This window comes from Amycolatopsis sp. NPDC005961 (assembly GCF_040629235.1).
Taxonomy (GTDB): domain Bacteria; phylum Actinomycetota; class Actinomycetes; order Mycobacteriales; family Pseudonocardiaceae; genus Amycolatopsis; species Amycolatopsis camponoti.
Genome location: NZ_JBEXVF010000077.1, coordinates 1 through 42,070, shown reverse-complemented (window position 1 = coordinate 42,070; position 42,070 = coordinate 1). Strand labels below are relative to the sequence as shown.

Annotated in this window: 37 protein-coding genes and 2 pseudogenes; 14 read left to right on the top strand and 25 right to left on the bottom strand. The window is 70.6% G+C overall.

All coding sequences use genetic code 11. The features are described from left to right. On the top strand, positions 1–2,462 hold a 2,462-nt coding region (locus tag ABZ342_RS41405; RefSeq protein ID WP_360485363.1), incomplete at its 5' end, for a PE-PGRS family protein. 184 nt (positions 2,463–2,646) lie between these two features. On the opposite strand, the gene ABZ342_RS41400 is transcribed toward ABZ342_RS41405, so the two are convergent. After that, positions 2,647–3,417, bottom strand: a complete 771-nt coding sequence (locus ABZ342_RS41400; protein ID WP_360485360.1) for a class III extradiol ring-cleavage dioxygenase — start codon at positions 3,415–3,417, stop codon at positions 2,647–2,649. Positions 3,418–3,485: 68 nt separating this feature from the next. Next, on the bottom strand, positions 3,486–3,878 hold the full coding sequence (locus ABZ342_RS41395; RefSeq protein WP_360485357.1) for a MarR family transcriptional regulator: 393 nt from the start codon (positions 3,876–3,878) through the stop codon (positions 3,486–3,488). A 68-nt stretch (positions 3,879–3,946) separates the two neighbouring features. On the opposite strand from ABZ342_RS41395, the gene ABZ342_RS41390 reads away from it, so the two are divergent. Further along, positions 3,947–4,399 carry a MarR family transcriptional regulator gene (locus tag ABZ342_RS41390; RefSeq protein WP_360485354.1) on the top strand — a complete coding sequence of 151 codons (453 nt, stop codon included), beginning with the start codon at positions 3,947–3,949 and terminating at the stop codon, positions 4,397–4,399. Here the strand turns inward: ABZ342_RS41390 and dnaB are convergent. From dnaB to ABZ342_RS41330, 12 genes are all read right to left on the bottom strand, one after another. Beyond that, a complete protein-coding gene (dnaB, locus tag ABZ342_RS41385; RefSeq protein WP_155549388.1) occupies positions 4,396–5,802 on the bottom strand; it encodes a replicative DNA helicase in 1,407 nt (468 codons plus the stop codon). The genes ABZ342_RS41390 and dnaB overlap by 4 nt on opposite strands. Before the next feature lie 503 nt (positions 5,803–6,305). Next, on the bottom strand, positions 6,306–7,094 hold the full coding sequence (locus ABZ342_RS41380) for an ESX secretion-associated protein EspG (protein ID WP_155548247.1): 789 nt from the start codon (positions 7,092–7,094) through the stop codon (positions 6,306–6,308). Between the two features lie 93 nt (positions 7,095–7,187). Beyond that, positions 7,188–8,549: a hypothetical protein gene (locus tag ABZ342_RS41375; RefSeq protein ID WP_360485350.1), complete on the bottom strand. Its 1,362-nt coding sequence runs from the start codon at positions 8,547–8,549 to the stop codon at positions 7,188–7,190. Position 8,550: 1 nt separating this feature from the next. Continuing rightward, positions 8,551–9,153, bottom strand: coding sequence for a DUF3558 domain-containing protein (locus ABZ342_RS41370; protein ID WP_360485347.1), 603 nt, complete (start codon positions 9,151–9,153; stop codon positions 8,551–8,553). Next, a complete protein-coding gene (locus ABZ342_RS41365; protein ID WP_155548244.1) occupies positions 9,150–9,506 on the bottom strand; it encodes a hypothetical protein in 357 nt (118 codons plus the stop codon). The genes ABZ342_RS41370 and ABZ342_RS41365 overlap by 4 nt, the downstream gene beginning before the upstream one ends. A gap of 142 nt (positions 9,507–9,648) precedes the next feature. After that, complete coding sequence (gene rplI / locus ABZ342_RS41360) at positions 9,649–10,110, bottom strand: 50S ribosomal protein L9 (RefSeq protein WP_155548243.1); 462 nt, start codon at positions 10,108–10,110, stop codon at positions 9,649–9,651. 14 nt (positions 10,111–10,124) lie between these two features. Further along, a complete protein-coding gene (gene rpsR, locus ABZ342_RS41355; protein WP_003098744.1) occupies positions 10,125–10,373 on the bottom strand; it encodes a 30S ribosomal protein S18 in 249 nt (82 codons plus the stop codon). 41 nt (positions 10,374–10,414) lie between these two features. Beyond that, entirely contained in the window at positions 10,415–10,933 is a 519-nt protein-coding gene (locus ABZ342_RS41350; RefSeq protein WP_360485343.1) for a single-stranded DNA-binding protein, read from the bottom strand. 17 nt (positions 10,934–10,950) lie between these two features. Continuing rightward, complete coding sequence (rpsF, locus tag ABZ342_RS41345; protein WP_196425808.1) at positions 10,951–11,277, bottom strand: 30S ribosomal protein S6; 327 nt, start codon at positions 11,275–11,277, stop codon at positions 10,951–10,953. Positions 11,278–11,390: 113 nt separating this feature from the next. Then, a complete protein-coding gene (locus ABZ342_RS41340; protein ID WP_360485338.1) occupies positions 11,391–12,278 on the bottom strand; it encodes a hypothetical protein in 888 nt (295 codons plus the stop codon). Between the two features lie 67 nt (positions 12,279–12,345). Continuing rightward, positions 12,346–13,251 carry a hypothetical protein gene (locus ABZ342_RS41335; protein ID WP_360485335.1) on the bottom strand — a complete coding sequence of 302 codons (906 nt, stop codon included), beginning with the start codon at positions 13,249–13,251 and terminating at the stop codon, positions 12,346–12,348. A 121-nt stretch (positions 13,252–13,372) separates the two neighbouring features. Beyond that, positions 13,373–14,179, bottom strand: a complete 807-nt coding sequence (locus tag ABZ342_RS41330; RefSeq protein ID WP_360485332.1) for a hypothetical protein — start codon at positions 14,177–14,179, stop codon at positions 13,373–13,375. A gap of 114 nt (positions 14,180–14,293) precedes the next feature. Here ABZ342_RS41330 and ABZ342_RS41325 point away from each other — a divergent pair, with 114 nt between their 5' ends. Next, positions 14,294–15,067 (top strand): deoxyribonuclease IV, encoded by a 774-nt coding sequence (locus ABZ342_RS41325; protein ID WP_360485329.1) that lies wholly within the window; start codon positions 14,294–14,296, stop codon positions 15,065–15,067. A gap of 10 nt (positions 15,068–15,077) precedes the next feature. Here ABZ342_RS41325 and ABZ342_RS41320 read toward each other — a convergent pair whose 3' ends face one another. Both ABZ342_RS41320 and ABZ342_RS41315 read right to left on the bottom strand, forming a co-directional pair. Further along, complete coding sequence (locus ABZ342_RS41320; protein ID WP_360485327.1) at positions 15,078–16,628, bottom strand: glycosyltransferase 87 family protein; 1,551 nt, start codon at positions 16,626–16,628, stop codon at positions 15,078–15,080. 49 nt (positions 16,629–16,677) lie between these two features. After that, positions 16,678–17,736: an ROK family transcriptional regulator gene (locus ABZ342_RS41315; protein WP_155548236.1), complete on the bottom strand. Its 1,059-nt coding sequence runs from the start codon at positions 17,734–17,736 to the stop codon at positions 16,678–16,680. 56 nt (positions 17,737–17,792) lie between these two features. Here ABZ342_RS41315 and ABZ342_RS41310 point away from each other — a divergent pair, with 56 nt between their 5' ends. Beyond that, positions 17,793–18,836 carry a Gfo/Idh/MocA family oxidoreductase gene (locus tag ABZ342_RS41310; protein ID WP_155548235.1) on the top strand — a complete coding sequence of 348 codons (1,044 nt, stop codon included), beginning with the start codon at positions 17,793–17,795 and terminating at the stop codon, positions 18,834–18,836. 42 nt (positions 18,837–18,878) lie between these two features. On the opposite strand, the gene ABZ342_RS41305 is transcribed toward ABZ342_RS41310, so the two are convergent. The 4 genes from ABZ342_RS41305 to ABZ342_RS41290 form a co-directional block, all read right to left on the bottom strand. Next, entirely contained in the window at positions 18,879–21,233 is a 2,355-nt protein-coding gene (locus ABZ342_RS41305) for a transglycosylase domain-containing protein (RefSeq protein WP_360485323.1), read from the bottom strand. 81 nt (positions 21,234–21,314) lie between these two features. Next, on the bottom strand, positions 21,315–23,585 hold the full coding sequence (locus ABZ342_RS41300) for a transglycosylase domain-containing protein (protein ID WP_360485321.1): 2,271 nt from the start codon (positions 23,583–23,585) through the stop codon (positions 21,315–21,317). 327 nt (positions 23,586–23,912) lie between these two features. Then, positions 23,913–26,651, bottom strand: a complete 2,739-nt coding sequence (locus ABZ342_RS41295) for a transglycosylase domain-containing protein (RefSeq protein WP_360485318.1) — start codon at positions 26,649–26,651, stop codon at positions 23,913–23,915. 67 nt (positions 26,652–26,718) lie between these two features. Then, positions 26,719–27,117 (bottom strand): DUF5318 domain-containing protein, encoded by a 399-nt coding sequence (locus ABZ342_RS41290; protein ID WP_155548232.1) that lies wholly within the window; start codon positions 27,115–27,117, stop codon positions 26,719–26,721. 244 nt (positions 27,118–27,361) lie between these two features. Between ABZ342_RS41290 and ABZ342_RS41285 the strand changes: the two genes are divergently transcribed. From ABZ342_RS41285 to ABZ342_RS41270, 4 genes are all read left to right on the top strand, one after another. Then, a complete protein-coding gene (locus tag ABZ342_RS41285) occupies positions 27,362–27,907 on the top strand; it encodes a PadR family transcriptional regulator (protein ID WP_155548231.1) in 546 nt (181 codons plus the stop codon). A 71-nt stretch (positions 27,908–27,978) separates the two neighbouring features. Further along, positions 27,979–29,067: an inositol-3-phosphate synthase gene (locus ABZ342_RS41280; RefSeq protein ID WP_155548230.1), complete on the top strand. Its 1,089-nt coding sequence runs from the start codon at positions 27,979–27,981 to the stop codon at positions 29,065–29,067. 103 nt (positions 29,068–29,170) lie between these two features. Further along, positions 29,171–29,689, top strand: a complete 519-nt coding sequence (locus tag ABZ342_RS41275; protein ID WP_155548229.1) for a SigE family RNA polymerase sigma factor — start codon at positions 29,171–29,173, stop codon at positions 29,687–29,689. Then, positions 29,686–30,432: a hypothetical protein gene (locus ABZ342_RS41270; RefSeq protein ID WP_360485313.1), complete on the top strand. Its 747-nt coding sequence runs from the start codon at positions 29,686–29,688 to the stop codon at positions 30,430–30,432. The genes ABZ342_RS41275 and ABZ342_RS41270 overlap by 4 nt, the downstream gene beginning before the upstream one ends. Here the strand turns inward: ABZ342_RS41270 and ABZ342_RS41265 are convergent. Further along, positions 30,425–31,063, bottom strand: coding sequence for an HAD family phosphatase (locus ABZ342_RS41265; protein ID WP_360485310.1), 639 nt, complete (start codon positions 31,061–31,063; stop codon positions 30,425–30,427). The two genes, ABZ342_RS41270 and ABZ342_RS41265, sit on opposite strands and share 8 nt — an antisense overlap. 66 nt (positions 31,064–31,129) lie before the next feature. Between ABZ342_RS41265 and ABZ342_RS41260 the strand changes: the two genes are divergently transcribed. The 5 genes from ABZ342_RS41260 to ABZ342_RS41240 all read left to right on the top strand — a co-directional run bounded on the left by ABZ342_RS41260 (position 31,130) and on the right by ABZ342_RS41240 (position 37,403). Further along, entirely contained in the window at positions 31,130–31,600 is a 471-nt protein-coding gene (locus ABZ342_RS41260; RefSeq protein WP_360485307.1) for a MarR family transcriptional regulator, read from the top strand. Then, positions 31,590–32,807: an MFS transporter gene (locus ABZ342_RS41255; protein WP_360485304.1), complete on the top strand. Its 1,218-nt coding sequence runs from the start codon at positions 31,590–31,592 to the stop codon at positions 32,805–32,807. Before ABZ342_RS41260 ends, ABZ342_RS41255 begins: the two co-directional genes overlap by 11 nt. 108 nt (positions 32,808–32,915) lie before the next feature. Next, positions 32,916–34,976, top strand: a complete 2,061-nt coding sequence (locus tag ABZ342_RS41250) for a PhoX family phosphatase (RefSeq protein WP_360485301.1) — start codon at positions 32,916–32,918, stop codon at positions 34,974–34,976. Positions 34,977–35,062: 86 nt separating this feature from the next. Next, positions 35,063–36,664, top strand: a complete 1,602-nt coding sequence (locus ABZ342_RS41245; protein WP_360485298.1) for an SdrD B-like domain-containing protein — start codon at positions 35,063–35,065, stop codon at positions 36,662–36,664. Between the two features lie 61 nt (positions 36,665–36,725). Further along, positions 36,726–37,403 (top strand): SDR family oxidoreductase, encoded by a 678-nt coding sequence (locus tag ABZ342_RS41240; protein ID WP_155548222.1) that lies wholly within the window; start codon positions 36,726–36,728, stop codon positions 37,401–37,403. Positions 37,404–37,522: 119 nt separating this feature from the next. Here the strand turns inward: ABZ342_RS41240 and ABZ342_RS41235 are convergent. The 4 genes and pseudogenes from ABZ342_RS41235 to ABZ342_RS41220 all read right to left on the bottom strand — a co-directional run. Continuing rightward, positions 37,523–37,798, bottom strand: a pseudogene (locus ABZ342_RS41235) (transposase); the annotation flags it as partial. 218 nt (positions 37,799–38,016) lie between these two features. Continuing rightward, positions 38,017–39,324, bottom strand: coding sequence for an amidohydrolase (locus ABZ342_RS41230; RefSeq protein WP_360485295.1), 1,308 nt, complete (start codon positions 39,322–39,324; stop codon positions 38,017–38,019). A gap of 23 nt (positions 39,325–39,347) precedes the next feature. Continuing rightward, positions 39,348–39,998: a response regulator transcription factor gene (locus ABZ342_RS41225; protein ID WP_360485292.1), complete on the bottom strand. Its 651-nt coding sequence runs from the start codon at positions 39,996–39,998 to the stop codon at positions 39,348–39,350. Beyond that, on the bottom strand, positions 39,995–41,782 hold the full coding sequence (locus tag ABZ342_RS41220; protein WP_360485289.1) for a histidine kinase: 1,788 nt from the start codon (positions 41,780–41,782) through the stop codon (positions 39,995–39,997). Before ABZ342_RS41220 ends, ABZ342_RS41225 begins: the two co-directional genes overlap by 4 nt. Before the next feature lie 172 nt (positions 41,783–41,954). Here ABZ342_RS41220 and ABZ342_RS41215 point away from each other — a divergent pair. Next, positions 41,955–42,070, top strand: a pseudogene (locus ABZ342_RS41215) (ABC transporter ATP-binding protein); the annotation flags it as partial.

Genomic DNA, 42,070 nt, shown 5'->3' with positions numbered 1-42,070 from the left:
CCACCCCGGTGCAGGTGACCGGCAACGCCGCGTCGTACCTGCTCGGCAACGGCCAGAGCCACGGCTACTCGGCCGACACCGTCGCGACCTCCGGCGGCTCGCTGTTCAGCTCCGGCGACAACAGCGCGGGATCGGGCAACGTGGTCGGCGCGCCGATCGCCCTGCCGGTCAAGTTCAACTGCAACTCGGGCGCCGTGTGGGGCTCGCTGTCGAACTCCGACGGCTGCAACACCTCCGCCGACGCCACGGCCGGGGACACGCGCGAGGGCAGCCTCGGCATCCCGACCTACCTCGAGACGAGCGGCAACGACTCGTTCCTGTCCGGCAACGGCGGGGCGGCCTCGCTGTCCCCGATCGCGAACGTCGCGGGTGTCGCGGGCTCGTGGATCGGCAACGCCTCGGCGGGCATCCCCGAGACCGGCAGCTCCTCCAGCACGGTCGACTCGGGCGGCTTCGTCAAGACCGCCGGTGACAACGCGAGCGGCTCGGGCAACGTCCTGAACCCGTCGGTCGCGCTGCCGGTCGAGGCCTTCGGCATCGGTGGCACCTACATCGGCCAGGCCAACGCCGCGCACGACAACACCACCGACGCCAACGCGGGCAACGGCAGCTACACCAAGGGCAACGACTCCGTCCTCGGCGGCAACATCGTCAACACCCAGACCGCGGGCGCGCCCGAGGTCTTCGGTATCGGCGGCAGCCACATCGGCAACGCGTCCGGCACGGCGACCGAAGACAAGACGGTCACCGCCGGGGCGTACGACGGCACGCAGGGCAACGACTCGTCCGGCTCGGGCAACGTCGTCCAGGTGCCTGTCGGCCTGCCCGCCGAGGTCTTCGGCGTGGGCGGCTCGTTCATCGGCCAGGGCTCCGGCTCGGCCGACGAGACCAAGGTCGTCTCCGGCGGCGGCGGTGGCAGCACCCACGACGACAACGGCTTCCTGAGCTCGAACCTGGGCACCGTGCCGGCTTCGCTGCCGGTGCAGGTCGCCAACATCGGCGGCGCGTTCGTCGGCCAGGGCCACGGCAAGGGCTCGACCGACACGACGTCCAACGCGGGCGGCGACGTCACGGCGAACGGCCCCGCGGGCGCCGGCGCCGGCAACATCATCGAGGCCCCGGTCTCGCTCCCGGTGCTGGCCGCCGGCAGCGGTGCCGCCCTCGCGGGCATCGGCACCGGTGAGAACGACAACATCACCGACTCCTCGGCGGGCGGCGACGCCCTCACCGACGGGCAGGACGGTGCGCTGGCCGGCAACATCGTGAAGGCCCCGATCGCGGGTGCCGCGCAGCTGTTCAGCGACGGTGTCGCGGGTGCTGCTCTGGGCCACGGCCTGGGCACGAGCGACACGATGTCGCAGGCCGGTGGCGACGCCACCACCAACGGTGACCGCGGCAGCGTGGCCGGCAACATCATCGGCGCCGACGCGCTGCCGGTGGCGCAGGTCTTCGGTGACGCCGTCAGCGCGGCGGGTGTCGCCAGCGGCACCGGGATCAACACGACGTCCGTGCAGAACGCGGGCGACGACACCACCTCGGGTGTCGAGGGCGCCATCTCCGGCAACATCCTCGACATCCCGGCCACGGCGATCGCGCAGCTGTTCGGCGACGCGGTGACCGTGGGCGGCGTCGCGCACGCTGTCGGCGACAACTCGCTGACCACGCAGAACGGCGGCGAGCCGGTCACCGAGGGTGACGGGTCCAGCCTGTCGGGGTACAACTTCTACCACGACATCGTGGCGCCGGTGCAGATCTTCGGGGTCCCCCTCGAGCTGCTCGGTGTCGCCACCGCGGACGCGACCGACATGACCAGCATCAACGGTGAGGCCACGGACGCGGCCGACACGATCGCGAACCCGGTCGAAGGTTCGGAGCTGGGTGCCGGCGAGCTGCCCTCGCTGACCGGGCTGGCCAGTGGCCTGCCGACGGCGGGGCTGCCCACCGCGGGCCTGCCCGCGCTGCCGACGGCCGTTCCGGCCGAGCGTGCCGACGTGCCGGTGAGCCCGATGGCCGGGCTGCCCCACCTGCCGACCGCGGGTGGCCTGCCGGGCCTGAACGGGCTTTCGGGCCTGGGCGGTTCCCTGGCCGGCGGCGGCGAGCGCGCCGACCTGCCGACCGGTGGCCTGCCGGTGCACATCCCCGCCCTGAGCGGCGGCCTGCTGCCTTCGCTGCCGGCGCTGGGTGGCACCGAGCGTGCGGACCTGCCGACCGGTGGCCTGCCCGTCGCGCTGCCGGCGCTGCCCGCCCTGGGTGGCGGCGTCCCGACCCTGCCGGTCGCCCTCCCGGTGACCCCGGCGCTGCCGGCCGCCCCGGCCGCGCTGCCCGCCGCCCCGGCCCTGCCGGTGAACGCGAAGCTGCCGGTGCTGGACAGCGCGGCCCCGGCCGCGCAGGTTCCGGCGATGTCGGGCCTCGACTCGACCGGCTTCCTCGCGAAGCTGCTGGGTCTGGTCAAGCGCAAGTAGTTCGGTACTGCCGGGCGGGTTCAGCCAGAGCCCGTCCGGCCCGCCAACCCCGGCAGGCGCTCCACGCGCCGCGAGGTCTCCTCGCACGGAGTGCCTGACGACCGATGAAGCTCTCCTTCCCTGGAGAGGACGAGCCCCAAGAGCCGAATCCGGCTCTTGGGGCTCGTTCGTGTGTCCGGGAAGGTCAGGAGAACTGCAGCGAGCGCTTCGCCAGGCCGTGCCAGAACCCGTCGATCACCGTGCGGCCGGACTTCTCCTCCGCGGTCGCGCCGAGGGAGACGAACAGCGGCGCGAAGTGCTCGATCCGCGGGTGCGCGAGCGCCGCCGCCGGCGCCTTGTGCCGGAAGTCGAGCAGCGCGTCGACGTCGCCGCCGCGCACGACCTCGTCGCCCCAGTGGTCGAACTCGGCCGACCACGCGGGCGGTGTCCCGTCGGTGGCGCGGGCCATGCCGCTCAGGTTGTGGGTGAAGAAACCGCTGCCGATGATCAGCACGCCTTCGTCGCGCAGCGGCGCGAGCTTGCGGCCGAGGTCGAACAGCTCCTGCGGGTCGAGCGAAGGCATCGAAACCTGCAGCACCGGGATGTCGGCGTCCGGGTACATCTCGACGAGCGGCACGTAGGCGCCGTGGTCGAGGCCGCGCTCCGGCGCGTCGTGCACCGGCGTGTCCGTCGAGCGGAGCAGCTTCCGCACCTTCTCGGCCAGCTCGGGCGCGCCCGGCGCCGCGTATTTGACCTGGTAGTAGCGGTCGGGGAAGCCCCAGAAGTCGTACACGAGCGGCACGGTCGTCGTGGCCGCGATGGTCAGCGGCGCCTCCTCCCAGTGCGCCGACACGACAAGGATCGCGCGGGGCCGAGGCAGGTCGGCCGACCAGGCGGCGAGCTGGCGGGTCCACGTGGTGTCGTCGGCGAGCGGCGGCGCTCCGTGGCTGAGGTAGAGGACCGGGGTGCGGGTCATCGACGGCTCCAGTGCTTGAAAGTTCAACTACTAGGATACCTGACGCCCGTGCTCCCCGGGATATTCCTTCAGTCGCTCTCGAGGTTCGCCGCGCAACGCTCCAGGGTGCGGACCGTCGTGCGGTAGTCGTCGCCGCTGATCCCGCGGGTCACCGTGGTGCGGAAGGCTTCGACGCGCTCCTCGACCCGGGCGTGGGCTTCGCGGCCCGCCTCGGTGAGTCCGCCGTCTTCGGTGACCCAGCCGCGAGCCCGGAGGTCGGCCACCTTGGCGGCCATCGGGCCGTCGGCGGCGACGAACGGCGCCAGTGCCGCGTCGACCTCCTCCGGCGTGCGGGCGCCGAGGGCGATCGTGTTGAGTACCTGCCAGTGCCGGCGGCTCAGCGACTCGGCGTCGAGGGCCCGGGCCATGGAGGATTCGAGAAGCTCGTGGACGTGGCGAAGCCACCAGCCGAGGGGTTTCATGGGAACTCCGGTGATGTCGAGGAACAACTACATGTAAAAGTACATGCAGTTGGGAGGGTGGAGCAACCATGACGGACGCGGTGGCCGACGTCGAGCGCGCGATGATCGCGATCCGCCGCAGCCAGCAGCGGCGGGCGCTGAGCCGGATCGGCAAGGCCCGCGGCCAGGGCGCGCACGACCCGGTGCACGAGCTGCTCGACGTCGTCGAAGAGCTCGCCGAACGCGGCGAGCCCAGCACGGTGACGGCCTTGAGCACGGCGATGGGCGTGGACCAGCCGCGCGCGAGCCGGCTCGTCGCGCGTGCCGTCGAGCAGGGACTCTTGCGCCGCGAAGCCGATCAGCGCGACGGACGACGTGCGGTGCTCGTGCCGACCGAGGCCGGCCAGGCGCACCTCGACGAGCTGCACGCCTTCCGGCGCACGGTGTTTGCCGAGGTCATGGCGGACTGGCCGGACGAGGACCGCGAGAACTTCGGCAGGCTCCTCACGGCGTTCATCCGCGGGTACAGCGCCCTCGGTTAATCGTGGGAGAGGTCCACGAAGCGGCTGTAGTGCAGCTGGTGGGCCACGACGATCGTGGCGGTCGGGCCGGCACGGTGCTTCGCGATGATCAGGTCCGCCTCGCCCGCGCGCGGGTCGTCGCGCTCCCACGCGTCGGGGCGGTTGACCAGGATGACGAGGTCGGCGTCCTGCTCCAGCGAGCCGGACTCACGCAGGTCGGACAGCATCGGGCGCTTGTCCGTCCGCTGCTCGGGACCACGGTTCAGCTGGCTGATCGCGATCACCGGGACCTCGATCTCCTTGGCCAGCAGCTTCATCTGCCGCGAGAACTCCGAGACTTCCTGCTGCCGCGACTCGACGCGCTTGCCGGACGTCATCAGCTGGAGGTAGTCGAGGACGACGAGCTTCAGGTCGTTGCGCTGCTTCAGCCGGCGCGCCTTCGCCCGGATCTCCATCATCGTCATGTTCGGCGAGTCGTCGACGAACAGCGGTGCCTCGGACACCTCGCTCATCCGGCGGGCCAGCCGCGTCCAGTCGTCGTCGGACATCTTGCCACCGCGCATGTCGGCGAGGCGGATCTTCGCCTCGGCCGACAGCATGCGCATGACGATCTCGGTCCGGCTCATTTCCAGGGAGAAGATGACGCTGGTCAGGCCGTGCCGGATCGACGCGGACCGCGCGAAGTCGAGGCCCAGGGTCGACTTGCCGACACCGGGGCGGGCCGCGACGATGATCATCTGCCCGGGGTGCAGGCCGTTGGTCAGCTCGTCGAAGTCGGTGAACCCGGTCGGGATGCCCTGGGACTGGCCGCCGCGCGAGGCGATCGCGTCGATCTCGTCCATCGTCGGCTGCAGCAGCTCTTCCAGCGCGACGTAGTCCTCGCTGGTCCGGCGCTCGGTGACGTCGTAGATCGCGGCCTGCGCGCGGTCGACCACCTCGTCGATGTTCGCGCCGTCCGCCGCGGCCGCGCCGTAGCCGTACTGCACGATCCGCGTGCCCGCCTCGACCAGCCGGCGCAGCACCGCCTTCTCCGCGACGATCTCGGCGTAGAAGCCGGCGTTCGCCGCGGTCGGCACCGTCGCGATCAGCGTGTGCAGGTACGGCGCGCCGCCGATGCGGCCCAGCTCGCCCCGGCGCTCCAGCTCCGCCGAGATGGTGATCGGGTCGGCCGGCTCGCCGCGGCCGTAGAGGTCGAGGATGCAGTCGTAGATCGCCTGGTGCGCCGGGCGGTAGAAGTCGTCGGGGCCGAGCGCCTCGATGACGTCGGCGACCGCGTCCTTGGACAGCAGCATGCCGCCGAGCACGGACTGCTCGGCTGTGATGTCCTGCGGCGGCTGGCGGTCGAAACCGCCGCCGGAGCCGGGGTCGCTCGGACCCGGGTCGGACTCCGCGTACATCGGACCGCGGTCGTCGGTCAGCGCCACCGCTCCGGACACCTCCTCATCGTGTCGAACACTCGTTCGAGTATGCCGGATCTTCGCTCTCGAAGCACGCGGCCAGGTCGGTGCCTGACTGTTCCGGACGTGTCTCCCCGATGATCGGTGAGAACGTCGTCCGGCTCTCGGAGGCACGCCGGGCGCCACCGTGAGTACAGGCCCGAGCGGGCACGCTAGATCCCCCGTTGGGCCGAAGGCAATTCCGGATGGGGACCCTTCTGTGGACAACCTGTGGATGAATGGGGGTAACCAGTCACAGGTGCCGCGAGAGCTGTGGACAAGGTGGGGACAAGCGTGATCGGCTTCGACGAATCCCCAGGTCAACTGCTGTGAACAAGATGTGGAGAACTTCCCGGAAACTCGTCCGGCGTGTCGCGCGAAGTCCGTTGTTCGGCGTGTCGTGGACCAGCCGGAGACCATTGACCGGCGCGACCTGTGGATGAATATCACGGAGGGTAGAGCCGTCACCTGGTGGGCTGAACGGCCGGCGCTCAGGCCGCGGTGAGCCGGCCCTGTGCGCTGCGTAACCGCTCAGCGAGAACGCGCTGGTCGGCCGGGGTGAAGGCGATCCGGTTCTCCCCACGTCCCGGCACCTCTTCGGTCAGCCACCGGCCTTCGGACGTATCGATGTAGTTCACCGGGCGTTCGATGCGGTGCCAGGCCCCGCTGCGACTGCGGGTCGCGACGTAGAGACTGCCGCTCCCCATTCGGCGTAGCGAGAGGATCCGCCGGAGCTCGTCGACCTCCTGCGCGCCCTCGGCCGGGCGGTCGCTGCGGAGCACCGCGTACCCGCCTTCGTCGCCGCGAGCGGTGCCCTCGATCTGGCTCTTCGGCACGGCGAGCGGTGTCCCGCGTCCGGGTGCCAGCTTCGGGATCTGGCCGAGAAAACCGTCGAGCAGCTCGTGCGGCTGGGTCGACTCCAGCACGACGACGTCGAGTTCCTCGTGCTTGGCCAGCACGAACGCCTCGCCGCCGGCGCTGCCCGCGAGCAGCCGGTAGCTGACCGGCTTGCCCTGGAACCCGCCGTCGATCCAGCCGTAGTACTCCAGCTGCGGCCGGGCGATGGCTTCGACCGTCGCGACGAACCCGGGGTGCATGCCGCGCGGGCCGAACAGCCCGGCCTTGGTGAGCTCGGCGTTGACCCGCTCGTCCTCGGCGCGCTGGGCCTCGTCGCTGTACCAGGTCGGCGTCTCGGCCAGCACCGTGTGCGGCTCGCCGCCCCGGCGCCGGATCAGGTTGACCAGGGTGCCGGTCGTGATGGTGACCTGCCTGTCCAGCACCGCTCTTCCCCCAGTGAAGATCGAAATCGGCTCGGTGGTCCCGGGAAAGCCGGGCGCGCCCATCTTGGCACGCACCCGGCGGTCTCGCGTGCGCTACTCGCCGATGACCGGCGGTGCGGTCAGCTCGTCGCTCCCGAAGATCTCGTTCGGGTCGTCGCCGAGCAGGTACTTCGACGTGCGTTCTTCGTCGCCGCCGCCCTGGCCCTTGGCGCCGTGGCCCATGCCGCCCATCCCACCCATGCCGGTGGAACCGGCGCGCCCGGCCCCCGCGCCGCCCGCGCCCATCGCGCCGCCGCCGGCACCCATGCCGCCCCGGCCCGCGCCCGTCCCGCCGGCGCCGCCCGGCAGGGACGCACCGGACGAGCCACCGGGCCCGAAGCCGGCGCTGCCGCCCGGGCCGAAGCCCGCCGTCGGGTCGCCGATGCCGCCCGAGCCGCCGGGGCCGAACCCGCCGCCGCCCCCGCCACCGGAGAAGCTCGGCGTGCTGCCCGGGCCGAAGCTCGGCACACCCGGCAGGTCGGACGGCGAGAAGCCGGACGCGCTGGTGCCGTCGCTGAAGTTCGGCGGGGTGTAGCTGCCCGCGCCCGGGATCTTCGACGGGTCATAACTGCCGCTCGGCACCTTCGACGGATCGAAGCCCGGCACCTTGGACGGGTCGAAGCTCCCGCCGGGCACCTTCGACGGGTCGAAGCTGCCGCCCGGGGTGTTCGGCGGCTGGGCGTTGAACGACGGGACGCCGCCCGGCCCCGGCATGTTCACACCGCCGGGTCCAACGCCCGGGGCGCCCCCGCGCTCGCCTTCCCCGTTCCCGTTGCCCTCGCCCTTTCCGTTGCCCGGCTTCTTCTTGCCGTCGTCGACGTTGACGTTCTCCTGCTGCCCCTTGAGCGCGGAGTACGTCGGCATCTTCTGGCCGTTGTCGTTGCTCGCCTTGTAGTAGGTGTTGAAGGCGTCGACGTTGGCCTGGCCCTTGGCGTTGTAGTCGCGGATCGCCCGGTCGGTGTCGGTCGTCCACGGCGTCACCGCGTTGAGCAGGTTGTTCTTCGGCGGGTCCTTCGGGACCTCCTGCACCTGCGCGTGCACCGTGGTGAACGCGGTGTTCTGCTCGCCGAGGTACTTGTCGGAGTCGGTCAGCTTCGTGCCCGAGTCCTCCATCCACACCCGCAGCGGGTGCGCGCCCGCGTTCTGCGCCGCGTCCGAGCCGCCGCCGGTCCAGGCGGCGTCCATCTCCTTGGCCAGTGCGTCGATGGTGCTGAGCCGGTCCGCGTAGGCGCCCTTCAACCGGCTGGCCGCCGACTGCCCGTTCTGGATCGAGCCGGTGCCGGGGCCGGTGGTGATCTGGTGCCAGATGTCGTAGCAGTCGATCTTGCGATCGCCCTGCTGCGAAGCGTGGTCGTCGGAGTGCGTGGTCGCCATGTTGTACGCGGCGAACCCGCCGAGCAGCACCAGTTCCAGCATCTCAGCCCACCTTCAAGGTCTGGATCATCGCCTCGCCGAACTTCTGCGCCACCGAGCACGGGTCGGAGGCGCCGGCCCCGTTGTCGTACTGGACCAGGACGTTGACCGCCAGCTCGTCGGTGACGCCGACGAACAGGCCGCACTTGCCCTTCTTGCGGTCGTCCAGCGCGGCGGCGTACACGACCGGGTACCCGCCGGCCTGCGTCTCTTCGAAGTAGGCGTCGTTCGCCTTGGTGTCGTAGACGTCCTGGAGCCCGTTCTTGTTCGCCGTCACCGTGGTCACGTCGATCTGGTTGCCCGGGTCGGCGGCTTCCTGGAACGTGCAGCTCGGGCCGTTCGCGGTGCTGCGCGGGGAGCCGTCGCCGAGGCCCAGCGTCGAGCGTCCGTCGGCATTGATCGTGGCGCAGGCGTCCGACGTGATGTTCGCGGTCTTCAGCGGCTCCGGCACCCGCGGCGCGGAGTCGGCCGCGGACCGGGACGTCTCGCTGCCGCCGGACGCCGCGGTCGGCTCCGGGTTGGCGGTGCCCCGCGTCTTGCCGGAGCAGCCCGCGACGGCGAGCACGGCGAAGACCAGGGCCGGGACGGCGAGAAGTCGTCGGTTCACGTGGCCTGGTTCCCCGTCTTCGAGAGGTCGGCCTGGGTGTCCGACTCCTTGGTGGTGATCTTCTGCTTCGCGGCGGTCAGTGCGTCGATGTAGTTCTTGACGTACTCCTGCATCTTGGAGTTCTGCTCGAGGAACGCCTTGCCGGACGGGTTCGCGAGCTTCTCCCAGTCGCCGCTGGCGAACTCCTTGCCGGGCGCCTTGACGTTCGCCATCAGGTTGGCGTCGTCGTAGTCGCGCTTGAGGTCGGCCTGGAGGTCCTGCCACTTCTTGATGACGGCGTCGATCTTGTCGGCGTCGAACGTGAAGCCGCCACCGCCACCGGCCGGCGCGGACATGTTGACCTCGTTACCCATCCGGTTCCATCCCCTTCGCGTCCCCGCCCATTCTCCTACGACGGCGCCGTCGTGTCCGGGGTTCCCCCGAAACGCGTGAAGGCGGGCCGCCCCGACCAGGGAGCGACCCGCCTTCCACGACGTACTGCGTTACTGCGCCGGACTACGCCTGCGAGGCCTTGACCTCGAGCCGCACCTCGACCTTCACGTCCGGGTGAAGCCGGGCGCCGACCGAGTGCTTGCCCACGGTCTTGATGTGGTCGCGCAGCTCGATGACGCGCTTGTCGAGCAGCGGGCCACCGGCCGCCTTGATCGCGTCGACGATCTCGCCGGCGGTGATCGAACCGAAGAGCTTCTTCGAGCCCTCGGCCGCCTTGCCGTTGAGCTGGATGGCGCCGAGGCCCTCCAGCGTCGCCTTGATCTCCTTGGCGTGGTCGAGGTCGCGGATGCGACGGCTCTCCTGCGCCCGCTGGATGGTGCGCACGTTCTTCTCGGCACCCTTGGAGGCCGCGATCGCGTAGCCCCGCGGGAGCAGGTAGTTGCGCGCGTAGCCGTCCTTGACCTCGACGATGTCGCCGGGGCCGCCGAGGTTGGCCACGTCCGTGGTGAGGATGATCTTCGCCATTTCAGTGCCCTCCCTTAGCGCGCGGTCGAGGTGTAGGGCAGCAGCGCCATCTCGCGGGAGTTCTTGACCGCGATGGCGATGTCACGCTGGTGCTGGCTGCAGTTGCCGGTGACGCGACGGGCACGGATCTTGCCGCGGTCGGAGATGTACTTCCGCAGCAGGTTGGTGTCCTTGTAGTCGATCAGTTCCGGACGGCCCTTTTTCTCGGCCTTGCAGAACACGCAGACCTTCTTCTTGGGCTTGCGAATGGGTGGCTTGGCCACTGTCTACTCCTGGAAATTCAAATCTGTGGATGTGTACGAGATCAGAAGGGAGGCTCGTCGGAGAAGCCGCCGCCGCCACCGCTGCTGGCGGCCGGGGCGGAGCCCCACGGGTCGTCGGCCGGCATTCCGCCGCCACCGCCGCCGCCGCGGTTTCCACCGCCACCGCCGCCGCCGAAGTCACCGCCGCCGCCACCGCGGCTGACCTTGTTGACCTTGGCCGTGGCGTAGCGCAGCGAGGGGCCGATTTCGTCGACCTCGAGCTCGACGACGGTGCGCTTCTCGCCTTCCTTCGTCTCGAACGACCGCTGCTTCAGGCGGCCCTGCACGACGACGCGAGCGCCGCGGGTCAGGGACTCGGCGACGTTCTCCGCCGCCTGGCGCCAGATGTTGCAGCGCAGGAACAGCGCCTCGCCGTCCTTCCACTCGCCCGACTGCTTGTCGAGCGTGCGGGGCGTGGACGCGACGGTGAAGTTCGCGACCGCCGCACCGGACGGGGTGAAGCGCAGCTCCGGGTCGGACGTCAGGTTGCCGATCACCGTGATGACGGTGTCTCCAGCCATCGGGAATACCCTTCGGCTCAGGCCTTGACGGCGGCGGGCTTGGCCGCGGCGCGCTTGATCTCGCGACGCATGACCTTGGTGCGGAGCACGGTCTCCTGCAGCGACAGCTGGCGGTCCAGCTCCTTCACCGCGTCCGAAGACGAGTTCAGGTCGAGGAGGGCGTAGATCCCCTCGGCGTGCTTCTTGATCTCGTACGAAAGCCGGCGCCGGCCCCAGACGTCGACCTTCTCGACGCTTCCGCCCGAAGTGCGGATCACGTTGAGGAAGGTGTCCAGCGTCGGAGCGACAGTGCGCTCGTCGAGCGTGGGGTCCAGGATGACCATTACCTCGTAATGGCGTGACACAACCACTCACCTCCTATGGGCTCGCGGCCACGGACTGTCCGTGACAGGAGGGTTTGTCCAGGTAAGGCTACCTGGGGGTGTCTTCGGGGCCGGACGGCGGGGTGCCGTCCGGGTCAGCTCGCGCGGCGCAGGACCCAGGTGCGGACGAGCCCGGCCGTGACGCCGGCGAGCACGATCACCGCGAGCAGCATCGGCAGCTGGACGTCGTTCGCCGAGCCGGGCGAGGCCACCGACTGGGCGTTGCCCGCGTCGCGGATGTCGGCACCCTGGCCGCTCTGGGCACCCGTGTCACCCTGCGGCGCGGAGGCGTCGCCGGGGAGCGTGCCGTTCGCCGGGTAGCGCACCCCCGGGGCGACGGCCGTGCCGGCGGTCGCGGTGGGGATGCCGCCGTAGTCACGCATCGGCGCGCTGCCGCCCGTGCCGCCGGCGGTGCCCGGGTTCAGGTTCGAGAGGTTGCCGGAGGATCCGCCGGGGGTGCCGCCCTGCGGGGTACCGGTGCCGCCCGCGCCCGGCTGACCCGGCGTGCTCGGGGCGACGTAGTTCCCGGCGAGCAGCGTGAGGTTGCAGCCCTTCGCGACCGTGCTCTCGACGCTGTTCAAGGTCTTGTTCCAGTCGAGCCCGAGACCCCAGGTGCCGGAGTTGGAGAGCGCGGTGCGGACCGCTTTGCCGATCGCGGCGCCGGTCACCTCGCCGCCCGCGGCGTTCGGCACCTGTCCCACCGGGATCGCGTGGTTCTTGGCGATGGAGTCGCCGGCCCAGCTGCCGACCGCGAGGGTGCCTGCGTTGTTCGCGCCGTTGGTGACGAGGGTCTTGACCGAAGCCCCATCGATCGCCACCTGGTCGCCCATCTGGCCGGTGACCGTGCCGGTGCAGCTGGCGCTCACGATCTGCTGGCTCGCCGAGGCACTGCCCGCGGAAAGGAACGCGCTACTGGTGACGAAGGCGGCCAGGGCGGTCACGGTCAAGAACTTCCGCACGAGCACTGTCCTCCGTGGGGTCATCGAGGCGTCGTTGTCCTGAACACCAGGGTCAACGAAGAAGATACGTGAAAGATACTCGGCAGTCGGGTCAATTCGCAGCGGCCATTCGGCGGAGCACCCACGTCCGCACGAGACCCGCGCTGACTCCGGAGAGTGCCAGCACCGCGATCAGCAGCGGCAGGTTCGACCCGTCCGTGAAGCCGTCGGACCCGGACGGCAGCGCTTCGGCCCGGCCCGCCGTCTGGATGCCGGAGTTGCCGGCCGCCGCGTTCTGGTCGGGCCCGGTGAGGCCGTACTGCGGCGCGTAACCCGGGATCTGGCTGCCGTACCGGATGGCGGGCGACGGCGTGAAGAGCCCGGCCGTCGCGAACGGGATGCCGCTGTAGTCCCGCATCGGCGCGTAGCCCGTGCCGATGCTGAAGGGGAAGCCGCCGAACACCGGGCTGCTCGAGAAGCCGGGCAGCAGCGGGCTGTTCGCGTCCGGGATCGGCGTGGTGCCCTGCGGGGTACCGCCCTGCGGTGCGCCGCCGGTGCCGCCCTGAGCGGGCGGCTGCTGCGGGTTGCCACCGGTGCCCGGCTGCTGGGGCGCGGGCTGCCCGCCGCCGCTGAGCGCATTCACGCCCTGCTGGGCGCCGCTGGTCACACCCTGCACGCCCTGGTTGATCGCGCTCGCCGCGGGCGCGCCGACCACCGGCACCGGCGACACGACCGTGTCGACCACCTTGACGGTGACCTGGCAGAGCGTGCCGAGGATCGCGTTGATGGTCCCGGTCAGCACCTTGGTGCCCTCGGTGACGACGCCGAGGTTGAGCGGGAGACCGAGCAGCGGTGTCGTGGCCTTGATCGTGTCGCCCGGCTTCGCCTCCACGGTGCTGCCGCAGGACACGGTCTTGGTGTCGGCGGAGGCGGTGCCGGGCATGCCGAGCACAGCCGAACCAGCGAGGACGAACGCCGTCGCGCCGACCGCCGTTGCCCTCCGTGTCCGATCCTGCATGCTCGCCGCCCCTTGTCTCGTCGCCTCTTCCCAGGACAACGACGTTAAGGCAGCGCGGTGACGCCCGCTCGTTCAGAAATGTCCGGCATTCGAGTGGAAGCCGGCGTCACCGTCGGTGAAATCAGGCCGGATTGCGGCGGATCCAGGCCCGGACGAGGGCCGCGGCCACGATCGCCAGCGCCAGCACCGCGAGCAGCATCGGCAGCTTCGCCGGCGGCGTGACGCCCGGCAGCGCCTCGGCCGTGCCGGACTTCTGCTCGTCGACCGTCGGGACTTGCTGACCGGGGATGATCTGCGCGATCACCGGCGCCTGGATCAGGCTGCCGGGCAGCAGCGAGGCGTTGCTGAAGATGCCCGAAATCGCGTCGCCCGGCAGGCCGGCGCCACCGGGACCGGTGGTCACCGGGCCGGTGCTGTCGCCGGGCGGGGTCTGCCCCGGCGGCGGTGGCGTCTGACCGGGCGGGGCCGGCGGCGCGGGCGGCGCCGGGGCCGGCGGGAGCGGCAGCGGGGGCAGTTCGCTCGCCACGCCCTGAGTCACGCCGCCGACGGTGTTCACGACGCTCTGCGCGGTCGGGCAGACGGCCTTCGCCGCCGCGTCGCCGACCACCGGCACGTCACCGATGCCGAGCGCCCGCACGGTGTCGCCCACCGGGAGGGTGAGTAGCGGTGCCGAGCCGTTGGTGTTCCTGGCGCTGGAGTCGAGTCCGACGGTCAGCCGGTCCGGGGCGTTCAGCGGGGCGCCGGCGTCCAGCAGGAGGCCGGTCTTCGCGTCGCGGGCCTGGCCGTTCTGCAGCGTGGCCGAGCAGTCGCCGCCGAGGGTCGGGCTGGGATCGGCGCTCGCCACTCCCGGCATCGCCAAAGCGGCCGATGCGGCCGACGCGGCGACGGTGAACCCCAGTGCGGTGATCCGGGCTAACTGCTTCCCCATCGATGCCCTCCGGCAGTCGGACCAATCTGGATCACGGAACGCGCTCACGGTACTCCACGAGCGTCACCAACCGGTCCCACAGGGGAAAGAAGCACCCGGAGTAGCGTGCTCGGCATGCTGATTGGCGCCCATGTCCGTGACGACGACCCGTTGACCGCGGTCGCCGAGCGCAAAGCCGACGTCGTCCAGTTCTTCCTCTCGGACCCGCAGGGCTGGAAGGCCCCGAAGCCGCACCCGCACGGCGAGGCCATCGCGGCCGACCCCGTCGAGGTGTTCATCCACTCGCCCTACCTCATCAACGTGGCTTCGCTGAACAACCGGATCCGGATCCCGTCCCGCAAGAACGTCACGCAGCACGCCGACGGCGCGGCGGCGGTCGGTGCGAAGGGCCTGATCGTGCACGGCGGGCACGTCGGCGCGAACGACGACGTCGAGGCCGGCCTCGACAACTGGCGCAAGCTCTTCGAGCGCGAGCAGGAGAAGGGCGGCTTCAAGGTCCCGATCCTGATCGAGAACACCGCCGGCGGCGAGAACGCGATCACCCGCGACCTCGACGTCATCGCCCGGCTGTGGGACAAGGTCGGCGAGTTCGGCGCCGGGTTCTGCCTGGACACCTGCCACGCCTACGCCGCCGGCTGGGACCTGGCGACCGCCGTCGCGCGAGTCAAGGCCATCACCGGCCGGATCGACCTGGTGCACCTCAACAACTCCCGTGACGAGTTCGGCTCGACCCGCGACCGGCACGCCAGCGTCGTCGAGGGCGAAGGCACGATCGACCCCGAGGTGCTGGTCGCCGTCGCCCGCGAGGCCGGCGCGCCAGTCATCGTCGAGACCCCGCCCGACGGCCAGGCGGCCGACATCGCCTACCTGCGCGAACGGCTGGGCTAGGTCTTACGGGCTAGGCAGCCACGGCTTTCCGGCGGCGCCGGACGGCGTTCGGGACGATCACGTCCCGGGCGCCGTCGAGGAAGCCGCCAGCCGGGTCGTCGTCGCCGCCGGCCCGGACCAGGTCGGTGCCCGGGTGGTAGATCTCGCGCACCACCAGCACGCACAGCGCGGCGACGGCGAGGTCGCGGACCACGACCGTGCCGAGGAACCAGCCTTCGGGCAGGCCCTTGTGGTCGACGCCGAGGTAGTAGAACATCCGCGGCACCCAGACCAGCGCGTCGATCAGCATCCAGCCGAGCAACAGCCGCCAGCGCGGGATCGCCAGCACCGCCAGCGGCACCAGCCACAGCGAGTACTGCGGGCTCCACACCTTGTTCGTCAGCAGGAACGCGGCCACGACGAGGAACGCGAGCTGGCCGACGCGCGGCCGTCGCGGCGCCGCGAGCGCGATGTAGGCGATGCCCGCGCAGCAGGCCAGGAACAGCACGGCCACGGTGAGGTTCAGATACGCCGGGTTCTGGTTCTTCTGCAGCACGCCGTCGAACCCGGTCCAGCCGGTGGCGTAGGAGACGACGTTGTAGAGCGAGTCCGGGTCCATCGGCCGCAGCGTGCTCATCCGGAAGAACTCCCACCAGCCGCGGGTCGCGGTGAGGATGAACGGCGCGTTCACCGCCAGCCACGTCACGACGGTGGCGGCCGCGGTCTTCCAGAACGGCGTCAGCTTCCCCGCGCGCAGGCACAGCACGAACAGCACGCCGAGCAGGAACAGCGGGTAGAGCTTCGCCGTCGCGCCCAGGCCGAGCAGGAGCCCGGCGAGCAGGGGACGCTTGCGGCCCCAGGCCAGCAGGCCGGTCGCGGTGAACGCGGTCGCGATCGCGTCGAAGTTGGTGAACGCGTGCACGAGCACCAGCGGCGAGGCAGCCACCAGCACCACGTCCCACGGACGGCGTTTCATCGTCCGGCCGGTCGCCCAGACGGTGACCAGCCAGGCGATCGCCAGGAACAATGCCGTCAAGTCGAAGTAGACCGCGACCGGCAGCGCGCCGGGCAGCCAGCCGCTCTCGGCGACGTTCAGCCAGCCCGCCGCGAGCTTCGCGTTCGCCCACTGGAAGAGGCCGGTGAGCACCGGGTACTCCATGTACCGGGTGTCGTTCTCCGCCGTCTGCGAGCTCTCCTTCCACGACGTGTAGTACGGGAAGGTGCTCGGGCGGTCGAGCCGCTCGGAGCTGTACAGCGGCACGATGTCGGAGTAGCACATCGCGACGAACGGGCGGCCCGCGCGCCAGTCGAGCTGGGTGGCGCCGCTGGAGTCCTGGTACTGCTGGATGCAGGAGCCCTTGCCGAACCAGCAGAGCATCAGCGCGAGCGTGGCCAGCAGCAGGCCGACGCGCTGCGGCGACCAGAACCAGTGCCTGCCCACCGCCGCGTGCTCGCCGAGCGGGCCGCCGATGGGTCTGGTGACCGCGGCCGCGAGCGGCTCGGTCCAGCTCGGGATGACCCGGTCGGCCGGGCTCAGCGTCACGGGGCCGGGGTCCGGCTCGCGCGTGGTCTCCTCTGGCACGAGTGCGGATGTTAGCGGTCGGCGGCCGCCACCGAGGTGAAGGCGGTGATCATGCCGGATTCGCGTAGTACGAGGCCAGGACCTCCGCGGCGGCTCCGCGGGCGATGATCTCCTCGCCGAGGGCGTCCTCGACGATCTCGATCCGCTGCCAGTGCGGCAGCGGCAACAGCTCCTCGAGCCGCTCCGAAACGGCGTCACGGTACGTGCCCGGTTCGTCCCGCACAGCGCGTCCGGCCAGCACGATCCGCTCCAGGTCGAGCACCTGCACGAGATCCGCGAGGCCGATCCCGAGGAAGCCCGCGGCGGTCCGCGTGTCCGCGGCCTGCTTCGCCATGATCTCGACGCAGCCGCGCCGCCCGCAGGCGCAGACGGGCCCGTCGTAGGCGATCGTGGTGTGCCCGAACTCACCCGCGTTGGTCCGCGGGCCGCGGTAGAGCCGTCCGTCGATCAGCAGGCCGACGCCGATGCCGGTGCCGACGAGCACCACCGCGGTCGCCGTCGGCTCGCCGTGCGGCCAGAGCTGGGCGAACGCGGCGGAGTTGGTGTTCTTGTCGAGCGTCACGGGCAGGCCGGTGCGCTTCTCGAGCAGGTCGCGCAGGGGGACGTCGTGCCAGCCCGGCATGTTCGTCGCGTCCCGGACCAGGCCGGCGAGGTGGTCCAGCGGGCCGACCGCGCCGAGGCCGAGGCCGAGCACGTCGAAGCCGTCCGCGAGCTCGAGCGCGGTCGTGCCGATGGCCTCGACGGCCTGCTCGGGGGTGAAGCCCGTCGGGAGCGGGCCGCCGGCCGTCTCCTCGACTTCGCCGATGAGGTTGGTGCGCAGCACGCGGTATTCGTCGCGGTCGAGGCGCGCGCCGAGCGCGTGGCGGGCGCCGGCGCGGATGGTCAGCTGCGTGCGGGGCTTGCCGACCCCCGTGGACGGCTGCCGCTGCTCGTCCAGCAGGCCGGCGTCGAGGAGTTCGGGCACGATCTTGGAGACGGCCTGCTGGGTGAGCCCGGTGCGTTCGGCGAGCTCGACGCGGCTGAGGCCGCCGGCGCGCAGGATGTGCGTGAGCAGCAGGGCGCGGTTGTGTTCGCGCACGTTGCGCAGGTTCACCCCGGTGTCCGCCATGGTCCGGATCTTCCCATGTCTGGCCAATTACGCAACAGTGTTGTTTAATGGCGGGCATGAGTGACTTGCGCGTGGGCATCCTCGGGTACGGCATCGGCGGGCGCGTGTTCCACGCACCGCTGGTGGCGGCGACGCCCGGGCTCACCCCCGCGGTCATCACGACGTCGGGCAACGCCGTCCAGGCGCGCACCGACCACCCCGGCGCGGAGGTCGTGCCGGACGCCGACGCGCTGTTCGAGCGGGCCGGCGACCTCGACCTCGTCGTGGTCAGCACGCCCAACCGCACGCACGTGCCGCTCGCGCTGCGGGCGATCGAGGCCGGCCTGCCGGTGGTCGTCGACAAGCCGTTCGCGCCGACCGCGCTGGAGGCTGAGCAGGTCGTCGCCGCGGCGAAGGCGGCGGGCGTCGGCCTGACGGTCTTCCAGAACCGCCGCCTCGACTCCGACTTCCTCACCGTCCGGAAGGTCCTCGATTCCGGGAAGCTCGGCGAGGTCTTCCGCTTCGAGTCCCGCTACGACCGCTGGGTGCCCAAGCCCAAGGACAACTGGCGCGAGTTCGGCGACCCGGCCGAGGCCGGCGGCCTGCTCTACGACCTGGGCGCGCACATCGTCGACCAGGCGCTGCAGCTGTTCGGCCCGGTCACGCAGGTCTACGCGGAGACCGACCGCCGCCGCGCCGGCGTCCAGGTCGACGACGACGTGTTCGTCGCGTTGAAGCACGCCAACGGCGTCCGCTCGCACCTGTGGGCGTCAGCGCTCGCGGGCACGCTGAACCCGCGCTTCCGCGTGCTCGGCGACCAGGCGACGTTCACCAAGTACGGCCTCGACGTGCAGGAACCCCAGATCAAGTCGGGCATGCGCCCGGGCGACGGCGGCTGGGGCGTGGAGCCGGCGTCGGACGCGGGCAAGATCGGCATCGGCACCGACGTCAAGACGGTGCCCACCGAAACCGGCCGCTACGAGCAGTTCTACGCCGAGGTGCGCGACGCGCTGCGCGGCGAAGGCGATTTCCCGGTCGACCCGGAGTCGTCGGTCGAGGCCCTGCGCGTCATCGAGGCGGCCCACCGCTCGGGTGTCGAAGGAACGGTCATCAAGCTCTGACCCCCAGTCTGGCCGTGACGCCGGTGTCCCCCAGCGCCGACGTCACGGCCTCCTTCGGCCCCGCTGCTGGTCCTGCAGCTCCTGCAACCGCTGCTGGAACTGGCGGAACTGGTCGAGCTGATCGGCCTGCTGCCGGTTCCCGTTCCCGGGCTGCCGCTGGTCGCGCCGGTCCTGCTGGTCCTGGTCCGGTTGCTGCGGCTGCTGGACCTGCACCTGGACCCGGTCCTGTGGCGAGCTGATCGCCGCCACGCGGTCGAAGCGCTCGCCCGGCCGTCCCGACAGGTACAGCTGCATGAACCGGTCCCAGATCGGGCCGGCCAGCGTCGAGCCGAAGATCGGTGCGCCGTTCGGGCCGTGCAACGCCTTGTCGCCGTCGCTGCCCACCCAGACCGCCGCGGACACCGAGGGCGTGTAGCCCACCATCCACGTCTGGGAGTTCGCGTTCGCCGCCGACGCGGGTTCGTCGTTCTGCGGGGTGTGTTGCTGCGTACCGGTTTTCCCGGCGCACTCGTGGCCGGCCGGGCAGCTCAGCTTCGAGAACTGGATCACCGGGGCCAGCGCCGCCGTCACGTTCCCCGCGATCTGTGCGCTCTTCTGGGGGTCGTTGTCGGCGAACGCGTCGGCCGAGCGATCCTTGGCCTCGTACGCGGTTTCGCCGTTCGCGTTGGTCACCTTCTGCACGAAGTGCCGGTCGCGCTGGACGCCGTTCGCGGCGAACGTCGCGTAGCCCGACGCCATGTCCGCCGCGGTCACCTGGGTGCCGCCGCCACCGATGGAGATGTTGTTGTCACCGGTGAACAGCTTGCTGCGGCCGCCGTTGTCGGACGTCCGGATCCCCGCCTCCTGCGCGGCTTCCGCCACCCCGGACGGCTTCGTGACGTTCAGGACCATGTCGTAGAACACCGTGTTCGTGGACCGCTGCATCGCCTCGGCGACCGTGCACTGCTCTGAGCAGCTGCTGCTGTCGCCGGCGTTGCGGATCGGCAGGTCGACGCCCGGGAACGTCCGCGGCGAGGTGCCGTCGAACCGCGCGTCGAGGCCCCGGCCGAGCTTGAGGAACGCCGCGAGGTCGAACGGCTTCATCGACGAGCCCGGGTTGTGCGGCTCGTCGGCCCAGTCGCGGCCGGCCTGGTCCTCGCCGTTCGGGCCCTTCACGATCGCGTCGCCGCCGTAGTAGGCGAGCACGCCGCCGCTCTTCGGCTCGACGGCCACGAGGGCGTTGAGGATCCGGTCGTCGGTCTGGTCGGCCATGCCCTCGGCCACGGCTTTCTCGGCCGACTGCTGAGCCACCGGGTCGATGGTCGTGAAGACCTGGAAGCCGCCCGAGTAGTACTGCTTCTCGTCGATGCCCTGGGCGGCCAGCTCGGCCTTGACCTGCTTCTTGATGAACGGGTTCAGCGCGCCGGCCTCGCGGCTCTCCCGCAGCGGGATCGGCGCCGGGAACTTCGCCGCGGCGCGCTGGGCCGGCGTCAGGTAGCCGTTCTTCAGCATCCGGTCGAGCGCGGTGTTCCACCGGCTCGTCGCGACGGCGGTGTTCTCCGAGCGTCCGGGTTGCTGGATCAGCCCGGCCAGCAGCGCGGACTGCGAGTAGTCGAGCTGCCCGACGTCCTTGCCGAAGTAGGCCTGCGCGGCGGCCTGGATGCCGTACGCGCCGCGGCCGAAGTAGATGATGTTGAGGTAGGCGGTGATGATGTCCGCCTTCTCGTAGGTCTGGTTCATCTTGAACGACTTCGCGAGCTCGACCCACTTGCGCGCCAGGGTCGGGTCGTCGTCGCCGGAGGAGTTCTTGATGTACTGCTGGGAAATCGTCGACCCGCCCCCGGACCCGCCGGTGACCTGGTTGTACGCCGCCCGCAGGGTGCCGCCGACGTCGAAGCCCGAGTTGGTTTCGAACGACGCGTCCTCGGTCGCGATCACGGCCTTCTTCACGACGTCCGGGATCTGGTTCGGCGCCAGGATCTGCCGGTTGCCGCCGGCCGGCACGTCCTTGCCCATCTCGGTGCCGTCGCGGTAGAGGTAGGTCACGGCCTGGCCCTGTGCCTGCGCGACCGTCTCCGGCGAGGGGACGTCGACGGACAGGTAAGTGATCAGGAAGGCGACCGCGGGGACGGCGAAGAACAGCCCGGCGACGACGTACGCGATCCGCCGGACCCGCCGCCAGCGTCGTTTCCGCAGGTCCCCGTCGGTGAGCGGACGCGGCCGGCGCGGCGGCTGCCCGGGGCGCGGCCGCAGGATCGGCACGGTCGGCGGATCGACGTCCTGCTCGGTCCCGTTGTGCGCGTGGTGGGTGATCAGCTCCGGCTCGGCACCCAGCAGCCCGGCGCGGGGCACCGGCCGCCGGGTGCGACGACGACGTGGGTCGGGCCGCCGGCCGGGTGACGTGCGGTCGTTGTTCACGGGCCGTCCTCCACGGTGGGCTGCGGACGCAGTCCTCTCGAAGGCACACGGACCGCGGCCCACCGTGGTTCAGTCCCGGGACTAGTTCCCCGGCTCGTCCGTCTTCGTCGGCGTATCGGTCTTCGTCGGCGTCTTCGTGTGCTTCGGCGTGGTCGTCGGGCTCGACGACTGGTTGCCGTGGTTGCCGCCCTGGTCGCCGTCGTTGCCGTCGCCGTTGCCGTTGTTGTCGCCGTCGCCCTGGTTCTCGTCCGTCGGGGTCGCGTCGGTGGTCGTGGCGACGTCGGACGACGGCGGCGGGGGCACCTCGCCGCCGATGCGGTCGACCTTGTCGAACTTCTCGCCCGGCTTGCCGGTCAGGTACAGCGACAGGAACTTCTGCCACATCGGGCCGGCGATCGTCGAGCCGTAGATCGGCGAGTTGTTCTTCCCGTGCAGCGGCTTGTTGCCGTCGCCGCCGACCCAGGCCGCCACCGACACCGAGGGCGTGTACCCGACCATCCACGTCTGCGAGTTCGCGTTCGCCGCCCACGCCGGCTCGCCCGCGACCTTCGTGTGCTGCTGCGTCCCGGTCTTGCCGGCGCACTCGTGGCCGTTCGGGCACTTCAGGTGCGAGAAGTCGATGACCGGCTTCAGCGCCTCGGTGACGTTCCCGGCGATCTGGCGGCTCTTGTCCGAGTCGCTGTCGAAGGCCGACTTCGCGTCGGTCGACGCTTCGTAGGCGACCTCGCTCTGCCCGTTGGTCACCTTCTGCACGAAGTGCCGGGCCCGTTGCTGGCCGTTGGCCGCGAACGTCGCGTACGCCGAGGCCATGTCCAGCGGCGTGATCTGGGTTTCGCCACCGCCGAGGGAGATGTTGTTGTCCTTGGTCGAGATGATCGACTGGCCGCCGTCGTCGTTCTTGGTCTTCACGCCGGCTTCGCGCGCCGCGTCCTTGACCGGGCCCTGCTTCGTCTGGTTGAGGACCATGTCGTAGAACACGGTGTTCGCCGACCGCATCATCGCTTCCGAGACCGTGCACTGCTGCGAGCAGCTGCTGCCCGGGCCGGCGTTGCGCACGACGCGGCCGTCGAAGGTGCGGTTGTTGGAGCCGTCGAACTTCGCGTCGAGGCCCTTGCCCATCTTGAGGAACGCCGTGAGGTCGAACGGCTTCATCGACGAGCCCGGGTTCTGCGGCGTGTCCGCCCAGTCGCGCCCGGCCTGGTCCTGCCCGTTGACCTGCACGATCGGCTTGCCGCCGTAGTAGGCGAGCACCCCGCCGGTCTTCGGGTCGACGGCGACCAGCGCGTTGAGCAGGTTGTCGTCGACCTGGTTCTTCATCGCGTCCGTGGCGGCCTGTTCCGCGGCCTGCTGCGCCTTCGGGTCGATCGTCGTCTGCACCACGAAACCGCCGGAGTAGTAGCGGTCTTCGGGGATGTCGTGCGCGGCCAGCTCGTCCTTCACCTGCTGGACGACGAACGCGGGCGGCGCGCCGGCCTGCTGCTTGCTGTCCTCCAGCGGGATCGGCGTCGGGAACTGCGCCGCCGCGCGGTCGGCCGCGGAGATGTAGTTGTTCTTCACCATCCGGTCCAGCGCGGTGTTCCAGCGGTCCTGGGCGACCTTGGGGTTCTCCGACCGGCCCGGCTGCTGGATCAACCCCGCCAGCAACGCGGCTTCCGAGAAGCTGAGGTCCTTGGCTTCCTTGTGGAAGAAGGCCTGCGACGCCGCGCCGACCCCGTACGCCCCGCGCCCGAAGTAGATGATGTTCAGGTACGCGGTGATGATGTCCTTCTTCTCGTACGTCTGGTTCATCTTGAAGGACTTGGCCAGCTCGGTCCACTTGCGCGTCAGCGTGGGCGCGTCGTTGTCGGTGGCCTTCTTGATGTACTGCTGCGAGATCGTCGAACCGCCGCCGGTGCCGCCGGTGGCCTGGTTGTAGACCGCGCGCAGCAGGCCGCCGACGTCGAAGCCCGAGTTGGTCTCGAAGGAGTCGTCCTCGGTCGCGATCGCCGCGTGCTTCATGACGTCCGGGATCTGCTCCGGGGTCAGCAGCACCCGGTTGCCGCCGCGCGGGACGTCCTTGCCCATCGGCGAGCCGTCGGCGAAGAGGTAGGTCACCGCCTGGCTCTGGTTCTGCGCGACCTCGGTCGGCGACGGCACGTCGACCAGGAAGTACGTGATGACGAACGCGATCGCGGGCAGCACGAGGAACACGCCGACGAATCCGTAGCCGACCCGCCGGATGATCTTCCAGCGCCGCTTCTTGCGCTGCTCCGGCGTGAGGACCGGCTTGCCGTCCTCGTCGAGGACGTCGTCGTCGTGGCCGTCCGGCTCCTCGTACGCGTGGTGCGTCATCAGCTCGGGGCCACCGCTCATCGGCGGCGGCTCGGGCCGGTACCCGCGCGGCGGCGTCTGCGGCGGGCGTCCGGGCGGCGGGGGCACGGGCCGCCGCGGGCCCTGGCCCGGGCCTTGGCCCTGACCTTGGCCGTACGGACCCTGAGGTGCGCGACGGCGCGGATCGGGACCCTGGCCGGGCCAGGAGCGGGATCGATCGTCGGGCACGGGTCAGTCCTCCAGTTGTCCGTGGGGCTCACCGCCCCTCTTGGAAGGGACGCGCGTGACGCATCGGGGTTGCCGAAACGATCTTCCTGAAACGCTTCAGGGCCCTCCGCGCTCGTGCGGAGGGCCCTGAAGGAGGACGTTCTAGCCGGGCCCGGCGCCCGGTGGCTGGGCGACCCCACCACCACCCGTGTTGCCGAGCGGGAACGTCGGGGTCTCACCCGGGCCGGGCCGCGTGGGCCGCCCGGACCGCGACGTGCTCGTCTGGGTCTCCGACGGCTCGGTGCTCTCGGACGACTCCGGGGTGGTCGGCGTCGTGGTGACGCTCGGCGTCTCCGACGGCTTCGACTGGGTCGTCGTCACGTCGTTGACGTCCTTGCCGATCGCCTGGACCTTGTCGAACTTCTCCGCCGGCTTGCCCTTGAGGTAGAGGTTCATGAAGTTCTGCCACGTCGGACCGGCGATGGTCGCACCGAAGATCGGCTTGTTCTTCGGGTCGTGCAGCGGCTTGTTGCCGTCGCCGCCGACCCAGACCGCGGCCGACACCGACGGGGTGTAGCCCACCATCCACGTCTGCGCGTTCCGGTCGTTGTAGGACGACGGGTCGCCGGCCTTCGCCGTGTACTGCTGCGTACCCGTCTTGCCGGCGCACTCGTGGCCGCTCGGGCACTTCAGCTTCGAGTGGTCGATGACCGGCACCAGCGCCTCGGTGACGTTGCCCGCGATCTGCTGGCTCTTCGACGCGTCGTCGGCGAACGCCGGGTTGGTCTTGATGTTGTTCTGGTCGAACTCGACCTCGTCCTGGTTGTTCGTCAGCTTCGCGACGAAGTGCTGCTCGTGGTACGTACCACCGCTGGCGAACGACGCGTACGCGGCCGCCATGTCCTCCGGCGTCACGGCCGTGCCACCACCACCGAGCGAGATGTTGTTGTCGTCGGTGTAGAGGACGCTCTTGCCCTCCGGCGCGACCTTGACGCCGGCCTCCTTGGCCGCTTCCGCGACCCGGGACGGTTTCGTCACGTTCAGGACCATGTCGTAGAACACGGTGTTCGCCGAGATCTCCATCGCCTTCGCGACGGTGCAGTCCTTGCCGCAGCTGGCGCTGTCACCCGCGTTCCGGACCGTGCGGCCGCCGAGCACCCGGTTGTTCGAGCCGTCGAACGTCTCGCCGAGGCCCTTGCCCATCTTGAGGAACGCCGTGAGGTCGAACGCCTTTACCGACGAACCCGGGTTTCGCGCCTGGTTGGCGCGGTCCTGGCCGATCTGGTCCTTGCCGTTGGCGTCCTTCACGAGCTCCGGCCCGCCGTAGTAGGCGAGCACCCCGCCGGTCTTCGGGTCGACCGCGACCAGCGCGTTGAGCAGGTTCTCGTCGGTCTGGCCCTTCATGCCGTCCGCGGTGGCCTTCTCCGCGGCGTCCTGGGCCGCCGGGTCGATCGTCGTGTAGATCTTGGCGCCGCTGGAGAACAGCTTGTTCTCGTCGTAGCCCTTCGCCGCCAGCTCGTCCTTGATCCGCTGCTGGACCTGGTAGGTGAGCTTGCCCGAGTTCTGTTCCTTGTTGGCGTTCTTCGCGATCGGCGTCGGGTACTGGAAGGTGGCGCGCTCGTCCGCGCGGAGCCACTTGTTGGCCACCATCTGGTCCATCACGTACGCCCAGCGCTTCTGGGCGTAGGGCTGGTTTTCCGAGCGGCCGGGACCCTGGATCAGGCCCGCGAGCAGCGACGCCTCGGACGCGTTGAGGTCCTTGGCGTCCTTGTTGAAGTAGGCCTTGGCGGCCGCCTGGATGCCGTTCGCCCCGCGGCCGAAGTAGACGATGTTCAGGTAGGAAGTGATGATCTCTTCCTTGGACTGCTGGTTGTTCATCTTGAACGACTTGGCCAGCTCGGTCCACTTGCGGGTCAGCGTCGGGGCGTCGTTCTGCGTCGCCTGCTTGATGTACTGCTGGGAGATGGTCGAACCACCGCCCTGCCCGCCGGTGACCTGGTTGAACACCGCGCGCAGGATGCCGGTGACGTCGAAGCCCGAGTTGGTCTCGAACGTCGCGTCCTCCGCCGAGTACACCGCGTGCTTGACGACCTCGGGCACCTCGCCCGGCTTGAGCAGCTGGCGGTCACCGCCCGGCGGCAGCTCCCGGCCCATCACCTGGTTGCTGGCGTCGTAGTAGGTGATCGGCTGGTTCTGCAGCGACTTGATGCTCTCCGGCGTCGGCACGTCGACCAGGAAGTACGTGATGACGAACGCGATCGCGGGCACGACGAAGAACAGCCCGACGAAGGCGTACGCCACCCGCCGGATGATCTTCCAGCGGCGCTTCTTGCGCTGCGCCGGGGTGAGGACCTTCTTGCCGTCTTCGTCGAGCTCGTCCTGGGGCTCGACGTCGTCGGCGAACTCGTTGAAGGCGGCGTCGTCGTAGCCGTCGTCGTACGGGTCGCGGCCGAAGTCGTCGGTGCCGTTGTGCGCGTGGTGGGTGATCAGGTCCGGCTCGCGCCCGGGCGGCGGCACCGGCCGGTTGCCGGGCTGGCGGAAGCCCTGCGGCGGCGACCCGGGCGGACCCTGCCGGTCACGCTGGCCGGGCGGTGGGACGGCGCGGCGCGGCGGCATGCCCTGCTGGCCCTGCTGACGCGGGCGCTGCGGGCGGCGCGCCGGCTCTTCGCCGGGCCACTGGGGGCCGCCTTCGTCGCCGGACGGCCACTCGGGCGATCCACCGCCGCGCGGGTTGCCCCGGGGCGGTGTGCCACGTTGTGCCGAATCACCGCGGGGTCGGCGAGGAGCCTCTTCTCCGGGCCAGGCGGGGCCGGGGTCTTCTCCCGGCCACGGGCCCGACTGGGCACGGCGAGGTGCATCTGGCTCCTGGCCGGGCCAGGAGCGGTTGCGGTCGTCGTTCACGAATGGGCCTCCCAGACCGGCGCCCGGTAGTGCGCCGTTCTGCGCTCTTCAGCGGTTGTGATCCAGCTCACCGGCCTGCGGTCCTTCGCGGACCGTCGGCCGGTTCCCCCGTACCGAGGACGTACGACCGGACCAGGTGGTTCCAGTGGCACGCCCGGCACACTTCGACGTCGTACACGGTGAACTCGGCGAACCGGCCGGCCATCCTGGCCAGCTCTTCGGGGGTCCTCGCCGAGCCCGCGACGTGCTTGAGTTCGTCACCGTAGACCCAGGACACCAGGGTCAGCGGTTCCTGGCGGCAGATCGGACAGGGCCGGTCACCGGCCCTGCCGTGGAACTTGGCCGCCCGCAGCAGGTACGGGCTCGCGTCGCAGGCTTCGTAGCTGCCGACGCGCCCGGAGCGGACTTCGGCGAGCAGCGCACGGCGCTGCAACGCGAAGTCCACGACCTGCCGCTGGTTAATCACCAGGACAGAGTACGGGCTCTTCCTGTGTCGTCCACGCCCCCTAGCGCGGCCGGTGGCCCGTCCGGTGGGGACACGCCGGACGTTCGATAACTCTCCGGTGAATTTCGCCCACTCCAGAGTGAGCAAGCTCGTTAGCTTCGCCACTTCGATGTATCGGCGCGATATAGTGGCTGAGTAGGTTGGATCGAGGCGATCATTCGGAGCAACGCCGGTCGCCACGGTTTGTTCCCGGAAGGGGGGCGGTGTGCTGGAGTTCGCGATCCTCGGTCTTCTGCACGAAGCCCCCATGCACGGGTACGTGCTGCGCAAGCGGCTGAACGAGACGCTCGGCACGTTCCGGACGTTCTCGTACGGCTCGCTCTACCCGACCCTGCGGAAGCTCCTGCGGGCCGGGTACCTGGTCGAAGAGCTGGACGAGGCCGACGACCGGGCGTGGTCGCGGCGCGGGCGGCGGGTCTACAAGCTCACCGCGGAGGGCAAGGAGCGCTTCGGTGAGCTGCTCGGCGACGCCGGGCCGCAGACCTGGGACGACGAGGGCTTCGGCGTTCACCTGGCCTTCTTCTCGCGGACTCCGGCCGACGTGCGGATGCGGATCCTCGAGGGCCGCCGCCGTCGCGTCGAAGAGCGCCGTGAGGGTATGCGGGCGGCGCTGGCCAGGGCCGAGCAGAAGATCGATCGCTACACCCGCGAGCTGCACCGGCTGGGGCTGGAGACCAGTGAGCGGGAGGTGCGCTGGCTCAACGAGCTGATCGCGCACGAACAAGCCGAACGGCAGGGTCCGGAGACCTGAGCCGCGCGGCCGGGCCGCAGCGTCGCGGCACCAGACCTACTGAACAGACACGGATTGAAGGAGAAACCCCCATGGGCGAGAACCGCCGCGTACGGGTGGCCATCGTGGGCGTCGGCAACTGCGCGGCGTCGCTGGTCCAGGGAGTCCAGTACTACCGCGACGCGGACCCGGCCACCCGCGTTCCCGGCCTGATGCACGTCGACTTCGGCGGCTACCACGTCCGCGACATCGAGTTCGTCGCCGCGTTCGACGTGGACGCCAAGAAGGTCAGCCGCGACCTCTCCGAGGCGATCTTCGCCTCCGAGAACAACACCATCAAGATCGCCGACGTGCCGCCGCTCGGCGTCACCGTCCAGCGCGGCCACACCCACGACGGGCTCGGCCGCTTCTACCGCGAGACGATCGAGGAGTCCGACGAGACCCCGGTCGACATGGTCGCCGCGCTGCGTGAGGCGAAGGCCGACGTGCTCGTGTCGTACCTGCCCGTGGGCTCCGAGGTGGCGGACAAGTTCTACGCCCAGGCCGCGATCGACGCCGGTGTGGCGTTCGTCAACGCGCTGCCGGTGTTCATCGCCTCCGACCCGGAGTGGGCGCAGAAGTTCACCGACGCCGGCGTCCCGATCGTCGGCGACGACATCAAGTCCCAGGTCGGCGCCACCATCACGCACCGCGTGCTGGCGAAGCTGTTCGAGGACCGCGGCGTCCAGCTCGACCGGACGATGCAGCTCAACGTGGGCGGGAACATGGACTTCCTGAACATGAAGGAGCTCGAGCGGCTCGAGTCGAAGAAGATCTCGAAGACCCAGTCCGTCACGTCGCAGGTCGACCGCGACCTCGGCAAGGGCAACGTCCACATCGGACCTTCGGACTACGTGCAGTGGCTCGACGACCGCAAGTGGGCCTACGTCCGGCTCGAGGGCCGCGCCTTCGGTGACGTGCCGCTGAACCTGGAGTACAAGCTCGAGGTGTGGGACTCGCCGAACTCGGCGGGCATCATCATCGACGCGGTCCGCGCGGCGAAGATCGCCCTCGACCGCGGCATCGGCGGCCCGATCCTGTCGGCGTCGTCGTACTTCATGAAGTCGCCGCCGGAGCAGTACGACGACTCGACCGCGCGCGACGCCGTCGACAAGTTCATCCGCGGCGAGGTCGAGCGGTAGAAGCAGTCCCCGTTGAAGGCCGTCACCGCTGGTGGCGGCCTTCTTCGCATGGTCCACTAAACCGGTGGGGCGGGGTGCGCGTTGGCGGGGTGTGAGTGCGAGCGTGGGCGAGAGCGCGCCGGGGGATCTGGGCGCGCCGACGTTCCACGACCTGTTCCGGGAGTACTTCGCCCAGATGACACGGCTGGCGCACCTGCTCGGCGCGGACGACGCGGAGAACGTCGCGCAGGAGGCCTTCGTCAAGCTCCACCAGCGCTGGGACTCGCTCAGCGACCACACGCGGGTGGCGGGCTACCTCCGCACGACCGTGGTGAACATGTCCCGGTCGCGCACGCGGCACCTGCGGGTCGTCCGGCGCACGCCGCAGGACCGTCCGCCGGACGAGCTGTCGGCCGAGGTCAGGGCGGTGGCCAACTGGGAGCACGAGCAGCTGCGCGGGGTCCTCGGGAAGCTTTCCCGGCGACAACGCGAGGTGCTGGTGCTTCGCTATTGGCTGGACTTGAGCACGGCGGGCATCGCGGAGACGCTGGGCATCTCACCGGGCACGGTCAAGGCGACGACGCACCACGCGATGGAGAATCTGCGGAAACACCTGGGGGACGAGCCAGGAGGTGAGCGATGACCGACCTCGAACGCAAGCTGGCCGAAGCACTGCGTGGACAGGCGGAGGAGGTCACGCCCAACCTCGACGCGGCCTGGGCCGAGCAGATGCGGCGCCAGCGAAAGCCCCACCGCCGCCGGTTGACGGTGTTGATCGCGCCTTTGGCCGCGGTCTTGGTGGTGCTGACCAGTGTGTTGCTGGCCACCCAGCTGAACAACGATCCGGCGCCGCTCCCACCGGCGAAGTCCGAGACTTCCACGGTGTCCGTCGCCAAGCCTGAACATCGTCCATCCGCAGCGGCAGCGATCAACGGCGGGCCAGTCGAACTCATGAAGTTTGCGGGGCAGACCGATGCTTGGTCGGTCTACGCCTTTACCAATCGTAAGTACAGCGACGCCACGCCTTGGTTCTGCCTGGCAGCGATGCCAGCGGGGCGGCCTTTCGAGGCGACTGCTCCGCAGTACGGAACCAAATCGCCGCTCTGCGCACCAATCGGTGCGACCGCCGATCAGGTGATCTTCGCGCAGCAGGTAGGTGAAGAGGGCGGCCCGCTGCCAGCCGGTCACGCGGTGTACCTCGCAGACTGCACTGTGCGTGAGCTGCGTTTGTACGACCAAAGCGGTGACCTTTCCCAAGCATCGCGGGTCGGCCAGATGCTCGGAATGTGTCTGTTCTCAGCCACCATCACTGCCGGTAAGCCGCCGGTGCGATTCGAGGCTCATAGCGGTCAAGTTGTTCGAAGCGGCCGGATCGAGGTCAGCTGATCCCGAGCGCCCCGGGCAGGTCGGTGATCTTCTCCACCACCGCCGTGGCCTGCTTCAACACTTCCGGATCCGGCGGGAAGTGCGGGTTCGGCACCGCGTAAACCGCCATCCCCGCCGCCAAAGCCGACTTCAGCCCGTTCGTCGTGTCCTCCACCGCCGCACACCGCTCGGGTGCCACCCCCAGCAGCTCGGCCGCCCTCAAGTACACGTCCGGCGCCGGCTTCCCCGCCCCGACCTGCTCGGACGACACCGCCGCCCCCACCGGCAACCCCGTCACGTCCAAGAATCCCTTGATCAGGATCACCGGCGACGAGCTGGCGATCGCCACCGGCCACCGCGCCGACACCTGCCGCACGACCTCCACCGCGCCCGGGATCAGCGGTGGCTCCTCGGCGTACCGCGCGGCCATCCGCTTGACCACCACGGTCGCGATCTCCGGCGGCGAGAGCTTCGCTCCCAGCTCCTCCACCAGGTAGCGCGCCCATTCCGGGGTGCTCATCCCCTGCTGTGCCCGGGTCGCCTCCTCGCGCCAGGTGCCGCCGTGCTCGGCGACCACCGCGCGGCGCACCTCGTCCCAGATGCGCTCGGAATCCACCAGTACGCCGTCGAGGTCGAAGATCACCGCGTCCATCCCCCGAGCGTAGCTTGTGAGCCGAGTTACTTAGCCACCCTTACTAATTTTTGTTAGCATAGCTAAGTGACTTTCGCGATCACCGATCTCGCCCACCGGCTGCGGCCGCTGGTCTTCCGGCTGTACCACCAGGTGCGCCGTCAGACCCCGCAGCTGACGCTGACCCTCACGCAGGGCTCGGTGCTGAGCGAGCTCGTCAACGGCGGACCGCGGCGGATGAGCGCGCTGGCGGAGTTCGAGCGGGTGAAGCTGCCGTCGATGACCGACGTCGTCAGCCGCCTCGAACGCCTCGGCCTGGCCACCCGCACGCCGGACCCCGCCGACCGGCGCGCGGTGCTCGTGGACGTCACCGACGAGGGTCGTCGCTTCTACGCCGAGATGGTCGCCGCCCGCGAGGAATTCCTCCGCGAGCGACTGATCGCGATGGACGACGCCGACCGCGCCGCGATCGAAGCCGCCCTGCCGGCTCTCGCCAAGTTGCTCGTCGACACCAAGAACGACACCAAGAAGGAGGAACTGATCAGCGATGAGCGCTGAACACCACTCGAGCCTGCTGGACGCCGTCAAGGGCCAGCCCAAGCAGGTGTGGATCACCGCGTTCGCCGCGGTCATCGCCTTCATGGGGATCGGCCTGGTCGACCCGATCCTGCTGTCCATCGCCAAGGGCCTGGACGCGACGCCGTCCCAGGTCACGCTGCTCTTCTCGTCGTACCTCGGCGTCCAGGTCATCGCGATGCTGGTCACCGGCGCGGCGAGCGCCAAGTTCGGGCCGAAGCGCACGGTCCTCGTCGGGCTGACGCTGATCGTCGCGGCCACCGCCCTGTGTTCGGCCGCCGGGTCGATCGAGCAGCTCGTCGGGCTGCGCGCGGTCTGGGGTCTCGGCAACGCGTTCTTCATCGCGACGGCGCTTTCGGTGATCGTCGGCGCCGCGACCGGCGGGCAGTCCGGCGCGATCCTGCTCTACGAGGCCGCCCTCGGCGTCGGCCTGTCGGTCGGCCCGCTGCTGGGCGCGCTGCTCGGCAGCATCTCGTGGCGCGGCCCGTTCCTCGGCACCGCCGTCCTGATGGCCGGCGCGCTCGTGCTGTGCGCGGTGTTCCTGAAGAGCGACAAGCACGAGAAGCGCGATCCGATCAAGCTGCTCGACCCGATCCGCGCGCTCAAGCACACCGGTCTGCTGCGCACCTCCGTCGCGTCCGCGCTGTACACCGCCGCGTTCTTCGCGGTGCTGGCCTGGTCGCCGTTCGTGCTCGGCTGGAGCGCCATCGCCGTCGGCCTGATCTTCTGCGGCTGGGGCCTGTGCGTCGCGGTCGCCGGGGTCGCCCTCGCGCCGCGGCTGGCCGCGAAGCTCGGTGAGCGGCACGCCGCCGCGGCCGCCGTCTTCGGCTACGCCGTGCTGATGCTGGTGCTGGCCGTGCCGAGCAAGCCGGTCCTCGTCGCCGGCATCATCGTGTCCGGGCTGGTCTCCGGCCTGCTGAACACGCTGTTCACCGGCACCGCGATGTCGATCAGCGACGCGCCGCGCCCGGTCGCCAGCGCGGGCTACAACTTCTGCCGCTGGCTCGGGGGCGCCGTCGCCGCGACGCTCGTCGGGCACGTGGCCGAGTGGTTCGGTTCGCCGCGGGCGCCGTTCGTCGCCTCGGCCGTCCTGTGCGTGATCGCTGGTGTCCTGCTCTCGCTGCGGGAGCGGGTGACCGACCCGCACACGGTCCCGAAGGAAGCGGCGCTCGTCGGCGAGGAGTTCTGACCCTCCGATCGGAGCAGCAGTACACCCGCCGTTCACCTGAATGTCTGGTAAGGCTGGTTTTGGGAGCTTAGGTTCGGTTCGTTCCCGAACTCCCACCATGGAGGCGAAGTGCCCGACCGCCTGCTCCCGCTGTTCCCCGCCCACCCGGGCGGCCGCTCCCCGGTCACCTGCGAATACCGCTGCGGCAACGCGTGCGCGCACCCCGAGGCCAACGAATCCGGCAACGAGTACTTCGGCGACGTCGTCAAGGACATCTCGCGCCGCCGGATGTTCAAGGCCGGCGCGGTGATGGCCGCCGCCGCGGGCGGGTTCGCCGCCCTGTCCGGTACCGCGGCCGCCGCGCCGGCCGACCGGCCGCACCCGCGCCCGGTGCCCGGCACCGACTTCGACCCGGTCCCGCCGAACAAGCTCGACGCCGTCGTCGTCCCGGACGGCTACGCGCAGCGTGTCGTCATCCGCTGGGGTGACCCGGTCGTCGCCGGCGCGCCGAAGTTCGACTACACCAAGCAAACGGCGGCCGCGCAGGCGAAGCAGTTCGGCTACAACAACGACTTCGTCGGGCTCATCCCGCAGGACCCGTTGGGCTTGACCAACCTGCTCGTGGTCAACCACGAGTACACGACCGAGGTCCACCTGTTCCCGGCCGACCAGTACGACCCGGCGAACCCGACCGAGGAGCAGGTGAAGATCGCCTGGGCGGCGCACGGCCTGTCGGTGCTGCTGACCCGCCGCGACCCGATCCACGGCGGCCTCTCGGTCGTGCCGAGCCGCTACGGCCGCCGGATCACGCTCGACACGGTCTTCGAGGTCCGCGGCCCGGCCGCCGGCTCGACGTACCTGAAGACGTCGGCCGACCCGAGCGGGCGCAAGGTCCGCGGCACGCAGAACAACTGCTCCGGCGGCGTGACGCCGTGGGGCACGGTGCTGTCCGGCGAGGAGAACTTCGACCAGTACTTCGCCAACTCCGACAAGGTCACCGACCCGGTCGAGGCCGCGCGGCTCAAGCGCTACTCCGTCGGCGCCGGCACGAGCACCCGCAAGTGGGAGCGGTTCGACAAGCGCTGGGACGTCGCGCAGGAGCCGAACGAGCCGAACCGCTTCGGCTGGGTCGTCGAGATCGACCCCAACGACCCGACGTCGACGCCGGTGAAGCACACCGCGCTCGGCCGGTTCAAGCACGAGGCCGCGAACATCAAGATCACCGCCGACGGCCGGGTCGCCGTCTACTCCGGGGACGACAGCCGCTTCGAGTACATCTACAAGTTCGTCTCGAAGGGCAAGTACAAGCCCGGCAACAGTGCCCACGCGCGGCGGCACAACTCGGCGCTGCTCGACGAGGGCACCCTGTACGTCGGCCGCTTCACCGGCGACAGCCCGGCCGCCGAGATCGACGGCACCGGCAAGCTCCCGGCGGACCACGAGTTCGACGGCACCGGCGAGTGGATCCCGCTGGCGAGCGGCACCAAGTCCTTTGTGGACGGATTCACCGCCGAAGAGGTCTACGTCTTCACCCGCCAGGCCGCGGACAAGGTGGCGGCGACGAAGATGGACCGCCCGGAGGACATCGAGCCGAACCCGGTCAACGGCCGGATCTACGCGGCGCTGACCAACAACACCGACCGCGGCGCGGCGGGCAAGGCCGGCGTCGACGAGGTGAACCCGCGCAACGGCAACAAGAACGGCCACGTCCTGGAGTGGGAGGAGAACCGCGGCGACGCGGCCTCGACCCAATTCTCCTGGCGGCTGCTGCTCGTCTGCGGTGACCCGGCCGCGGCGGACACCTACTTCGGCGGCTTCGACAAGAGCCAGGTCAGCCCGATCTCCTGCCCGGACAACGTCGCCTTCGACCGCCACGGCAACCTGTGGATCTCCACCGACGGCAACACGCTCGGCGCGAACGACGGCCTGTTCTCGGTGCCGGTCACCGGCCCGGAACGCGGGCACGTCAAGCAGTTCCTCTCGGTGCCGGTCGGCGCCGAGACGTGCGGCCCGGTCGTGACCGACCACGTGGTGCTCGTCGCGGTCCAGCACCCCGGCGAGAACGCGGCGAGCTCGGCGAACCCGACGTCGCACTGGCCGGACGGCGGCACCGCGCAGCCGCGCCCGTCGATCGTCTCGGTGTGGAAGAAGGGCCGCTTCGGCCTGCCCGGCCGCATCGGCGAACGCTGACGCACCGGGCCGCACCGGCCGAGGTTCACTCTTAAGTGGACGCTTCTCGGCCGGTGCGGGCCCGGGCGCCGCGCCATAGTCGAGGCATGATCCGTTCGGCGCGCGTGGTGGCAGTGACGGTGGTGGCGCTTTCGGGGACGGTCGTACCCGCGGCCGCCGCGGATCCGCCCCCGGCGTGCGGCGGGATCGCGGGGAACCCGAGCGTCGAGAAGACCGCGGCCAACGGCGCGCCGGACGGCTATGTCTTCTCCCCGGCCGCACCCGTCCCGCCCGGCACCCCGGCCGCGAAGGCGCCGAGGCTGCTCACCGAGCAGGCGTTCGCCGTCGACGGCCAGCGGTCGGCGGTGATCCAGACCCCGGACGGCAAGACCAGCACCGCCACCCAGACCGAGAGGTTCGTCCCCGGCGGGGTGTACACGCTCAGCGTGTCGACCGGCTCGTACCTGCCGGCCGGCGGACCGGCCACGGGCCTGCGCTTCTACGACGTCAACGGCGCCCAGGTCCAGGAGACCAAGCTGGTGGCGGACCACAACGCCGGCGACGGCACCCTGGCGAAGCAGGACTTCCCGGCGGCGACCGCCCCGGCGAAGGCGGCGGCGGTGAAGTTCTTCGCCACGACGAGTGCCGAGCGCCTGCGCTGGGACTGCGTCGGCCTGCAGCTCGCGGCGTACTCGGTGAAGAAGGAAGTGCGGAACCCGGCGACCGGCGCGTGGGGCCCGTTCGCGACGGTCATCGCGGGCGAGACCGCGCACTACCGCGTCACCGTGACGAACGAAGGCACGCAGGACCTCACCGGGATCACCGTCCAGGACCCGTGGTGCGGCGGCCCGTTCGAGCCGTTCGCGCTGGCCGGGGGCGCGAACAAGCAGCTGACCTGCGACCACCCGAACCTGACGGTCGCCGACACCGGCCACGTCAACACGGCGAAGGTGACCGGCGTGCATTACCCGGGCGGCACGCTGGGCGACAAGACGGCGTCCGCGACGATCACCGTCCTGCCCCCGCCGTCGATCGCGAAGATCGGCGACTTCGTGTGGAACGACCGCAACCGCGACGGGATCCAGGACCCGGACGAGCCGGGCGTCGCGGGCGTGAAGGTGACGCTGAAGGACGGCGCGGGTGGCACGGTCGGCACCGCGACCACCGACGCCGGCGGGAAGTACGGCTTCGAGAAGCTGAAGGACGGCACGTACCAGGTGTGCTTCGCCGTCCCGGCGGACTTCACGGTGACCCGCAAGGACGCGGCGCCGGACGATCGCGACTCCGACGCGGACCCGGACGGCTGCACCGCACCGCGCACCCTGGGCGGCTCGGCGCGCGAGGACTTCACGGTCGACCTCGGGCTGGCCCCGCCGACGAACCGGATCGGCGACTTCGCCTGGTCGGACACGAACGGCAACGGCCTGCAGGACGCGGGCGAGCCGGGGCTGGGCGGAGTGAAGGTGACGCTGGACAACGGCACGAGCGTCGTCACCGGCCCGGACGGCGCCTACGCGTTCACCGGCCTGGAGGACGGCACGTACCAGGTCTGTTTCACGGCCGAAGGCAAGCACCCGACCGGCAAGGACGCGGGCGACGACGCGAAGGATTCGGACGCCGACCCGGCGACGGGCTGCGCGGACCCGCGTCAGCTGGGCAAGGACAAGCGCGACGACCAGACGGTCGACGCGGGGTTCGCGCCGGCGTAGCGGAAGGCCGAGCCCGTGTGCGGCGGCCGGGCGCCCGCCGCCCGGCCGTTACGGTGGGGGCATGACGGATCTTCCCCTCGCCCTCGTCACCGGTGCTTCCCGCGGCATCGGCAAGGCGGTCGCCCACCAGCTGGCCCCGACCCACCGCGTTCTCCTCGGCGGCCGGGACGCGGCCGCCCTCGAGGCGCTGGCGAAGGAGCTTCCCGGCGCGAAGCCGTGGCCCGTCGAGCTGACCAACGCGGACTCGCTGGCCTCGGCGGTCGCGGACATCGCGTCGTTGGACGTCCTGGTCCACTCGGCCGGCGTCGCTCGCATCGGCCGCATCGAGGAGGCGTCGGCTCAGGCGTGGCGGGACAACTTCGAGGTCAACACCCTCGCCGTCGTCGAGCTGACCCGCCTGCTGCTCCCCGCCCTGCGCGCGGCCCGCGGGCACGTCGTCGTGGTCAACTCCGGCGCCGGCCGCAACGCGCGTCCAGGCTGGTCGCCGTACGCGGCGAGCAAGTTCGCCGTCCGCGCCTTCGCCGACGCCCTGCGCGAGGAGGAGCCCGAGATCCGCGTGACCTCGGTCTACCCCGGCCGCACGGACACGGAGATGCAGCAGGAGATCTTCAAGGGCGAAGGCCGCGACTACGACACGTCGCACCTGCTGAAGGCGGACTCGGTGGCGACGGCGGTGGTGACAGCGGTGTCGGCCACCCCGGACGCCCACCAGACAGAGGTCATCCTCCGCCCGCGCTGACCAGGCCGGCCCCGCCCTTCCCTGGGGGAGTCCCTACGTGGTTGTCAAGCCGCAGCGGGAGCTGGTTCGGGGTGTCGGTAGTGGGTGCCGTTGCGGAGCATCGCGTAGAGCACGTCGCAGCGGCGGCGGGCCAGGCCGGGCAGGTAGGCGACCTGGTGCCCGACGGCGCGGGCGACCGCGACCGGCAACGCACCGATCGTGGCCGGTTGGTCCACCACGACCAGCAGTGGTCCGCGGGCGGCGAGTTTGTCGAACAGGGCCTTCAGCTTGGGTTCGGTGTTGGGCAGCGGGGCGTTGTGCAGCCGGTTTCCGTCGGGATCGAGGCCGACGGCGTGGCGGTTGTCTTTGCCGACGTCCAGGCCGAGAAACACGCTGAAGCTGCCGCTATCCACCATGCCGTTCGTTCGCCGCGACGTGGTCACCGGGTCGGGCATCGATGGCCGGTCGACTGGGGGCGTTAGTCATGCCGGGTCTGGTGACCACAGCTCCTTGATCAGGAACTACGAAGAAGGTAACGGGGCGTGCCCATGCCCAGTTTACCGGCGCAGGCGGACAAAACCGGCTCGCCGAGGCCGGCGCCCCGGAGTTGTCCACATCCGTGCGAGCCTGTGGATCAAGCTCGCAGCCGGGCGGCGGTCTCGGCCACCCCGGCCTGCACCTTCGCCCGATCCACGCGAAGCGACTCGCCGTCGGCGACGACCTGCTCGCCCGCGACCCACACGTCCCGGACCCGGCGCGACCCCGCCGCCCAGACGAGGTTCGACAGCAGCTGCACGTCCGGGACGTCCACGCCACAAGCGAAAGCCGGGTCGTCCAGGTCGATGTGCACCAGGTCGGCCCACCGGCCCGGCTCCAGTGCCCCGATGTCGTCGCGGCCCAGGGCCGACGCGCCGCCGCGGGTCGCCAGCAGGAACACGTCCGCCGCGGTCAGTACCGTCGAGTCGCCGGTTGCCAGGCGGGCGAACATCGCCGAGAGCTGCAGCTCCTCCCACAGGTCGATGTCGTCGTTGGACGCCGGGCCGTCGGTGCCGAGGCCGACCGCGACACCCGCCGCCCTCAGGTCCGCGATGCGTGCGATCCCCGAAGCCAGCTTCGCGTTCGAACCTGGGCAGTGCGCCATGCCGACGCCGTACTGGGCGAACAGCGCGATGTCCGAGTCCGACAGGTGGATCGCGTGCGCCGCCAGCACCCGGCCGTCCAGCATGCCGAGCTGCTGCAGCAAAGCGGGCACCGAGCCGTGGACTTCGCGGACCGAAAGATCCTCGGCGGCCGCCTCGGCGACGTGGATCTGCACCAGTGCACCGCGCGAGGCCGCCGACTCCGCCGTCGCGCGCAACCCCTCCGAAGAGAGCATGTACGCCGAGTGCGGGCCGTAGCCCAGCTCGATCCGGTCGCCCTGGCCGAAGCGCAGGCCGTCGGTGTCGATCCAGCGCTCGATCGCGGCCAGCTGGGCCCGCCAGTCGAGCCCGGGCAGCTCCATCACCGGCGGCGCGACCAGCACGCGCCCGCCCGTCGTGAGGACGGCGTCGACCAGCTGCTCGCCTTCGAAGTACATCTCGGCGCTGGTCGTGACGCCGTGGCGCAGCATCTCGACCGAGCCGAGCAGCATGCCGGTGCGGACGTCCTCCGGCCGCAGCTTCGCTTCGGCGGGCCAGATGATCTCGTTGAGCCAGGGCAGCAGCGGCAGGTCGCCGCCCATGCCGCGCAGCAGCGTCATCGGGCTGTGCGCGTGCGTGTTGACCAGGCCGGGCAGCAGGATGCCGGTCAGGGTGGTGACCGGTGCGGCGGACTCGGGGGCGGTGGCCGCCGGTCCGCAGTAGGAGATGCGCCCGTCGGCGTCCACATCGACGACCGCGTCACGCAGGAGCGAACAGGACGCGTCGGCGGGGAGAACGACAGGGGCGTGGAAACGGCGTTGCATCTCTGGATACTACGCACCCTCGATTACGAGACGACTCCACTCCGCCACGCCCACGCCGCGATCTCCACGCGGTTGCGGGCGCCGATCTTGCCCTGCACCGACGCCAGGTGCGTCTTCACCGTGGACAGCGACAGGAACAGCTCGGCGCCGATCTCGGTGTTCGTAAGCCCGCTCGCCGCCGCCTTGACGACGTCCATCTCCCGTGCGGTCAACGGCTCCGACGGCGGTGCCGCCTTCGGGCGGGCCGAGCCGCCGTCGAAGTGCTTGAGCAGGCGGATGGTGATCTGGGGCGAGACCAGCGCGTCGCCGCGGTCGGCCGCGCGGACCGCTTCGATCAGCAGCGCCGGGCCCGCGTCCTTCAGCAAGAACCCGTGAGCGCCGTTGCGCAACGCCGTGTGCACGTACTCGTCGAGGTCGAACGTCGTGACCACGACCACCTTCAGCGGGTCGCTCACGTCCGGGCCGGCCAGCTGCCGGGTGACCTCGAGCCCGTCGAGGCCGGGCATGCGGATGTCGAGCAGACAGACGTCCGGGCGCAGCTCGCGGGCCTTCGACACCGCCGAGACGCCGTCCGCGACGTCGGCGACGACCTCGATGTCGTCCTGCGCGTCCAGGATCATGCGGAAGCCCATCCGCACCATCTCCTGGTCGTCGGCGATCAGTACCCGGATCACTCGTCCCCTTCCCCGGCGGCCAGCGGCAGCCACGCTTCGACCCGCCAGCCACCGTCCGGGCCGCGCCCGGCCGACAGCCGTCCTTTGAGCAGTGCGACGCGCTCGCGCATCCCGACCAGACCGTAGCCGCCCGATCCGCCGGCGGGCCGTCGCGTCGTCAGGTGCCCGTTGTCCGTCACCCTCAGGTGCAGTTCGGATCCGTCCACTTCGGCGAGGACGAACGCGTCCGTCGCGTCCGAGGCGTGCTTGCCGACGTTCGTCAGCGACTCCTGGACCAGCCGCAGCGCCGAGCGGCCGACCTCGTGCGGCAGGTCCGGCGGCAGGTCGAGGTGCATCGACGTCGGCACGCCGTGGTTGGCGGTCTCGACCAGCTTCCGCAGGTCGGCGCCCAGATCCGTGGTGGCCTGCTCGCTGAACTCGCTCGATCCCGCCGGCGCGTCGCCGCGCATCGAGCGGACCAGCCGCCGCATCGCCGCGAGCGCCTCGACCCCGGCGTTCTCGATCCGGCCCATCGCCTCGACCGCGATCTGCGGGTTCTTCTCGGCCATCATCCGCGCGGCCTGGGCCTGCACGACGATCCCGGTGACGTGGTGGGCGACGACGTCGTGCAGCTCGCGGGCCAGCGCCATCCGCTCGGCGGTCTGCGCGTCAGCGACTGCCGACTGGACGACCGTGGTGCGCTCGGAATCCCGCGACCGCAGCATCAGGCCGACGGCGATCGAGATGCCGAGCAGCAGCGCCGCGGCGAAGGCCAGGATCGACAGCGTTTGCGGGTCGGCCTGGATGCCCCGGGGCTGGTTCGAGTTGAGGATCGCGCCGAGGGCGACGACGGCCGACAGGATGCCGATCCGCGGCCACGACTGGCTCAGCCCGCGCGCGCGGGTCAGGTTCACGATCACGCCCATCGCGGCGATGACCTGCACGAACGGCACGCCGCCCGGCATCGGGTAGTCGTAGCGCAGGTGCAGGAACGGCGTGACGACCGCGGACACGAGCAGGATCCCGGCGATGCCGAGGAGGGCGTCCGCCGGCCGTCGCGGGGACAGCACCGCGATGACGGCCGCGACGAGCGAGCAGAACAGGATCGGGAACCCGCGGGCGTTGCTCGAATACGTGTAGCCGAACTCGAACAGCAGCGCGAACCCGAGCAGGCCGATCAACGGCCACTGCCCCATGGCCAGCTCGTTCACCCGCTGCAGCTTCCGCGTCCGCGGATCGCCCTTCGGGCCGCGGTCCCGCAGCGTGATGGCCGGCACCACCGCCCCGGCGAGCAGCAGCAGGCCGAACAGCAGAGCCTGCGATCCCGTGCCGCTGTCGATCTGGCCGACACCCGCGTACCTGCCGAAGACGGCGACGAGTCCGCCGACCACCAGGACGCTGACCACGCAGAACGCCACGCCCGCCCGGGCCCGGCGGGCCACGTAGTAGACCATCAGCACCCCGGCCACGACCTCGGTGATGGTCACCTTCGGCAGCACGCTGGAGTAGGGCGGCACGTGGAACGCGTGGATGAAGAGGGTCGAGAACACCAGCACGGCGGCACCGGTCACGCCGGCGACGGCGGCCCGTTTCTGGGCCCACAGCGCACAACCGACCATCGCGAGGATGCCGGGGATCAACCCGAAGTCGACGAACTTGGGGCCGTTGTCGTCGAGCGCGGCCTGCGTGGTGAAGACGACGTCGAAGAGCAGGGCGGCGAACAGGACGGCCGAGGGGACGCCGATGCGCCGCACCAGGGCGGCGGTGCGTGCGTAAAGCGTGTTCGGCGGGGGCGCGGCGGTCACAACGTGACGTTAGAGGATCTGCCCGCGTTCGCACCTTGGCCGAGTGGTCCGCACTCCCTCGGCCGATCGGCCGATGCGGCACCCCGCGTGACTGGCCGTCTGCCCGAAGTGGACACCCCGGATCTCCGCGAAGCTCATCGGCATCAAGATCCGAACCGACAGGGAGAACCTCGTGGACCCGAACACTCCACAGTGGACGAATGGGCCGGTGCTGTCCGGCCGTGGGCTGGTGAAGCGCTACGGCGCGCAGTACGCCCTGGCCGGCATCGACATCGACATCCAGCCGGG

What these genes read in the sequence shown, in the direction of transcription:
- ABZ342_RS41375 (WP_360485350.1), bottom strand. Translation starts at nt 8,549, where the DNA reads ATGCTGGAACTGGTGCTGCTCGGCGGGTTCGCCGCGTACAACATGGCG.
- ABZ342_RS41400 (WP_360485360.1), bottom strand. Translation starts at nt 3,417, where the DNA reads ATGACCCGCACCCCGGTCCTCTACCTCAGCCACGGAGCGCCGCCGCTC.
- rplI (WP_155548243.1), bottom strand. Translation starts at nt 10,110, where the DNA reads ATGGCGAAGATCATCCTCACCACGGACGTGGCCAACCTCGGCGGCCCC.
- ABZ342_RS41230 (WP_360485295.1), bottom strand. Translation starts at nt 39,324, where the DNA reads ATGCAACGCCGTTTCCACGCCCCTGTCGTTCTCCCCGCCGACGCGTCC.
- ABZ342_RS41325 (WP_360485329.1), top strand. Translation starts at nt 14,294, where the DNA reads ATGCTGATTGGCGCCCATGTCCGTGACGACGACCCGTTGACCGCGGTC.
- ABZ342_RS41255 (WP_360485304.1), top strand. Translation starts at nt 31,590, where the DNA reads ATGAGCGCTGAACACCACTCGAGCCTGCTGGACGCCGTCAAGGGCCAG.
- ABZ342_RS41395 (WP_360485357.1), bottom strand. Translation starts at nt 3,878, where the DNA reads ATGAAACCCCTCGGCTGGTGGCTTCGCCACGTCCACGAGCTTCTCGAA.
- ABZ342_RS41315 (WP_155548236.1), bottom strand. Translation starts at nt 17,736, where the DNA reads ATGGCGGACACCGGGGTGAACCTGCGCAACGTGCGCGAACACAACCGC.
- ABZ342_RS41390 (WP_360485354.1), top strand. Translation starts at nt 3,947, where the DNA reads ATGACGGACGCGGTGGCCGACGTCGAGCGCGCGATGATCGCGATCCGC.
- ABZ342_RS41240 (WP_155548222.1), top strand. Translation starts at nt 36,726, where the DNA reads ATGACGGATCTTCCCCTCGCCCTCGTCACCGGTGCTTCCCGCGGCATC.
- ABZ342_RS41335 (WP_360485335.1), bottom strand. Translation starts at nt 13,251, where the DNA reads ATGCAGGATCGGACACGGAGGGCAACGGCGGTCGGCGCGACGGCGTTC.
- ABZ342_RS41350 (WP_360485343.1), bottom strand. Translation starts at nt 10,933, where the DNA reads ATGGCTGGAGACACCGTCATCACGGTGATCGGCAACCTGACGTCCGAC.
- ABZ342_RS41300 (WP_360485321.1), bottom strand. Translation starts at nt 23,585, where the DNA reads ATGAGCGGTGGCCCCGAGCTGATGACGCACCACGCGTACGAGGAGCCG.
- ABZ342_RS41280 (WP_155548230.1), top strand. Translation starts at nt 27,979, where the DNA reads ATGGGCGAGAACCGCCGCGTACGGGTGGCCATCGTGGGCGTCGGCAAC.
- ABZ342_RS41340 (WP_360485338.1), bottom strand. Translation starts at nt 12,278, where the DNA reads ATGACCCCACGGAGGACAGTGCTCGTGCGGAAGTTCTTGACCGTGACC.
- ABZ342_RS41270 (WP_360485313.1), top strand. Translation starts at nt 29,686, where the DNA reads ATGACCGACCTCGAACGCAAGCTGGCCGAAGCACTGCGTGGACAGGCG.
- ABZ342_RS41310 (WP_155548235.1), top strand. Translation starts at nt 17,793, where the DNA reads ATGAGTGACTTGCGCGTGGGCATCCTCGGGTACGGCATCGGCGGGCGC.
- ABZ342_RS41330 (WP_360485332.1), bottom strand. Translation starts at nt 14,179, where the DNA reads ATGGGGAAGCAGTTAGCCCGGATCACCGCACTGGGGTTCACCGTCGCC.
- ABZ342_RS41245 (WP_360485298.1), top strand. Translation starts at nt 35,063, where the DNA reads ATGATCCGTTCGGCGCGCGTGGTGGCAGTGACGGTGGTGGCGCTTTCG.
- ABZ342_RS41365 (WP_155548244.1), bottom strand. Translation starts at nt 9,506, where the DNA reads ATGGGTAACGAGGTCAACATGTCCGCGCCGGCCGGTGGCGGTGGCGGC.
- ABZ342_RS41265 (WP_360485310.1), bottom strand. Translation starts at nt 31,063, where the DNA reads ATGGACGCGGTGATCTTCGACCTCGACGGCGTACTGGTGGATTCCGAG.